This window comes from Marivita sp., from assembly GCF_048006345.1.
Taxonomy (GTDB): domain Bacteria; phylum Pseudomonadota; class Alphaproteobacteria; order Rhodobacterales; family Rhodobacteraceae; genus Marivita.
The window spans coordinates 3,044,668-3,102,338 of record NZ_CP180351.1 but is presented as its reverse complement, the minus strand read 5'-3'; the positions used below and the strand labels follow the sequence as shown (position 1 = coordinate 3,102,338).

Below are 57,671 nucleotides of genomic sequence, written 5' to 3'. Positions count from 1 at the left end.
TGATGGCGATCAATGTCAGTGTCAGAACAAGAAGTGACACAGGCCATGTCATGGCGGCGGCGATAACTTCGGGTGTGACCGTGCTGCCGATCTGCGCGCCGATGACCAGAAAGATGATGTCGCACAGTCGGGGCGGGATCTCGGTACGCACACCCAAGAGAGTCACTGCCGCCACGGCGGTTGCCGGGCCGGTGACGGCAGCTGCCGGAAAGCCGATGAGATGGAACACCGCCGCCCCCGCCGCAGCGATCACAAGTGTCGGCAGGACAGGTGGCAGTCGCAGGTCAGGTGCCGTCATATGTCCATCTGTAGGCTGGTGGGGTTGGTCCCTTGTTGCGACCGCCCTGTTCTGTCTGCTCCCACGCATGGGCGAGGATGCCGACAGAGCGCGATAAGCCGAAAAACCCTCGAGCCAGCGGTGGCGGGCATCCCAGTTCGGCAAAGATCACAGCGGTTGCTCCGTCGATGTTCATCGGCACGGGTTTCCCGCGCTCTGCCGCAAGACGGCTTTCGATGGCGCGCCCGATATTGGCATAGACACCCGAGACCGCTCCGGCTTTCGCGGCCTCGTCGACAAGGCCAAGCAATCGCGGTGCGCGCGGATCGACGGGTTTGTGGAACCTGTGCCCGAAGCCGGGAATGAACCGACCCTTCTTTTCGCGCCAGTTATCAAGGCAGGGCACAAGTTCGTCCAGCCCTGCTGCTTCGATCTCGCGGTAAAGCGTCACGGCTTGCTCTCCCGCGCCGCCATGAACATCGCCCAGCATGTTGAGACCTGTTGCCATCGCCGATTGAAGCCCGATGCCGCAGGTGGAGGCCATCCGCGCGGCTGCTATGGACGGGGCTTGCGGACCGTGATCAACCGCCGAGACCAGAGCCGCTTCGAACAAATCGGCACGGGGGCCGGAAATGGTCTCGCCCACCACCATCAGCCAGATCATCTGTGCAAAGCCTGTGTTTCCGATCAAGTCCTGCACCGGCTGTCCGCGCAGGTGTATGCGGCCGGGTTCCATGTCGATGATCTTGGTCCGCCACCAGTCGGCAACGTCATTGGCTTCGGTCAAATCACGCCCTCCTTGCGCAGCGTCTCAACGGCATCGGTTGAGTATCCAAGGCTTTCCAGAATGGTTGCTGAGTCTTGACCCAACTCGGGGGGCGGCGTCTTGACCGTTGGTCTTTGCCCATTGAATAGCGCGCCAACGGATACGATGTCGACGGGTCGTTCGACACCCGGAACCGTTTCGAATCTTTTAATGAAACTCCGTTCTGACACCTGCGGATGGTTCAGCGCCTCGGGAACGGACATGACTGCCCCTGCCGGAACGCCAATGGCATTCAGCTCTTCGGCCCAATCCCGCGCTTTGCGCGTCGTCAAAACCGTTTCGAGTTCCGCCCTGAGACGCAAACGGTTCGCCTTTCGATCTTCGCGCGTCGCAAAGGTTTTGTTTTGGAGCAGGTCTTCACGACCCAGATGTCGGGCAAGCGCAACCCATTGTTCGTCTTTATTGGCTGCGATGTTGATCAGCCCGTCCGCGCATTGGAACGCGCCGGAGGGGGCGGAGGTGGGGTTTTCATTGCCTTGCGGGCTTGGGGCGACGCCGCCGACGAGGTGGTTGGACACCACCCATCCCATTGTCGCCAAGACGGATTCGAGCATGGAGACATCAATAAACGCGCCCCGATCCTGGGCGTTCAACGCAGCGCAGATGGACATCGCAGCCGTCAAACCGCCAACGGTGTCCGCCAACGGGTAACCGACCCGCAAAGGGGCGCTTTCGGCGTCGCCGGTGATCGACATCACGCCAGACACGCCTTGGATGATCTGGTCATAGGCGGGGCGATCCGCCCATGGGCCGTCTTGGCCAAAGCCGGAAATCGCGCAGTAGATCAGGTTCGGATTGACCGCTTTGAGAATGTCATATCCGAGGCCCAAACGGTCCATTACGCCAGGACGGTAGTTTTCGACCAGCACATCCGCGCCTTGGACGAGTTTCTTCAGGATGTCTTTGCCACGAGGGTCTTTGAGGTTGAGCGTCAGGGAAGATTTCCCGGCGTTCTGCGCCAGAAAACTGATCCCCATGCCTTTGGCCGACAGGTCAGGATCAGCGCCAAGATTGCGGGCCAAATCGCCCTTTCCAACAGCCTCGACCTTGATCACCTCTGCGCCCAGATGAGCAAGTTGGTGGCAGGCGAAAGGGCCTGCCAACACATTCGTCAGATCAAGAACCCGGACCCCGCGAAGGGGTCCGGACATGTCGTCAATCGCCATCTGCCACGCCTTCAGCCCGCTTGCGCGCGCGGTATCCGCGATAGCTTGGCAAAACCACAAGGATCAGCGCGAGCACCAGAAGGCCCAATGTCATCGGGCGTTCGAGGATGAAGTCGAAGCCGCGATAGAGCTGCATGGCTCGGGCAAAGTTGTTTTCCAGCATCGTGCCAAGAATGAACCCGATCAGCAGCGGTGCCAGTGGGTAATCCGCGAACCGCAAGATCGTGGCCACCACGCCAAAGCCGACAAGGATCAGAAGTTCCGTCGAATTGTTCTGACCCAGGTAGCTGCCCATCAGAGTGAAGAACAAGATGAACGGGATCAGGAACGTGCGTGGGATCGTGAGGATCTTGGCGATGTAGGGGATCAAAGGCAGGTTGAGGATCAACAGCACCAGATTGCCCAGATACATCGAGATGATGACCGCCCAGAACACCTCGGGTGTGTCCGTCATCAGGCGCGGACCCGGTGTCACGTTCAGGGCCAACAGCGCGCCCAGCAGGATTGCGGTGGTTCCGGACCCCGGAATGCCCAGCGTCAACAACGGTACAAAAGAGCCCGTGCATGCCGCGTTGTTCGCAGTTTCCGGTGCAGCCAGTCCCTTGATCGAACCTTTGCCGAATTCCTCCTGCTCGGCCCCTTTGGCGATGTTGCGCTCAACCGCATAGCCAAGGAAGGAGGCAATGGTCGCACCAGCCCCGGGCAGGACGCCGATGAAGAAGCCCTGCAAGGATTGACGTCCGATAACAGGCGCGATGCTGCGTGCCTCTTCGCGGGTGATCCGCATATTGGTGATCTTGCCGCTATCGCCGTCAGCCCCGGTTGCTGCGCGGGCCGGGTTCATGACAAGAAACAGCGCCTCGGGCAGGGCGAACATCGCCATGGCCAGCGTGATGAACGAGAAGCCCGATTGCAGGTCCTGCAGTCCAAAGGTGAAACGCGGCATGTTGGACAAAGCGCCCTCGCCAACCGTGCCGAGCATCAGGCCCAGAATGGTCATCATCAGCGCCTTGGCGACTTGTCCGGTTCCGGCAAAGGCTGCAATCGCTGACAGACCGACCACCATCAGGGCGAAGTATTCGGCTGAGTGGAACAGCAGCGCGACGGTGGACAGCGCGGGGGCAAAGATCATCAACAGGATCGCGCCGATCGTTCCGCCTGCAAAGCTTGCAATGGCAGCAATCGTCAGCGCTTTGCCGGCCTGTCCCTTGCGGGCCATCGGGTAGCCGTCAAAGCTGGTGGCGACCGTACCCGCGACCCCCGGCGCATTGAGCAGGATGGACGAGGTCGAGCCACCGAAAATGGCCCCGTAATAGACCCCGGACAACAGGATCAGCGCAGCGGTCGGATCGCCGATGCCGATGGCCACGGGGATCATGATCGCAATGATCGACATTGGCCCAAGGCCGGGCAACATTCCGATCAAGGTGCCGATGACGCAGCCCAAGACAACCATGACCAGGTTGAACGGGCTGATGGCGGCAGACAAACCGATGAGAATTCCTTCAAGCATGTCTTTAGCCCCTTACATGAACATGCCGGGCCAAGGACGCAGGAAAATTCCAAGCACCTCCTGGACCAGATACCAGATCGACCCGGCAGCCACGACAGCCACGGGGATCAGGATATGAAAACGGCGCTCTCCGAGAATGACCGCGCCAAGCACCAGAAAGGCGACCGTCGAGCCATTGAAGCCCAATGGCCGCAGCGTGAGGGCATAGACAACCATCAACACGAGCAGCCCGAGGGCCTGCCCGATATGGTAGTCGCCCAAACGGCTCAGATCGATGGCGCCGTCCTTGGCCGGAGCGCCGTCTACCGGCGGTTTTGATGTGAACAGAACAATAAGCCCGATAACCAATCCCATCACGGTCAGAATTTTCGGGAAAGTTGATGGCCAGACCGGGTTGCGCTGCAGGATTGGCGGCAATTGGTCGTCCATGGTGAAAAAGGCTGCATAGCCGTAGACGCAACACAAGGCGATAAAGGCCAAAGCGATCCAGCGATCGAGCGCCATCTCTCAACCCTCCAAGTTTTTGTGAAATCGAAGAGGCGGATGCCCTGCGCCAGCCATGCCAGCCGCGCATCCGCCAAAAAGAACCGCGGACCTCACCGGCCCGCGACAGGGATCAGAGGAACCCGAGGTCCTTCATCAGATCACCGATCTGCTTTTCCTGGTTTTCCAGGAATGTCTTGAATTCGTCACCCGGACGGAAAATGTTGACCAGACCCATGCGCGCACGGACTTCTTCCCACTCGGGGGTTTCCATCATCGCGGCCAGCATGTCCTGATAGGCGGTCAGCTTGTCTTCGGGAAGACCGGGGGCTGCAAAGAAACCACGCCAGTTGACGAACTGCGCGTCAATCCCCTGTTCGGCAAAGGTCGGGGCGTCCTGGAATGCGGGGACACGCTCGGGGGCTGTCACGCCAAGGATGCGCACTTCGCCCTGTTCGGCGAGAGCAACCGCTTCAGAGAAACCGGTCGAGAGCGCGTCGATTTCGCCCGACAGCAGACCTGCCATGGCTTCGCCGCCGGCGTCATAGCCGATGTAATTGAACGCGGTCGGGTCTTCGCCTGCCGCCTGCATCACGATAGCCGCAACAAGGTGGTCCATGCCGCCCGGAACGGAACCGCCGCCGATGGCGAAGTCCGCTGCGTTTTCGCGGTAAGATGCCAGCGCGTCCTCCATAGAGGTCATCGGGCTGTCATTGGCCACGACCAGTGCCGCGTAGTCACCGACGGTGCCTGCAACCAGTGTCAGGTCGCGGAAGCTTTGCGAGATTTCGCCGGTCAGGGCGCGGATCACGATCGGTGTCGAGTTGACCATGAGCGTGCCGTGGCTGCTGGCCGCGTTCTCGATCAGGTTGCCGATGGCAACACCGCCGCCGCCGCCCGACATGTTTTCGTAAGTTGCCGTTCCAACCAGACCGGAATTCATCAGGGCTTCGCCTGTGCCGCGGGCCGTGCCGTCCCAGCCGCCACCGGCCCCACCCGGAATCAGGAAATGGACCGATTCCATTTTCTGGTGTCCGCCAGCATATGCGATACCCGAAACGGCAACGGTTGCAGTGGCCGCAGCAATAAGCGCACGGCGTGACCACTCAAGAGTGTTCATTGGTTATCCTCCCATTTGACAGGCGGTCCTCTCCCGCCCATGGTCTTACATCACCACAGAAAGCTGACAGAAGCCTGACACGGGGCCACGAGGGAGAGACGGGGTGCGCTATCTTCTGGTCGAGGACAATCACGAACTGGCCGAGGCCGTCGTCAATCGGCTGGCCTTGGATGGGCATGCGGTGGATCACGCAGCAAGCCTCGCCGAGGCAGAGGATTGCCTTGCCGCCGCGCAATATGACCTCATCCTCTTGGATGTGATGCTGCCCGATGGTGATGGCCGCGACTTCCTTGCGCGTAGCCGGGCCCATCTGGAAACGCCGGTCATCGTGCTGACGGCACGGTCACAGGTGTCAGACCGTGTGGGCGCGTTGGATCAGGGGGCGGATGACTACATCACGAAACCCTTCGACTTTTCCGAGCTTGAGGCGCGCTGCCGGGCTGTCCTGCGTCGCCGTGGGGGCGAGGCGCGCAACGAGATCCACTTGGGAGATGCCATCTTTGATCCATTGGCGGGCACGCTGCGCCACGGGGCAGAGTCGATTGACCTGCGCAACAGAGAAATCCGCTTGCTCGAGGTATTCGCACGACACAAGGGGCAGATCTTGTCCAAAAGCCATTTGATGGACCGGCTCTTTTCCTATGACGCCGAAGTGACCGAGAACGCCATCGAAGTCTATGTCGGGCGCCTGCGCCGTCGGATCGACGGGATGGGCGTGCGGATCGAAACCGTGCGCGGCCTTGGCTACCGGATGGAGACCGGCGAGCAGTGACCGGAACAGGGTCGATAGGGCGCAGACTGACGCTGCTTCTGGCCGGTGTTGCCGCGTTGCTGTCGGTCCTTAGCTGGTGGATGGTCACCGGTCTTGCGCGTCAAGCGGCCGAGCGCACGCAGGACAATGTCCTTGCCGCCTCGGTCACCACGATTGCCGAAACCCTCCGCAGCGAACAGGGCGAGGTGCGGCTTGAGTTGCCCTATTCCGCATTCTCAATGCTTGGTGCCATCAGCGAGGATCGGGTCTTCTATCGCGTGGCGACAGGTGACACGGTATTGACAGGGTACGAGGATTTGCCCGTCCCTAGCGAAGTCCTGTCCTCTGGCGGGCGCGTCGTTTTCGATACCGGCGAATACAGCGGCGAAGAGATACGGATGGCGACTGTCTCGCGGTTGGTTTTGGCGGGAACACAGCCTGTCCCTGTCAACGTGACCGTCGCTCAGACCCGTGGCGGAGTTGCGTCGATTTCGGCTGAACTGTCCCAACTGGCCGCCTTCCTTTCGGTTGCGTTCTTTCTTGTGGCCGTCTCCCTGTCGGCTTTTGCCGCGCGCACTTCGCTCAAACCGCTCAACGAAATCGCAGCTGCCGTTTCCCGTCGGGGACCGTCTGACCTGCGTCCTTTGCGCCGCGCCGCCCCGACCGAACTTGCCCCCTTGATGTCATCTCTGAACCGTTTGATGGACCGGCTTGGCCAATCCATCCGAAGCGCAGAAGATTTCATCGCCGAAGCGGCACACCGCATCCGCACGCCGCTGGCGACCGTCCGTGCGCAGGCCGAGATCGCGTTGCGTTCAGCCAAGGACGACGACCAGAAACAACGGCTGCGCCAGATGATCCGCGCGGTGGATGAAAGTTCGCGCTCTGCCGGGCAATTGCTGGATCATGCCACCGTGATTTACAGGTCGGATGATCTTGTCCGGACGCCGGTTCATCTGTCGGACTTGGTGGGTCAGACAGTTGCCGGACTGGAGCCGACGGCCGCCATGAAAGATATCCGACTGCATGTCGATATGATCCCGGCAATGGTCGAGGTCGATCCTGTCCTTATGGAAAACGCCCTGCGCAATGTCCTAGACAACGCGATCAAGTATTCGCCGCCCGATACGGTCGTCACGATCGCCGTTTCAGAACAGGACGGTGAAATTCGTATCGCCGTAAAAGATCAGGGTCCGGGTCTGGGCGACGGCCCTGTCGACACCCTGACCCAACGCTTCCAGCGCGGAAGTAACACGCAAGGCATTGTCGGGTCCGGGCTTGGTCTGACCATCGCCAAAGACGTTCTGGTCGCGCATGGTGGCCGACTTGATCTTGAAACCTTGGAAGGAAACTGGGGAACATGCGCCTCACTTGTCTTGCCCTCCTCCTGAGTTTTGTCGCGACACTCGCGTCCGCGTTGGAGATCGAGGATCACCGCCTGTTCCCCGGAGCCGGAGACCGGATGCTCAAGGTCATATCGACTGCCGATCTTGAAGTGTTCGAGCCCTATCTGCGCACGTTTCAGGCGAGCCAGCCCAGTTTGTCGATCGACTACACCGTCGTGTCTTCGACCGAATTGCACCGGGCGATCCGCGCGGGCGCTGTCTTTGACCTTGCCCTGTCGTCAGCCATGGACCTGCAATTCCAACTTGCGAACGACGGCTTTGCGCAAAGTCACCGGTCGGAAACCACATCTGCCCTTCCCGATTGGGCGCGGTGGCGGGATTTGATCTTCGCCTTCACGGCTGAACCAGCTGTGGTCGTTCTCTCGACCGAACGCTTCCAAGGGCTGGACCTGCCGACAACCCGGCAGGAACTTGTGACCTTGCTGCGCGAATACCCCGAGCGGTTCGATGGCGCGGTCGGCACCTATGATGTGCGCGACAGTGGGCTTGGCTATCTTTTTGCGACGCAGGAGGCCCGGTCCACCGATGCCTATTGGCGCTTGTCCGAGGTAATGGGGCGGCTGAACCCGCAGCTGTATTGCTGTTCCGGCCAGATGATCGACGATGTGGCCGAGGGTCGGCTTGCGCTCGCCTACAATGTGCTTGGGAGCTATGCCGCCGAACGCCTCGCACGGGATTCAGGTGGACAGGTGCAAATTCTTGGGATGCAGGACTTCACCAATGTCATCCTGCGGACCGCGATCATCCCGACCACGGCTCAGGAAACCGCTGGCGCTGGCGCGTTCATCGATATGCTGGCACGTCTGGGGCAGCGCGAAGCGCCCGGTACATGGCCGTTGCCACCGCTGGGGCAAACCGGTGCGGATAATCTGGTGGGGTTCGGGCCGATCCGGCTGGGCCCTGCTTTGATGGTCTATCTCGACCCGCTAAATCGGCGCGCATTTTTGACGGAATGGGAAAACGCTTTGGAACAACGCTAGGGCGCAAATCCACGAAAAACCGATGGCTGGCTGAGGCCTTGATCGACCGCCGCCTTCTCGTCGGGAAACCCGTCTGCGATTAAGAATTCAGCATTCCGGTGTCTCCTTTGGGCGCGAACCCGTAAATATTTGAAAAGTGGCGAAAGCCATGGTTCTTTAACTCATGGCACAAGACGCTTTGAACAAAGAGAAAACTCCCGCGCTGAGCCGTGCGCTTGCCACCAAAGTGACCGAGATCTACCCCGATTTCGACGCCGATATCCTTGCCACCAAGGTGATCGACGCGTTCTGGCCAGACGGGACCCACCGCCGAAAGCGCGGTCGAAAACCCGGTAACGCGCTATGGTCGCAACGGGATGCGCTGCTCATCACCTATGGCAATTCGATGATCGACGGTGTGCACAAACCACTGGACCTGTTGAACGATTTCCTGCGCCGATACCTCAAGGGTGTGGTGGATGGGGTGCACATCCTCCCGTTCTTCCCGTTCACCTCGGACGACGGTTTCGCAGTCACGGATTATATGGCGGTCAATCCCCAACTGGGAGATTGGCCCGACATCAATCGCATCGCCTCTGAATTCAAACTGATGTCCGATCTCGTGCTCAATCACGTGTCGAGCCAAGGCACTTGGTTCAACGCCTACAGGCAGGGGCAGCCGCCCTATGACCGTTTCTTTTTCGAGGCGGACCCGTCAGATGATCTGAGCATGGTTGTGCGGCCCCGGACCACACCGCTCTTGCAGGAGGTCGACACAAAGAACGGTCCGCGCCATGTCTGGTGCACGTTCAGCCACGATCAGATCGACCTTGATTTCCGCAACCCAGAGGTTTTGCTCGAATTCCTTAGGATCATTCGGACCCATATCGACAACGGAGTTCAGATCATCCGCCTCGATGCGGTGGCATTCTTATGGAAAGAGGCGGGGTCGCCGTCGATCCACCTGCCACAGACCCACGCCATCGTGAAGCTGATCCGATTGCTGTGCGACTACGCCATCGAACCGATCGTCCTTTTGACCGAAACCAATGTGCCAAAGGCCGAGAACCTGAGCTATTTCGGCAAACGGGACGAAGCCCATGTCATCTACAACTTCCCGCTGCCACCGCTCATTCTGCATGCGCTGCTGTCAGGAAGCGCCAAGAGCCTCGACAAGTGGCAACGGTCGATGCCGCCCGCCCCGTTGGGATGCGCTTACCTCAATTTCACGGCCAGCCATGACGGTATCGGAATGCGCCCGGCGGAGGGGCTTTTGTCAACCGAGGATCAGGCGGAGATGATCAAGGCGGTCAAGGCTGCCGGCGGGCTGGTGTCGATGCGTGCGTTGCCGGACGGGGGCGAAGCGCCGTACGAGTTGAACACGACCTATTTCGCGGCGTTGGGTCAGACCTTTGACGGCCCGGATGATCACCACATTGAACGGTTTCTGTGTTCGCAGACCATCGTGATGTCGCTGGAAGGGATACCGGCCTTCTATATCCATTCGATGCTGGCCACTCCAAATGACACCGAAGCGGTGGAACGCCGCGGTATGAACCGCGCGATCAATCGGCATCGCTGGGATTACGAGACGCTGCGCACATATTTGGCCGATGAAAGTTCGGTGCATGCGCAGGTGCTGAAGGGATTGAAACGGCGCTTGAAAATACGGCAAAGACAATCCGCGTTTCACCCGAACGCGACGCAGTTCACCGTCAACACCAGTGATCCGCGCGTTTTTGGCATCTGGCGGCAGAGCCTTGACCGGCACCAATCCATTTTTGCGCTGCACAATGTCAGCAAGGACACGGTGACGCTTCCGGTCAGCACGTTGAACATCATCGCAGACGAAGACTGGCGCGATCTTCTGTCAGGCGATGTGATCCCTGATGAGGACATCGTTCTTGCACCCTATCAGTGCCGCTGGATCAGCAACGCGGGTCACTGATAATCCAACACGTCCGCCGCCGCCGCGGCCTGCATGTCGCGCAGAAACTCTGGATCAGCGGCATGCACCCGGTTCCATGTGGCAATGAACGGGGTCTCGTGCGGATTGTCGAGAAAGGTCTGCCCGGCACGCATGATGTTCTCGGCAAACAGTTCGATCGAGGCTTCTTCGGAATGCCGGTCTAAAGACAGACCGTTCATCTGGGCATCGCTATAATACGCATCCAGAAGATCAAGCGCGCTACGGTAGTATGTGGCTTTCAACGTGCGGAACACGTTGGGCGTAAAGATTGTGCCGTCGGCTGCCAGCTTGCGGAAGATCGCCTTGCAGATGTCCGTTGACATGCGGTTCAGGCCGGTCGCCGCGTCTTCAGGGCTCAATGCCTGATGCTTGTGATCATAGGCATCTGCGATCTCGACCTGGCACACCGCCTTGGGTGCCAGATTGCGCCACGCCTCTGACAAGACACCGATCTCAAGCCCCCAATCAGATGGGATGCGCAGATCAGGCAAGATGTTCGTCCGCATCGCGAACTCGCCGGACAGCGGGTAGCGGAAACTGCGCAGGTAATCGAGGTAGTCCCTGTCTCCGACGACGCGCTTTAACGCGATCAGCAGTGGACTGACCAAAAGCCGTGTCACCCGCCCGTTCAGTTTTTCCCCACCGATCCGGGCGTAGTATCCCTTGGCGACCTGGTAGGGGAAGGTCGGGTTGGCGACGGGATAGATCAGTCGGGCCAGCAATTCGTTCGTATAGGTCAGGATATCGCAATCGTGGATTGCCATGACCGCGCTGTCCTGACAGCCGATCAGGTAACCGATGGATGTCCAGACATTCTTGCCTTTGCCTTGCTCTGCGGGCGACAGCCCCATCTGTTCAAGCCGGTTTCCCAGTGCCAGCATGCGAGGGCTGTCGTTCCAGATCACGATGTGGTTCTGGTTCAGCCCTTCGAAGAACCGCTTGGCATGGCGAAACTGCTTTTCGTCCGCGCGGTCTAGACCGATGATTATTCGGTGCAAATAGGTGACCTTCGCCAGTTCCGACAGGATGTTCGGCATCGCATCGGTTTCGAGCTCGGAATAAAGACAGGGTAGAATAAGCGACATCTTCCGCGTCTGCGCGAAGGTCTCCAACTCGTAGGTCATCTCGGCAAGCGACCGGGTGCGCAGGTTGTGCAGGGTCGCGATGTTTCCGTTCTGATGAAAATCAACCATCGGGCGTGTGTCCTTCCACAAGGGGCAGAGTGTCGAGAATAGCATTGACCGAGGCGTTCCAGCCGACCGGCCCCGTGTCGTGCGAGCGCGTGATCCGACCGTCACGTTCGCCCGCCAACTCGTGCAAGGGCGGCTTGTGAGGATTGGCGATGATGACGCCCATATCGGCTTTCTCAAGCATCGCGATGTCGTTCGGGGCGTCGCCGAGCGCGAGAGTTTTCTTCGCGCCCAGTGCGTCGATCACGCTGTCCATCGCGCTCGCTTTTGTTCGTCCGAACGACAGTGTCAGGAAACGTCCGCCGCGCTGGGTTGTGATGCCGTGCTCTTGCAGGTCTGCGTGAAACTGAGCGAGTTCTGCATCATTGCCGGACCAGACTCCAGGTTCTGAATAGTCGCGCGCCTTGGCAAGCTGGGCAGCGTCTTGCGGCAGGCCAGTCAAACGGGCCAATTCCGAAACCGTCATGTCACCAAAGCCCCGGAACTGCGCGCGCAGGTGGGTCGGGATCCGGTCAAGCGTGTCACGCAATGCGCTGTATGCGTCGGCTGGGTCTGTCTCGTGCAGCCCGATCACCCCGGCACCATTCTCGACGATGGCGGGCAAACTAGTCAGGCCCATCTGCTCTTGAATTGGTCGGATCTCGGAGGCTGTTTTGCTGCTCGCAAGAACGACGGGAATACCAAGTGCCCCAAGCCGTTGAAGCGCAGGGCGCGCTGCATCCCACTGGTATGTCTGGTGATCCAAAAGCGTGCCGTCGAGGTCAGAAAAGACAACAAGCTTCAGAAGATTCTTCATGTCTGGAGTGTCCGACGACAGTGCCGCCGGCTCAAGCCCAAAAGAACCACATCCCAGTTGCGCGACAGATCTGCCTCAGGTGGATGGCGCCGTCCGCCGCAGAATGCGGCGGAGTGAAGCCTTTTGACCGAAAATCGAACTTCCGGTTCTAAACAAACCGGTTCACGAGGTTCTCCAGCCGCTCCTGCTTTCCAGAGCGCGGTTCGGGGTTGAGACCAGAACTGCGAACATAGGCTTCAAGATCGTCCAGATCATACTCCCCGGACAGCATCTTTCTGGCCTCGTCGCTGTTCCATCCTGCATACCGCTCGGCGCGCATCGCCTCGAGGGTTCCGTCTTCGAGAATGGCCGCCGCCGCTTTCAATCCGCGCGCGCATGCATCCATGCCGCCCACATGCGCAAGGATCAGATCCTCGGGGTCCAGCGACTGCCGGCGCAGCTTGGCGTCGAAATTCGTTCCGCCGGTGGTAAACCCACCCGCCTTGAGAACCTCGTAATAGGCAAGCGCCATCTCGGGCACGTTGTTGGGGAATTGATCTGTGTCCCAGCCCGACTGGTAATCGTTCCGGTTGATGTCAATCGAACCGAGAATTCCAAGGCTCGCCGCCATGGCCAGTTCATGCTCGAAACTGTGGCCAGCCAAGATGGCATGGCCCTGTTCGATGTTGACCTTGACCTCGTTTTCCAGCCCGAACCGCTTGAGGAAGCCATAGACCGTTGCGACATCGTAGTCATACTGGTGTTTGGCGGGTTCCTGCGGTTTTGGCTCGATCAGGATCGTACCCTCAAAGCCGATCTTGTGCTTGTACTCCACCACCATGGACAGCATGCGTCCGGCCTGTTCGGCCTCGCGGGTCAGATCGGTGTTGAGAAGAGTCTCATAGCCTTCCCGTCCGCCCCAGAGGACATAGTTCGCGCCTCCCAGCTTATGGGTCGCGTCCATGCAGGTCTTGATGGTCGCGCCGGCATAGGCAAACACGTCCGGGTCAGGATTGGTGGCCGCACCTGACATGAAGCGACGGTGCGAAAAGAGGTTTGCAGTGCCCCAGAGAAGCTTGGTTTTCGAGCTTTCCATCTTGGCGGCAAAATAATCGACGATCTCTTCAAGATTGCGTGTCGATGTGGCGAAATCCTCCCCCTCCGGACGGACATCGGCATCGTGAAAGCAAAAGAACGGCGCGCCAAGAATGTCGAACATCTCAAACGCGACATCAGCCTTGAGCCGTGCCAAATCCATCGTCTCGCCGAACCATGGGCGATCAAAGGTCTGTCCGCCAAACGGATCGCCACCTTGCCACGCGAAGCTGTGCCAATAGGCGATGGCAAAGCGAAGATGGTCTTCCATCCGCTTGCCCATGACCATTTCGTCCGGGTTATAATGACGGAACGCAAACTCGTTCGACGTTTCCGGCCCCTCGTAGGTGATTGCCGGAATACCTTTGAAAAAGTCAGTCATGTCAGTCCTTTCACTGCAGCCTGGGTGGCGCAGAAGCGGTGATGTCCGTCATCAAACGCGGCGCGCAAATCGGGGTCAGGGGTGATGCTGCGCGCAATGTCGGGGCGCGTCGCGATTTCGGCGCCGGCACCCGTTGCAGCCATGATCGCAAGCCGGGCGGCCCCGAAGGCCCCGCCAAAGTCGCCAGCGACCGCGATATCAATCGGCGTGTCGAGCGCCGTGGCAATTGCCGAGAGCCAATAGTCGGATTTGCTGCCACCACCGACTGCCAAAAGGCTGGTGATCTCGGTGCCCGTGGCAGCCAGCGCGTCGCGGCAGTCACGAATGGCAAAGGTCACACCTTCCAGGACGGCGCGGGTCGCCGCCGCTGTGTCGGTTGCATGCTCGATCCCGATCAGTGCACCCCGAATTGTAGCGTCGTTGAGTGGCGTCCGCTCTCCACCAAGATAAGGTGCAAAGACCGCCTTGCCGGGCGCCTGCAGCGGGCCAAGCCCCTGCGTCAGGTCAGCCGCGTCCTGTCCGACAAGCTGCGCGAACCAGTTCAGCGCGTCAGTCGCCGAGAGGATCACGCCCATCTGGTGCCATGTGTCCGGCAAAGCATGACAGAAGGTATGAACTGCGGTGCCCGGGTCGGGCTGATAGCCGTCATTTGCGGCGAAGAGCACACCCGACGTGCCGAGCGACACAAAGGCCTGCCCCGCGCGGACCACGCCGACACCGATACCCGAGGCCGCGTTGTCGCCGCCGCCACCAGCGACAACGACATGTGTCCCGAACCCCCAGCGCTGGCCAAGGTCGGCGCGCAGTTGTCCCGAAACCTCGGAGCCTTCGACAAGATGCGGCATGTGCGAAAGCCCAAGCCCTGTCTTTGCCAGAAGATCTTCAGACCATGTGCGGGCGCCGGTATCCAGCCAACTGGTTCCCGCAGCATCCGACATTTCGGCGACGTGTTCGCCTGTCAGCCAAAGGCGCAGGTAATCCTTGGGCAAGAGGACCTTCGCAACCCGGTCGAACACCGCTGGCTCATGGGCGCGGACCCAGGCGAGTTTCGGCGCGGTGAAGCCGGGAAAGACGATATTGCCCGAGATGGCGCGCCAGTCTGGGTCGGCGTCCATCGCCGCAGCTTCGGCATGACTGCGGGTGTCGTTCCAGAGAATGCAGGGCCGCAGCACTTCATCCGAAGCATCAAGCAGGGTTGCGCCATGCATCTGGCCAGACAGGCCGATCGCCTTGACCGCCGACAGGTTGTGGCTGCTGAGCTGATCGAACACGGCTTCTGCGGCCGCAATCCATTCGGCAGGGGCTTGCTCTGACCAACTGTCATGCGGGCGCGACACGTTCAGCCGCGCAGTGGCCTCGGCGAGTATCGTCTGATCTTCATTGATCAGGATCGCTTTCAGACCGGATGTGCCCAGATCTAGACCGATAAACATCACTCTGCCGTCCTTGAATGATCAGGAATGTGAAACTCAGTGGGAGTATCGGCCCCGACATGGGATCAGGGCCAATAGCTCAAGCGGCCAGATGTGCCGGCGTCTTGCCCAGAATGATCATCGCCAGAAGATCGTCTTCACTTGCATCCGCAACCTTTACGGTGCCCACAAGTTCGCCGTTCTTCATGACGCTGGCCCTGTCGCAAAGCCGTTTGACCTGATGCACATCGTGGTCGATCAGGAAGATCCCCAACCCCTGGCGTTTGAGCTCTTGAATGAGTTCGGCCACCATCTGGGTTTCCTGTGGTCCAAGGGCCGCTGTTGGTTCGTCCATGATCAGGATCCGCGCGTTGAAATAGACCGCACGCGCAATCGCCACGGATTGCCGCTGACCACCCGAAAGGGCCGACACAGGTGCTTGGAACTTGCGGAAGTTGGGATTGAGCCGCGCCATGATCTTGCGCGTTTCAGCTTCCATTCTGGCCTGATCGACAAACCCGGCAGCCGTCAACAACTCGCGTCCAAGAAACAGGTTGGACGCGGCATCGAGATTATCTGCCAGCGCAAGCGTCTGGTAGATCGTCTCGATATTGTAGCTGCGGGCATCGCGGGGATTGTTGATCGTGGCTTTCTCTCCGTTGACGTAAATGTCGCCCGAGTCCGCCTGATACGCGCCCGACAGACACTTGATCAGAGTCGATTTCCCTGCACCGTTATGGCCCAAAAGGCCCACAACTTCGCCGGGGTACAGATCGACCGTGACATCGTCTACGGCGTGAATGCCGCCAAACGAGATTGAGATGTTGCGCATCTCGACGAGCGGGGTTCCGGTGTTATCAGTCATGATCTTCGCCCCTTACTTCGATTTACGGCGGTAGAGGATGTCGAGGTAGACGGCCAGAACGAGCACCGACCCGACAACGATCCGCTGCACGGCCGCGTCAAATCCGATCAGCACCATGCCGGTCTGCAGGGATTGCATCACGAGGGCACCGAGGATGGCCCCAAATATCGTGCCCACACCGCCCGACAGGGATGTGCCCCCGATCACCGCAGCAGCGATGACATAAAGCTCGTCCAGTTCGCCCAATGCGTTGGTGGCCGAGTTCAGACGGGCCGACGCGACAACCGCAGACAGACCTGCGAGGAAGCCCATGATCGCGAAGATCTTGACGGTCATCATCTTGGTGTTGATGCCCGCAAGCGCAGCGGCCTCTGGGTTGCCGCCGATGGCATAGACGTAGCGGCCAAACCGCGTCTTGGTCATCAAGAATGTCATGGAGATACCAACGACCAGCAGGATGAGGACCGGAATGGCAAACCCGTGGGAAATGAACAGACCGCCTTCAGGAATGGTGATCGCGTTTTCCTCGGCATAGCGGCGCACAATGCCGCGCGGCCAGGGATAGGCATTGACCAGCAGCACAGCTCCGATGATGGCGGCACATCCCACCACGCCAAGGAACGTGTCTGCCCAGACCGGCCGCAGTTTGAATTCGAACTTGGTGCGCTGCTTGCGCCCGTTGATCACGCCGAAGACCACTGCGGCGCATCCGATCAAACCGATGATCCAACTGCCAGTGGCACCCACGGCCCCGTAAGGCCCGCCGCCGAGCAATGCAAATGTGCTGTCGACCGGAGAGATCGTTTCGCCTCGCGCCACAAGAAATCCAGCGCCACGCCAGACCAGAAGTCCACCCAGCGTCACGATGAAGGCCGGAATGCCACGATACGCGATCAACCACCCATGAAACGCGCCGACTGTCGCGCCAAGGAGCATGCCGCAGGCCGCCGCGATCACCCAGATCAGCGGGTGGCCGAGTCCCAGAAAGGAGGGAAGTATATTGACCTGAATGACGCCCATGATGATGGCGCAAAATCCAAGCAGTGACCCGACAGACAGGTCGATATGGCGCGTCACGATCACCAGAACCATGCCACAGGCCATGATCCCGATCGACGAGGTCTGGACAGAAAGGTTCCAGAGGTTTCGCGGTGTCAGGAAGGCCCCGAAACCATTTACGAGCGCGCCGTAGAGGTGAAAGCCGATCCAGATCAACGCAAGAGCACCGACCATCCCGATCAGGCGCGTGTCGAGTTCGGTCGCGCTCATGAAGCGGCTGATCAGACCTTCAGGCTTTGCGGTCGTTTTTGAGATTTTTGTAGTGTCAGACATTTGTTCGTCCAGCCATGCGGAAGGATGCGAAAACACGGCACGGCCCTGACCAGCACATGCACTGGAACCCGGATCGCGGCGCTATGAAAAAATTGGACAAAAGCCCTTGTCTGCACCTTGGTCAGAACGGTGCAGAAACCGGCGCAGGCAAGGAGGCCTGCGCCGGATCACCTACCGGTTACTGGCAGGCCGCAACAGTCGACATCGCACCTTCGCAAGCCTGCTCTTTCGAGATGTGGCCCGCATCAATGACGAGGTTCAGAGTGTCGGCTGTGATCGGTGTCGGGTCGAGGAAGATTGCGTTCATTTCAACGCCCTTCTCGCCACCGGACCACTTCACGGAGCCTTCGATATCCGCCAGCATCGTACCGCCTGCCAGAGCAACGGCGATATCCGCAGCGGCCTTGCCGAGGTCACGCGAGTTTTTCCAGACCGAAACGGCCTGAGTGCCGCGTGCAACACGGTTCAGAGCGGCAAGGTCGCCGTCCTGTCCGCCGACCGGAACCGTCAGACCCTGAGCAGACAGCGCAGCGATCACGCCACCGGCCATACCGTCGTTCTGCGCCAGAACCGCATCAACCATGTTGTTGTTGGCGGTGAGGATCTGCTCCATGTTCTTCTGAGCGTTTTCGGGCTTCCAGCCATCGGAGAAGGCTTCACCAACGATTTTGATCGAACCATTGGCAACTTCGTCACCGATCACTTCCATCATGCCTTCCAGCAGGAACTGCGCGTTGGGGTCACCCGGGTCGCCTTTGATGATTGCGTAGTTGCCCAATTCCTGAATGCCCTGAACGGTTTCGGCGATGATACGGCCAACACCTTTGTTGTCGAAGGTCAGGTAGAACGCGCGATCGTCTTCGATCAGACGGTCGTAGCCCACAACCGGGATGTCTTCGGCGGCTGCCTGATCGATTGCGGGTGCAATCGCGTCCTTGTCCATCGCGAGGATGATCAGAGCGTCTGCGCCCTGTGCGATCAGCGCTTCGATGTCGGTCAGCTGCTTGGCGGCAGAAGCCTGCGCGTCAGCAGAGATATATGTCGCGCCAGCGGCTTCGAGAGCGGCCTTGATTGCGGCTTCGTCAGTCTTCCAGCGCTCTTCCTGGAAGTTGGACCAGCTCACACCAACGGTGACAGAGTGGCTTCCTGCGAGTGCGGATGTAGAAACAGAGGCAGCCAGAATGGCCGCGAGGGTAAGCGCCTTGCGCATGTGATCTCCTCCCAAATGATCGTGCCCGGAATCGGGCTGTTCGGCTATGACCGTAACACCGCTATCATGACATATTTAATTCAGCTGTCAAAAAATAAACTTGCTGAGTTTGAAGATTTTTTGCCCTGATGGGGTCGATGCTGTGATCTTTTTGCTGGATTGGTGGGTGATTTCGGGTACGTTGACCATGTTAATTTTAGGCTCTGAATGAAATGTCACCGGACACCGGATTCCATGCTCTTGAAGACGGAGAGGCCCAGATTGGCTGCGGCCCCCTGATTCAAAGCTATGAGTCCACGCCGCGAAGCCTGCGGATTCAGGTGTTCGACAGGGTGCGCGCTGCAGGGCTGATTTCTCGTGCGGATCTGGCAAAAGACCTCGGGGTCAGTCCCGCGTCGGTCACATCGGTCGTGAGCGAGTTGATCGAAACCGGCATGGTTCACGAGGTCGCAACTCCCAAGCGCGAAGGCGAAAGCAATCGGGGGCGGCCACCCGTGGCCTTGGGCGTGCGCCCGGAAGCGGGTTATGTGGCCGGTCTGAAGCTGTCCGACCATCGCCACGCCGCCATCATTACGGACTTCGCAGGAAACACGATTGCCGAGGCCGAGATTCGCCACGGCGTCCTGCAGCAGGAAACCGAAATGGTGATCCGGGATGTCGTCCGCCTTCTGGATGATGCGTTGGCACAAGCCGGGCTGACGCAAACGGATCTGTCTGCCATCGGTCTCGGTCTGCCCGGTGTCGTCGACAGCGCGACAGGACAGGTCATGTGGTCCCCACTGATGCGCGAGCAGGGGATTGCCCTTGGTCCCACGCTTGAGGAATTGCTGGGTCGCCCGGTGCGTGTCGACAATGATGCAAACCTTGTGACATTGGCCGAGCTCTGGTTCGGCGCTGGTCGGGCACGGTCTGATTTTGCGGTTGTGACCATCGAACATGGCGTCGGTATGGGCGTGGTCATCAATCACCGACTCTATCGAGGGGCAATGGGGCTTGGTCTTGAGATCGGCCATACCAAGGTGCAGCTGGATGGCGCCTTGTGTCGATGCGGACAACGCGGGTGCCTCGAAGCTTACGTAGCTGACTACGCTCTCGTGCGCGAGGCGACCACCGCGCTCAACTGGGGCAATCGCGGTGTGCAATCGCAGCAAATCCTGCTCGAATCCCTCTATGATCACGCCAAGGCCGGGAACCAGTCTGCCCGCGCCATCTTTAAGCGTGCAGGGCGCTACCTTGCCCTGGGTCTGGCCAATATCGTGAACCTGTTTGACCCGGCGCTGATCCTGCTATCCGGGGAACGGATGCGTTATGACTATCTCTATGCCGAAGAGGTTCTCGCCGCGATGCGTGACATGACATTGGAAACCAATCGCCCAGCGCCCGTGGTCGAAATTCGTGCGTGGGGCGATCAAGTCTGGGCGCGCGGGGCTGCCGCACTTGCGCTTGAGACAGCCACAGAGATTGCACTCCGGCCGGAGGCAGTATGAAACTTGCCCTGTGTCTGATCTGCGCTGGTGCCCCACTGGCGGCCCAGCCTCTGTTCGAGCCGCGGCCCTTGCCGGTGGAACATGTCTACTCAGGCGGCTGGGAACACTTTGTAGGCGGTGGACTTGCGGCGTTCGACTGCAATGGCGACAGCTTCCCGGAACTTCTTGCGGCGGGCGGCGAGGCCCCGATGACGTTGCTCATCAACACGACATCGGCCCCCGGAAATGACATATCGTTCGAAAATGGCACATTCCCCGACATCACCGGCGCAACCGGAGCCTATCCGCTGGATATCGACAGCGACGGTTGGCTTGATCTCTTCATCCTGCGGGTTGGCGAAAACATGGTCCTGCGGGGCGGAGCCGATTGCAGTTTTACGGATGCCTCAAGCGCTTGGGGCATTCCCCGGGACGATCGCTGGTCCACGGCGTTTTCCGCAACATGGGAAGCTGGGCAAAGCCGTCCCACTTTGGCTGTCGGCAATTACGTGGATCGCGCAAACCCGGATGGGCCGTTTCAAGCCTGTGACAGCAATCAGCTGATGCGCCCAACCGCCAAAGGGTATGACAGCACCGATCTCGCTCCGGGTTTTTGTGCATTGTCGATGCTGTTTTCGGATGCGGCGCGCCGCGGGGTCGCCGATCTGCGCGTGTCAAATGACCGACATTACTACGTCCGCGGCGGCTCTGAGCAAATGTGGTTCTTTCCGGACCTCACGTTGCTCGATGCGTCAAAGGGCTGGAACGCGGTGTCGATCTGGGGGATGGGCATCGCCTCAACCGATATCACCGGCGACGGTCTGCCCGAGGTGGTCCTGACCTCGATGGGTGACCAGCTGCTGCAATACGCAGATGCCCCATATGTCTATCGCAACGCGTCCTACAATGTCGGGGCAACCGCACATCGGCCCCATATCGGGGATGACGGACGTCCATCAACGGGGTGGCATGCTGCCTTTGGAGACGCGAACAATGACGGCTTTGAGGACATCTTCATCGCCAAGGGCAATGTGGACCAGATGCCCAGCAATGCCATGCATGACCCAAATTCGCTGTTGATGCAGCAGCCGGACGGAACCTTTGTCGAAGCGTCAGTCGCGGCGGGTGTGGCCAGCGATCTGCGCGGACGCGGTGGGGTTTTCGGGGATCTGAACGGTGACGGTCTGCTTGATCTGGCCGTGGTCAACCGCCGCGCACCGTTTGAGCTCTGGCAGAACGTGACTGCGGGAGCAGGCAACTGGATCACGCTGCAACCTGTGCAACCCGGACCGAACCAGCATGCCGTCGGCGGCTTTGCCGAGATCCGATTGCCGGACGGAACAACCCGGATCAAGGAAATCACGGTTGGTGGCGGGCATGCGGGTGGCAGCGCGCTGCCGGTTCATTTTGGACTTGGCAGCGCCACGTCTGTCGAAACGCGCATGATCTGGCCCGATGGCACCGCGAACGATTGGCAGGTGGGTACCATCAACGCTGCCAATTTGATAAGCCGCGTCAACTGACATCCGCCGCTATCGGTTCCGAAGACGTAGCGTTCTGGTCGCCTAGCGATCTACCGGCAAACCGCTGGGCACGGACTGAGGCACACCCATGCGCCCCTCAAGCGCGACAGGATCGCTGAGGCTTTCCAGAAACGCCATGATCGCGTCGATCTCCTGACTGCTCAACGGCACGCCTTCCCAAGCGACGTCCAGAATGGCTTGCGTGGCCGTGGGATCCTCCACAACCGCCCAATCAGATGCGCCCTGCAGGTCTGGCAGCACCGCCTGTGTCTGGTCGTAGGCCACGCCACGCGGATTGGCATGGGCTTCCACGAACAGGCGCAAGTCCTTGTACGCACCACTGTGGCCGTAAGGTGCGGTGGCGGTGACATTTCGCAGCGACGGTGTGCGGAAGGCAAACCGATCCTCTTCCCGGCCGGTCACCCGCATCCGACCATCATCACGCACGTAACTTTCAAAGCGCGCGGCCTTGCCAGGACCAATCTGTGGAACGCCCATGGCATGAAACTTGTGATCGGTTTGGAACGCGCCGGAATGGCAGCTGGAACAGGCGGCCTTGCCGTAAAAGAGGTCCATGCCCTCGGCGGCTTTGCCGCTCAAGAGTTCCTCTCCGCGCAGATGCGCGTCAAACGGGCTGGTGTCGGACCGCCATTCCTCGGCAATGAAGGCCGCGATAGCGTTCGAGATATCCGTAAAGGCAATCTCGCGACCCGCGGCAATCTCGGGATACACCGTTTCGAACGAGGTGCGATAAGCTTCAACCGCAGAAACACGTTTGGCAATAAGATCCCAAGCCCCGCCCTCGCCGGTGATGCGGCCCAGTCGCACAGCCTTGGACACGTCGTTTTCGCTGTAATGCCCGGCCATTTCATCCGGGCTCAGCACCGGGAACATGGTTTGGGCCGACAGAAGATTGGCAAAACCCTGGGTCATATCCTCGTCCAGAGGCGTCCGTAGACCACCCGGGCGTGTGGGGTCGACCTCAATCCGGCCATCGTGAAACAGGACGGTGAATTCCCGCGCTCCCAGATTGAACAAACCTGTGGCATTGCGCGGAACACGTTGCTCGGGCACGTTGGCCGGGTCGACATGGCGCTCTGGGCCCAGTCCGATGCCGCCTTCACCCAGCGACAGCGATACACCATCCCCGGTGCCAAAGCGCGGATGATGACACGTCGCGCAAGAGATATTCCGGTTGCCCGACAGGATCGGATCGTAAAACAGAAGCTGTCCCAGTTTGGCTTCTGCCGGATCGATGGGCACATAGGTGTCATCCGTCACCGGCGCAGGCAGGTCAGCGCGCGCAACAGGTGCCAGAAGCTGGGTCATGACCGCAAGGACGGATGCCCAAATAATGGTTCCGTTCCGTCTGTTCCGAAAGCCAAACATTCTACACCTTTTGCTTCATGCTGGGCCGAATGCCGTCAGAGATTGATCGCCTTGTCAATTGTGGCGTTGCGGATATCGGGACGGCTGGACGGTTATCGGCTGACGTACGTTCGGCTGGAGTAAGCCGTACTCGGGCGGGCGCGTGAGGATGAACGTTTCACCCTGTTCCTCAAATCTTTTCAAGTCGTGCCGCAAGCGTATCCGCAAGGGCCTCACCAACGAGGCGTGCTGCCCGTGACAATGGGCGGCGCGCATCGACGGCAACGCTGATCGACTGCGGCCGCAAACCTTGATCGGTCAACGGCACGAAGCGAAGGGTGCCCTTTTCCAGCTCGGTCAGAGCATCCAACTGCGACGTGATCGCCAGGTATTTCCCGCCAACGAGGATCTGCTTCATGAACTGAAGCGAATTCGTCACGAGGGCCGGTTCTGCCGGATCGAAAAGCCAACCGAAACGCTTGTCGAGATATTCTCGAACCGGCAGGACACGGCTCTGCGCAGCCAGCGGATGTTTTGCTGCTTCGCTGAGGGTTGTTTTGGAATGGTCCCAAAGCGCATGCCCGCGGCCAACAACGCAGCCGAAGGGCAGGGGCTTGGACCATATGATGTGCCGTGATCGGTCGTCCGGCAGATTGAACACCAATGCAAGGTCAATACTGCCGACTTCGAGTTCGTGAGCCGCGTCCTGTGGCGTCAGGATGTCAACGGCAAAGCGGATTCGCGGATAGCGCTCGGCAAAGGTCGAGACGAGATCGGGCAGGATCGAGTTCACAAGACTGTCCATGGCACCAAGCCGAACCGTCCCGAATTGCTCTCCTCGCATCGTCCGGATCGTCTCTTCAAGACGTTCCTCGTCCGCGCGCCAGCGACGGGCAAGAAGCACGGCTGCCTCTCCCGCTGCAGTTAGCCGCATTCCGCGCGCATGTCGTTCGAAAAGCGGGGTCTGACAAGCGTCTTCCAAGGCGATGATCTGACGGTCAATCGCCGAAGCGGCAATGCCGATTGACCGGGATGCCGCTTGTATCGACCCAAGCCGAGCAACCGTTTCCAGGTAATTCAACGCCCGAGGCAAGACGTGCAAAGCCAATGCATTGCTCCTTCTGTTGCCGTTTTGCGAATGCAGCATGAATGATTTTGAAATTGTTGGCAACGCAAGGCCAGCGTTAGCATTCGATGAACATGGGGGTTCAGATGCAGGGCACCGCGCCGCTTGCCTTCTCGATAGACGCGCTCAACCGAGCGACCGATGGTCAGGCCACGGCCATGATGGACCGGATCGTCGAACGGTCGGCATGGCTCGCCCGTCGCGCAGCCGAGGCGCGTCCCTTCCGGAATGCGGATGAACTTGCCACATGGCTTGATGCCGAAGTCCGCAGCCTCCCGAGGGATGAGGCATTGCAACTGCTTTGCGCCCATCCCGAGCTTTCGCCGCCTGACCCTTCAGCGATGACATTTGCCTCGCAGGATGAACAGGGGCGTCTGGCCCTTTTGGATCTCGACGCTTTGACATCCGCCGAAATGACGGATCTGAACCGGCAGTATTCGCGCCGACACGGGTATCCGTTCATTGTGGCCTTGCACGAACATGACGATCTCAAAAGCGTAATTGCGCAATTCAAACGTCGGATCGCGGCAGACCCCACCGAAGAATTGGCCCGTGCGCTTGGTCAGGTCGTGTCTGTGATGAAGGCCCGTCTGCGCAGGCTGACGGGGGTGGCCCAGCCGTCGCGAGACACGGAGCCAAAGGCCATTGCAAGCGCCAATTCGGATGGAGGGTCGTCATGAAAGACCTTCTTCTTCGTTTGCGCAAAACTGACGATGAAGCGCGGCCTCCGCATGCCTATTTTGGCGCGCTTGGCGGCATCGCCCTCTTGATCCTCGCTCTTGTGTTTATTGTGGGTGGCTATGAGCTTGGCGTGGGCACGCCCCGCCGTCTTGGGACAGGCGCTTTTCCAGTCATCACCGGTTTCATTCTTGCGGTGCTGTCGTTGGTCGTCATTGCTGCCGATTTCAGGGATACGTCCGATGCGGAACGCCCGGACTGGATTTCCTTTGCCGCCATAGGTGCGGCGCTTGCCGTCTTTGCTCTGACAGTTGGTCGGATCGGCCTTGTTCCGGGTGCGTTTCTGACAGTGATCACGGCCAGTGTACCGGACCCGTCGTTGCCCATTCTGGGAAAGATCATTCTGGGGGCAATCGTGTCTCTGGCGTGCTGGGCGCTCTTTATCGGCGTGATAGGCCTGCCCTTCGCCGCATTCGGAGGGCTTTGACGATGGAGATCATCACCGGTTTCGGAAATGGTCTGCTTGTCGCCCTGCAGCCAGCGAACTTGTTTTACTGCTTCGTCGGCGTTTTCCTCGGCACCTTCATCGGCGTACTGCCCGGCATCGGATCCATGGCGGCGATCGCGATGATCCTGCCGCTGACATTCTACCTCGAGCCGACATCGGCGCTGGTGATGATCGCCGGAGTTTATTACGGCGCGGAATACGGCGGATCGATCGCATCGATCCTCATGAACATCCCCGGAACACCCTCCTCGTCGATCACCTGTATCGACGGCTATCCGATGGCGCGTGAAGGCCGTGCGGGGGTCGCGCTCTTTGGCAGCGCCATCGCCTCATTCGGAGGGGGGATGATCGGTATGATCGTCATGGCAGTGCTTGCACCGGGGCTGGCAGATCTGGCGCTCAATTTCGGACCGACAGAGTATTTTGCGGTCATTCTCCTGGGACTGGTCGCCGCCTCTGCCGTCTCGAACGGAAGTCCTGTCAAAGGCATAACGATGGTGGTTGCGGGACTGATGCTGGGCACAGTCGGTGTCGATATCACGACCGGAGCCGAGCGCTTTACCATGGGCATTCCCGAGATGCGCGACGGTGTTCATCTGGTGATTGTCGCAATGGGCCTGTTTGGCGTGGGCGAACTCATCGTGTCGATCCGTGCGAACGCCAGTGGCGCGTTCCAGAACGAGATCGACTACAAGAAATTCTACCCATCGCGGGCCGAATGGAAGGCCATGTTCGGCCCCATCCTGCGCGGTTCTGGTATCGGCAGTTTCTTCGGGGCACTTCCGGGCACGGGCCAAACGGTAGCTTCAGCCGTGGCTTATGCGGTCGAAAAGAAGATTTCACCAAACAAAGAGCGGTTTGGCAAAGGCGCTATCGAAGGTGTCGCCGTACCCGAGGCCGCCAACAACTCGGCCACGCAAACCGCCTTCATTCCGACGCTGACCCTCGGGGTGCCGGGAAGCGCGTCCATGGCGCTCGTGATAGGGGCGCTGATGATGTACGGGATTGTGCCGGGGCCCAGACTGCTTGTTGATCACTCCGACCTTTTCTGGGGACTGGTCGCGAGCTTTCTGATCGGGAACATCCTGCTGCTCATCCTGAACATTCCGCTGATCGGGCTCTGGGTGCGTCTGCTGAAAATCCCCTATCGCTACATGTACCCCACCATCATCGTGCTGATCTGCGTCGGGGTTTATTCGCTCAACAACAACGTCTTCGACGTCTGGCTGACTCTGGTCTTTGGCTGGGCGGGATACCTGATGCGTCTTTTCCGCTTCGAGCCGGCGCCGTTCCTGATCGGCTTCGTTCTTGGCCCGATGATGGAGGAACAGCTGCGCCGGGCCATGCTTCTGTCGCGCGGTGATCCCACGACCTTCCTGACCCGCCCGATCAGCGGAACGCTGATCGCGATCACCGGCCTTCTGCTCGTCTACGCCATCGTTTCGGCGGTCAGACAGCGTCGTCGTGTCCGCAAGGCGGCCGAAGCCCTGTCCGAAACCTGATTACTGCGACCTCTAGAAAAGGATACCTCAGATCATGAAACATATTCTTGCCATCGGCGCTGCCGCCCTTGTTCTGGCCTCGCCCGCAATTGCCGAGCCCGGAAAATGGACCGATGAGCCGGTTCGCATCGTCGTCACCTTCCCGCCGGGTGGAACAAGCGATCTGATTGCGCGTGTTCTCGCCCAATACTTCGAAAGCGAGTACGGACAAAAAGCCGTGGTCGACAATCGACCCGGTGCAGGCGGCACCGTCGCCGCCGACTATGTGGCCGAGCAGGCCCCGGATGGCACCACTCTTATCCTTGGCAACAACGCGCCTTTCACGATTGCGCCAACCCAATTCGACAATCTGCCATACGATCCGATGGGCGATTTCACGCATATTGCCTATCTCGGCGCCTCAACGCCTGCGCTTTTCGTGCAACCCTCCTCGGGGATCACGTCGCTTGACGACTACATCGCCAGAGCAAAGGGCGATGGCATCACATATGGGTCTTCGGGCGTTGGGTCGATCACCCATATCCTTGGCAAAGCCGTCGACATCGAGCTTGGCATCGAGCAGATCCACGTACCTTACCAAGGGAGCGCGCCAGCGATCCAAGACTTCCGCGCCGGTGTTCTGGAAGCTTACTATGACATGGTCGCGCTGAATGGCGACCTGATCACCGAGGGAGAAACACAGCCGATTGCACTTGCCGCGCCTGAGCGGTCCACTGCGTTCCCGGATATTCCGACGTTTCGTGAGCTTGGTCATGATATCGTGATCGAGAACTGGACCGGCCTCTCGGGCCCTGCCGGCATGGACCCCGAGATGGTCAAGACGATCAACGAAACGGTCGCGGCAATCATGCAGCTTGAACCCGTGATCGAGCGTCTGGCGCAATTCGGCGTCGCGCACACGCCAATGTCTTCAGAAGAGTTCACCACTTTTGTAGAAGGCACGATTTCGACGTGGGAGCCGCTTATCAAGGCCGCCAAGGTTAACGGCTGAACCGGATCAGTCTCGGAGCGCTTGCCAGTGCTCCGAGGCTCCGCGAGAAAACCAAATGAAAATTTCGGTCATTTTTGTCGGCGAACTCCACGATAGCGGATTCAACCAACGCGCACTCGAAGGCGTGGAACGCGTTCAGAAGGGCATTGTCGACGCCGATATCACGGTCGTGAGCGGTGTCTCCTACGATCCTGATGCAATGGAAAAAGCCCTTTGGAAAGCCGCCGAACGCTCTGGAGGTGTGATCTTTGTCGGCGGGCAGGGCAATCTTGTGGTGCCCGCTGCAGCCATGGATTTCCCGGACCGCAGTTTTGCCGTCGTGCAAGGTAACGTTTTGGGCGCAAACCTTACGAGCTATGATGTGCTTCAGGAACAATCTGCATTCCTCGCCGGTGTTTTGGCTGCGCGCATGACAAGCACGGGAACAGTCGGGCATCTTTCGGGTCACCGCGTTGCGCCCGGTCTCAAGGGGCGGGCTGCCTTCGCTGCCGGCGTTCGATATGGAGACCAGACGGTGCGCCTCGTTACGGGTTTCTGTGGTACTCAAGACGACAGCGCTGTGACCGAGGCTTGGGCCCGCGCCATCGCGGTCGAAGGGGCGGATATCCTTTTCACGATGCTCAATGCCGCCCGGGACGGTGCGACCCGCGCCTGCCGTGCGACCGGAATGCGCCAGATCGGCAATGCCGTAGACTGGTGCGCGATTGATCCAGGAATTTTTATCGCATCTGCCGTGGCCAGAATCGACCTCGGTGTAGACCGAGCGATTGAAGACATGCGACGTGGCGTGAGGCCCGGCAAGATTCTCGAGCTTGGGTTCCGGGAAAGGGCCGTAAGCCTTTCGATGTCGAAAGACGTACCCGACGCCATCCGGCAAGAGATTGCGGACCTTGTCTCGCAGGTCGAACACGGTCTGATATCCGTTGATACCGTCTTTGACGGACCAGAGTTCGAGGTTGCCGCATGACCGGTGTCACGACGCGCGCTGGCGGAATCTCGATCCATGCCGTCGACGTGGCACACGGCGTCCCTGCAAGCGGGCTCTCGGTCTGTCTCAAACGCCTTGATCCTGATCCATGTCAGGTTGCCTTGGGCGTTTGCGCAGCCAATGGTCACTTCGTCAATCCGGTATCAGAAGGCGAGGGCGTGACCCGAGGGCTTTACGAAGTGACTTTTGGCGTCGCGGCCTACTACCGCGGAAACGGTATCAAACTCCCGGATCCGGCTTTTGTCGAAGAGGCGGTGTTTCGCTTCGGTATTGACAGAGTCACCGAACATTTCCACATCCCGTTCAAGTTCACACCGTGGGGATTTTCACTCTTTCGCGGTGGAGCCTGAAACTGACAAGTCGCTCAGGTTGGATTTCGTCTTGTCGCAACCAACAGACTGCGTACAGAGGATGTCCACCAAGGACGGATTGTGGGCGCTTTTGGTTGAAGACCCGATCCATCTTCGAACACAGGCGTTCGCCTCTGATTTGATCTCCCAAGCCTGCAAGTAGACGCACTCGTATTTCAAGCTCCTTCAGAGCTGTTCAACAAAGATGGTGTCGAGCAAGCGCCCTTTGCCATCCATCGAGATGCTTCAGCCGAAGCGGTGCAGGTGGTCCGACCAGACGAACGACGCGAAATGCGATCCTTGATCCGGATGAACGAACTCTGTCTGACGGAACCTGGCAATTGCCGCGTTCAGCATCCTTGATGCAGACGTCTGGCTTGAGGCCACCTCGATGGATGCTGCGCACTGCACGAACGTCTGTTAGTGAGTATTCTTGAGGTTTTGGGAAATTAGGGGTTCTGTCATTTGGAGCATCATGCGAGCTGTTATTGCGGCCATGTCAAACTGGTCGCCAAAGGTGATCCGGCAATCCAGTGCTACTGCCATTGCACAAGCTGCCGGCGATGGTCCGGGCAACCCGTCACAGCCTGCACTTTATGGCCGGAAGATCGGGTAACGTTTCTCAGCGGACCGGAGACTCTACACCGCTTCTCCAAGGATTGTCATGCGGAAGGCGGGAAATTCAGTTGCCGGATATGCGGCGGGGCCGTGTGTACCTTCATTCCCAAAGGACGCTTCTATGACATTTTCGGAGGTGTGCTTTCAGATTTCAATTTCCAACCAACGATGCATATAAATTACGGCGAGCGTGTTCTTTCGCTGCATGATGACTTGCCCAAATTTCGCGACATGCCAGAAAGGTCCGGTGGAACCGGTGAACTCGTGACCGGCTAATGACAAAGCGACCAAAGCGGCCAATGGCCAAGCTGTTTGGAACCGCAGCAAAGTCCGCTGATCAAACCTTAGTAACGATGGCAACGAGGGTGTGCTGGCGCCCATACCCCTTTCCAACCACCAGCGTTGCGTGAACGATCCCTTCGACTGCGCGGACCGTCCCACCATTGCTCCATATCGAGCGGCTTCACCGCCACCCACCGCGTGCTTGTGGCGCGGGCTGTGGTCGCGGGTTCGGACAGGCCCGTCAGCGGGTCGTGGATTGTGGCAAAATACTCCCGGTTTCGGATCACAATTCGCCAACGCGCATAACATTGTTTCCAAAGTTCAAACTCACGCATGCCACATTCCTGCGCGAGATTTGGGTCGTGACGACTCCTTGAGGTCGTGACGGGTCACTTTGTGTTTGACGTCACCGTCGCTGAAGCGGGGACGAGGTTTTTGTGTAAGGCACTTACGCCGTTGGGCGGGATTGCCAGGGTAAGGGGTTCACAGAGTAGGTTATGGCGACACGTTTCGAAGTCATATCCCTTGGGTTCAGTGGAATCGAGATCGACACCACCGAGTTGGACAATATCTCGAACGCGGCAAACCTGTTGGTCGGCACGAGCTATGGCAGCGCCTCGGCTCCGCTTTTCAACAACATCCAGACGCTGAGCCAAGTCACCCTCGGCACGATCTATGACACAGACAACAACACGGTGAACGACCAGTTCAGTGTCGGCGGCACGGCGTACATCGTCGACGGGGCTGCGATCTATCTTGCCACGGTCACCTATGCTGACGGGACCACCGATCAGGTCCAGGTGACGCTTGTCCAAGCGTCCAGCGGAGATCTTTTCCTCTTTCCACCGGTGTTCGGCGACGAGGATGAGCAGGCGGTGCTTGAAGCTGGCCCGATCCAATCTTTGTCCCTGGACAGCCTTGTGTCCAACGCTGTCGAACCGCAGACGAACCGGATCGACATCGATTTTGACGGCCCGGTGGATGGGACCGGCCTGAGTGACGGGATGACGGTGGGCTATACCGACGGTCAAGGGGACCAGATCGGGGCTGGCGACGACCTGATTTTCGGCAATGGCGGGAACGATACGATCGAAGGCGGCGGCGGCGGCGATATCATCGAAGGCGGCGCTGGCAACGATGTGATTTATGGCGACACAGCCGACGGATCGACCTATGGCACATTGAGCCCGACCAATTCGGACAACCTCGCCGATAGCAGCGAGACCGAAACGTTCAATACCCGCGCGGTCGAGCTTGTGACGCTGGCCAACGGTGATCTGATCATGATCACGTCCGAGCGGACCACCTCGGATTCGGGTATCGCCAGCTACCGGATCGACAATAACCCCGACAGCGCGAGCTATGGTCAAGTCCTTGGCGGGCAGATCGACATTGAGACAGCTGCGGTCAATGGTGTCGGGTACCAAGACATCGAGGATATGGCCGCTGTCACCCTGTCCAACGGGGCGACCTATCTCTATACTGCTGACCCGCAGGGCAATGCCATCGGCATCACTCTGATCAACGCTGACGGCACACTGGCCAATCAGCCGCCGCTCACGGACGGGTCGGGCAACAATTTGTTCGATGATGTGCAGGAGCTGTCGATTGCGACGGTTGGCGACACATATTTCCTGCTGTCGCTCGGCGGTGGCTCGGACGGGGGGATTGACGACGCCCTTATCGTGCACCGCATCAATGCTGACGGGTCGCTGACGCAAACGGATATCGAGGTCGACGGCAGCGGCACGGGCGAGAACTTTCTGAACAATAACAGCCCCACCGAAGCGTCCCTCCTGGAAAGCTTCACCGACAGCAATGGCACCACCTTTGTCATCGCGGGCGGGGCCGATGACGGTATTTCCCTCTGGACGCTCAACAGCGCGGGCCAACTGACCTTTCAGAATGCCCGGGAAGACGATGCCGCGGGTGCGGCCGATACCGATCCGCAGGGCAATGGTCTGGGCCGCGATCTCATCAATCCCGCCACGACCGGGCTGTTCGATGTCGATGCCGGCACCTTTGCCGAAATCGACGGGCGGGTGTACCTGTTCGTGGGCGGCGTCGACGATGACGTGGTCATTTTCCGCGTTGATCCCGACACGACCAACAACGACGGCACCTTCGATCTGACACTTGTCGGGCAGGTCGACAACCTGGTCACCGACATATCAGCGATGACGTTTCTGCCCACGGACAGTGGCGGCAGCCTTGTCGTTGGAGCCGAGACCTCGGGCTTGCGATTTTACGACGTCACCGTGAACCCGGATGGCACGGTCAGCCTGACGCTGAGCGACACGATCAGCGACGGAGCCGGCCCGGAATTCGCGGATTCCGAAGCGATTGATGTCGAGGGTGGCATCCTTGTGTCTGCTGGTGACAACGATGATGGCGTCGGGATCGTCACGACAGGTCTGAACCCAGAGGCGCAGTTCGCGGGTAACGACAGCATCGTTGCTGGTGATGGGGACGACACCGTTGTTGCCGGCGACGGGAATGACACGGTCGATGGCGGAAACCAAAACGACGTGATCTACGGTGGAAGCGGTGCGGATTCCCTGATCGGTGGCGCTGGCAATGACGCCATCTACGGCGACACGACACTTGGGGCGCCGGTCACGGTAAACAACGGCGACTTCGCCACCAACACTTCGGCAGGCTGGACGGTCAGCGGCGGTGGAAGCACTTTCGTCTATTCGCAGGAGATGGCCTTTAACGCCAGCGACAGCGGGTTCGGCGGTGTGGTGCAGCAAACCGTGACAACCCAAGTCGGCCTCGACTACCGGCTTTCGGTATCCGCAAGGGAATTCGGCAGCGGAACGGGGGACCATACGCTTGTCGTTGAAGCGGTCGATGCCAATGGCCAGGTGCTTGGCAGCCAGACCGTGGTCATTGCCAACGGAACTGCCAACCAGGTTGTCACGGTCGATTTCACCGCGACCACGACTGACGTCACGCTGCGGTTCACCAACCCGACATCGACCGGGACAGTCACAACCGATTTGAAGATCGACAACGTGACTGTCACTACACTGCCCACAGAAACGATTGGTGCCAACGACACGATCGAGGGCGGTGATGGCAACGACACGATTTTCGCCGGTGGTGGCAATGACACCATCAATGGCGGCGAGGGTGGCGATACGATCGACGCGGGGGCGGGTGACGACCTCATCATCATCGATGGCAGTCTGGCGCCCATAGGCCAGATCGACGATGTCGATGGCGGGGACGGGGTCGATACGCTGATCCTGGACCCGACCGACAATCGCAACCTGACCGTCAACATGAGCACAGGCCAGGTCTTCGATGGCGTCGGTGGGGCTGAGGTGTTCTCGAATGTCGAGAACATCACCACAGCCGACGGCAACGATACTGTCACCGACGACGCAGGCGACAACCTCATCATCACGAATGGGGGCAACGACGTCCTACAGGCCGGGACCGGCAGCGACACGCTGTTCGGTGGCGATGGCAACGACCTGCTGATCCGGGGCGGCACCGATGCCAACGACGTGTTGAATGTGTTGGACGGCGGCGCGGGCGACGACACGATCTGTCTTCAGGACGGGATCAACGTCAACGACCAGATCGATGGCGGCGACGGGATCGACACTCTGGAAGTACTACCCGGAGACAACCGCAACCTGACCGTCAATATGGATGCCGGAAACGTTGTCGACGGTACAATCGGCACCCAAGAATACGTCAATATCGAGAATATCACGACCGGTGGCGGCAATGATACGATTTATGGCAGCCTTGGAAACAACGTGCTGGATGGCGGCGCCGGTGACGACCTTGTTGTCGGCGGCGGCGGCGCGGATTGGATCATCGGTGGCACAGGCAATGACGTGCTTGTCGGCGGCAATAATGGCAACGCCTTTCCGATCTCCGGAGATCAGACCGCAACCGGCAATGACACGCTGGATGGCGGCGCGGGCAATGACACGCTTTATGGCAACACCGGCAGCGACACGCTTCTGGGTGGGGCCGACAATGATCTCCTCTTGGGCGAATGGGGCACGGACAGACTGGACGGGGGGGCCGGTGCTGACACGCTGAACGGCGGCGCACAGAACGACACCCTGTCGGGTGGTACGGGCAATGACCTTCTGACCGGCGGCGACGGCAACGACCGGTTCCAATATACGGCGGGTGACGGGCTCGACACGATCTCTGACTTCAACGCAGGCACGACCGGCACGCTGAATGACGGGACCTCTGCGAACAACGATTTCATCGACCTGTCGGGGCATTACGACCACCTGTTCGAACTTTGGGCTGACCAACAGGACGACGGCATCCTGAACCAGTCCAACGCGTTCGACACACAGGGCAACGCGGTCGATTATTCTGACAACAGCCAGTTCGACACTGATGGCACTCCGAACAATGAAGGCATCTTCTTTTCGGGTGCGACCGGCGACAATACGTTTTTCAACACCGAGAACACCGGTGTCATCTGTTTCGCTGATGGCACATTGATCGGCACACCGCGCGGGCCTGTTCCGGTTGAAAACCTGTCCGAGGGTGACCTGGTTCGCACGATCGATCACGGTTACCGACCGGTGATCTGGGCCTCGCACACAAAGTTGAGCTGGAGCGCGGCCGAAGATGGGGACAAACCCATCCTGATCAAGGCCAACGCCCTTGGGGCGGGCCTCCCGGTGGCCGATCTCAGGGTCTCGCCGCAGCATCGCATCCTGCTGCCAGACACCGACCGTGATGAGGGCGTGTTCGCCCCTGCCAAGAGCCTTGTCGGATTGCCGGGCATCCGCCAGATGAAGGGCTGCCGCAGCGTGACATACCACCACCTTCTGCTGGACCAGCACGAGGTGATCTTTGCGAATGAATTGCCTTGCGAAAGCTTCTTCCCCGGTCGTATGGCTCTGGACGTCTTGTCGGGGCAAAACCGGAGCAGCATCCTGCGCTGTCTCATGAAACTGTCCCGTCGCAGCAACGCGATGCGCTTCCGCCTGGCCCGGCGGGTTCTCAAATCCAAGGCCGTAAAGAAACGCGTAAAAGAAGGCACAGCCGTCTGGACGCAAGACATGCTGCGCCGTTCCGGATGTCTTGAACCAGCGCTCGACGCGCTTGGATAAAACGTCTTTATGGAGCGGTGCCCTCCTGACGCCCGACCGAAGGCCAAACGCGCGGTGGCTGCACCCCGCGCAAACCGTATTGGTTTCAAGCAGCTGAGCCGTAAGGGTCCCGTAAACTGAGAAGAGACCGTCGGTTTTGGCCGATCCAAACAGATCAAAACTGCACCGAAAGGACTGCGCATTGATCAGTCCGATTAGAGAATCCCCTCCACCAAGCGAGTTGTCGTCCGCCAAGATGTGACCGGCTCTGTCGTAAAGAACGAGATAAAGGTTTGCCAACGAGTTCGCGGTGTATGGACCGATGAGTGGAAGCTAAGCCTCAATTTTCAGGAGATCATCTGGCCTTCAGTCAACTCAGACTTTCATGGCGACAGATGATTGTCCTCTCTCTGGCATTCATCACAGCGCCCCCAGCGGGCCGCCAAAGCCTTCGGGACCAGCAAGGAAATCAAGGAAGCTGCGGGTCTTCGCTGGCAGATAACTGCGGTCGGGGTAAATCGCTGACAGCGCCACCGTAGGCGCGGGAAAGTGCGGAAGAAGCCGCTCCAGTCGTCCTTCAGCCAAGTGGCTGCGACAAACAGGGTGCGGCATGATCGCAATCCCCATCCCTTCCAGCGCGGCCTGGAACAGCAGCGTCTCATTGGCGCTTTGCATGACGGGTGTCATCCGGACCTCCGGCGCGTTGGGGCCCAGCCCCAAACGCACTCGGCGCCCTGTGGTAACCGGACTATAGGCCAGAAATGGTGCGCCGTTCAGGTCAGTGACATCCATCGGGCGGCCGATCTGGTCCAAAAGGGCAGGGGTTGCCACGATGTAAAAGGTCACATCCGCAAGCCGCCGTGCGATAAGCCCTTCATCCAGCGCTGGGCTGACGCGCAGGGCGAGGTCATATCGCTCCTCGACCAGATTGACCGGGCGCCCACTTAGGTCGAGATCCAAAGCCACCTCGGGATAGCGGGCGCGATAGGCGGCCAGCACACGGACAAAGCCCGGTTCGGCCATCCACACGGGCAGGCTGATCTTGAGCGTCCCGCGCGGCTCGATCGTCGATTGCGCCAGCCGGGCGCCCGCCTCGTCCAGCCCTTCCAGCAAGGGGCGCACGGCGGCAAGGTAGATCGCCCCCGCCTCAGTCAGGCTGACGCTGCGGCTGGTGCGGTTCAACAGCCGCGCGCCGACCTCGGCCTCGATGTGTTGAACATGTTTGCTGGTCATCGCGGCCGAAATGTCCATGCGGTCGGCCACAGCGGCGAAGCTTTTCGCCTCGGCCACAGCGGCAAAGACGCGAAGGCTGAGCAGGCTGTCCATGGTTTCCTCCTGGGAAACTAAATAGCGAGATTTGAGAGCATCGCTTTCTCAGAAGGCAATCTAAAGACGATTAGATTTCCATTCAATGCGCAATACCTGCCATTTTCACAAAGATCATCAACTGAGAGGAAAGACAGCCTTCGCCCGCGCTCCAATGATCAGAGGAGGGGGAGCGTGTATTTCTCAGGGCACATCACATGTGGGCAACTGCCCTAGAATCTGAAGGAACACACCATGACCATGACATCGACCGCAATTGCAATTCCCAGCCGCGGCTGGAACATCGCCATCTGGGGAGGGCAGATCGCCCTTGCCGCGCTTTACCTGATGGGAGCGTGGTTCCACTTCCTGCCTGCGGAACAGGCCGCCGCCATGGGCGCTGTTTGGATGACCGAGGTGCCGATCGCGCTGCCACGCTTCATCGGCGTGATGGAAGTGTTGGGCGTGATCGGGCTGATTCTTCCTGCTGCAACCCGCATCATGCCATATCTGACGGTTTGGGCGACCAAAGGACTGCTGGCCATTCAAGCACTGGCCATTCCGTTCCACGCTATCCGGGGGGAGTTCGAGCCGCTCCCTTTCAACATGATCTACGTGGCACTGGCCGTCTTCGTCCTCTGGGGTCGTACCCGCAAGGCACCCATCGCACCCCGCGCCTGATCCCGACCCCAAGGAGGCCGACATGGACACCCCAGCCTTAGCCCTTGCCCGGCAACGTGCAGCCGACAACCTTCCTGAACGGCTTACCTGGGGCCCGCTGACTCTGTCGGTCACCAATCTTGACCGCGCTGAGGCGTTCTGGACCGAAGTCATCGGTTTCGTGCTTCGTCCCGATCTGAGTCCGGGTCTTGCGCTCGGCACTCTCGATCGGACGCTGGTGGTGCTTTCTCCCGGCGCTACCAGCCCGGTCGCGAAGGGACATGCTGGCATGTATCACATGGCCTTTGGAGTACCCTCTCAATCCGAGTTCTCGCGCCGGATCCAGCGCTTCATCGAGCTTGGCGTCCCGTTCTCGCCCGTTGATCATCTGATGTCCAAGGCGCTCTATCTTGACGACCCTGACGGCCACGGCATTGAGATCGCCTATGAAACGCCCAAACGCTTTGGCCGGTTCAGTTTTGACGGCGGCCGCTTCGCCATGTTCGACGCGGCAGGTCGGCCCCACAGCGGGCGCACACGGCTGGACCTGCGGGCGGAACTGGGGCAGGCCGACAGTTCTGATCCGGCGCTGCCGCTGCACCGCTACGCGACGGTTGCGCATCTGCACCTGCATGTGCCTGCGCTTGACCCCTCGCTGGGTTGGTTCGAAGGCTTGGGCTTTGCGCGCAACCTGAACCTGCCTGCCTTCGGTATGGCCGATATGGGTGCGGGCGCACCCTATACCCACCGGTTGGCGATGAACCTCTGCGCTGGGCCAGGCGCGCGTCCTGCGCATGCCAGCTCGGCCCGGCTTCTGTCCTATCGGCTGGATGCAGTTGATGCCGAGATATTTGCCGCAGCAAAGGCACGGCTGAAGGAAATTCCGGGTTCGAACGTTCTGACCGGCACCGATCCCGCAGGGGTCACCCTGACCTTGGCCCTGCGCGCAACCGAACAGCAGAAGGAAGACGCAGCATGACCCTGCAAAGCCCCATCGAGACCACCCCGGCCGCTTCGCTGCTCAAGACCCTGCTTCACCCCTACGGCCTCTGGGCGCTTTTCGCGCTGCCCGACGTGGCGATGACGGTGGCGATCTTCACCTCTGAGACCCCCGCGACGATGATCCACGAGATGGTCCATCCCTCGGGCGAGTTCTCGGCCCGGTTCCTGATCGTCGCAATGATGGCCACACCGCTGGCCATGCTGCTGCGTGGCTGGCGCGGGCCGCAGTGGATGAAGCGGAACCGCCGCTATCTGGGTGTCGCCGCCTTTGGCTATGCGCTTTTGCACACCATCCTTTACCTGATCGCCAAGGCCGCCCTAGACCCGGTGCTGACGGACCTGCCCAAGTTCTACATCTGGACCGGCTGGGTTGCCTTCCTGATCTTCGTGCCGCTCGCCATCACCTCGCATGACTGGTTCGTCCGCAAGATGGGCACCTGGTGGAAATGGCTGCAACGCTGGACCTATGCCGCCGCCGTCCTGACGCTGGCCCACTGGGCCGCGCTGAACGACTGGGGCGGGGTTGCCCCGGCGCTGGTCCACTTTGGCCCCCTGATCGCGCTCGAGGTCTACCGCGTCTGGTACTGGTACCTGCGCCCCCGTCCCATCGCCGCCTGACCCAAGCCCTTTGCCCGGAGACCCCAATATGACCGACACCCCCGCCCTCTACCGCCCCGCCCAGATCTGGCTGCACTGGATCGTTGTGATCGGCGTCATCCTGCAGATCGGCTTCAACGAGGCCATCGTCGCCGTCGTCGATGTGCGCGAGGCTGGTCAGGCTGCTGCCGACGCCGACATGACCTGGGCTTGGTTCCATGTCAGCATCGGTTTTGTGATCCTGCTGGCCGTCATCGCCCGGCTTGTCCTGCGTTTCCGCCATGGTGTGCCCGGCCATACCCCCGGCACCTCTGCCGCTCAGGCACGCGTCGCGACCGTCATGCACAACGCGCTTTATGGCCTGCTGATCGCCATGGTCATCACCGGCGTGCTGACCTGGAACGAGATCGCCGCGCTGGGTGGGGTGCACTTCGCCCTGTCCACCGCGCTGTTCTCCGCGGCGCTGGCCCATGCCGCAGCTGCACTGTTCAATCAGTTCGTCCTCAAGGACGGCACGCTGGCGCGCATGATCCCCGCCTTGCGGAAGTGAGGGTATGATGACCGGCACCGTGTCCCACCCTTGGACAATCGCCCTCTGGGTCGCGCGCGTGCTGGTCACCATCCCTTTCCCGAACGCGGCTTGGCTTGGGGGGAGCTTCAGCACCGTCAAACCGGCCGATCTGGACCTCATCTTGCCTGATTTAGTCTACGTGACGGACTGCAAGGCTATGTAACCTTGGCCAAGGTTACATACGCGTCTGGTCGATTTGTCTTGGTTGGATTACCCGTGTTTCTGTCGGCATCCCACACAGGAAAGCTATGCAACTGCTTTTTCACCACGTTGCCTTGATTGTTCAAGACTACGAAACCTCGAAAACGTTCTACTGCGAAGTTCTGGGCCTGAAAATCTTGGCCGAGAATTATCGGGAGGAGCGCGCGTCCTGGAAGCTTGATCTTGCGCTTGCCGATGGTGGCCTGCTCGAGTTGTTCAGCTTCCCTAATGCGCCCTCCCGCCCAAGCCGCCCGGAAGCATGTGGTTTGCGGCATCTGGCGTTTCGTGTCGAAGATATTGACGCTGCGATTCTGCACTTGGAAGCCAAAGGGGTTGAGGTTGAGCCAGTTCGAATCGACCCCTACACGCAGGCTCGATACACATTCTTTCAAGATCCAGATGGCCTGCCTCTTGAACTCTACGAAGTCTCTAACGCTCTGAAGTAGAGGCAATTTTTCCGCAAATATTTTCACTTGTTAAAATTGGAACGTTCCAATATCAATAATTGGAACGTTCCAATTTCGATGTTTGTGGAATGCGCGGAGGAAAGAATGACCAAAGTCGTACCGGTTTCAGATGCTGTCGCACAGATTGCCGATGGAGCCGTTGTGACTGTGTCATCCTCTTCCGCGTTGGGTTGTCCGGACGCGGTTTTGGCTGCGATCAGTGCCCGGTTTGAGGCGACGGGTCATCCACAGAATATCACCTCGCTTCATCCGATCGGGGCTGGCGACGTTTATGGCGTTAAAGGCATAGACCATATCGCCAAAGACGGATTGCTGTCGCGCGTTCTCGCAGGATCTTACCCGTCTGGTCCTTCGAGCGCAGAAATGCCTCAGATCTGGCGAATGATCGTTGAAGACAGAGTTGCGGCATACAACGTGCCGTCGGGGATTATGTTTGACATGCACCGCGAGGCTGCCGCCAAGCGCCCCGGAGTCCTGACCGAGGTCGGGCTGGACACCTTTGTGGATCCCAATCGCCAGGGTTGCGCAATGAACGAGCGGGCCGCAGCCGCCCCGATCGTGGAGCGTGCCGAATTCGGCGGGAAGACATGGCTGTATTTTCCAAACATATCGCCGGATGTTGCGATTATTCGCGCGACGACGGCCGATGAACGCGGGAACCTGACCTACGAGCACGAGGGCGCCTACCTGGGTGGGCTCGAGCAAGCGATAGCCGTACGCAACAATGGCGGTCTGGTGATCGCACAGGTCAAGCGGGTGACTGCGAACGGCTCCTTGCGTCCGCATGATGTTCGGGTGCCGGGCCATCTGGTTGATTACGTCGTCATTGATCCTGATCAGAAGCAGACGACAGAAACACTTTATAACCCTGCGATTTCGGGTGAAATCATGCGTCCATGGAGCAGCTTTTCCGTCCCGGAACATGGGATTGAAAAGGTGATCGCCCGTCGTGCCGCGATGGAGTTGAAACGCGGGATGACTGCCAATCTGGGCTTTGGCATCAGTGCGATGGTCCCGCGTGTGTTGCTGGAAGAAGGCTATCCGGACGCCGTCACCTGGGCGATCGAGCAAGGTGCCGTGGGAGGCATGCCACTGACCGGCTTCGCCTTTGGCTGTGCCTCAAACGCGGATGCTTTTGTCCCGTCGCCACAGCAATTCATCTATTTCCAGGGGGCCGGCTTTGACATGTCCTTCTTGTCGTTCCTCGAAGTAGATGTGGAAGGCAACGTCAATGTCTCGAAACTTGGTAAGAAGCCCTATCTCACCGCTGGCTGCGGTGGCTTTGTGGACATCACTGCCAAGGCAAGGAACATCGTCTTTTCCGGCTGGTTCGAGGCCGGAGCCAAGATTGCTCTGACCGAAGATGGCATCAAAATAAAAGCCCCGGGCAAGTTCACCAAAATGGTCGACGAGGTCGAGCATGTAACCTTCTCGGGGCGGCGCGCGCGAGAGCAGGGCCAGAACGTCATCTATGTAACCGAGCGCTGCGTGATCGCGCTGCAGGGCAACGGCCTCGTCGCTACGGAGATTATGCCCGGTATCGACCCGCAGGCGCACATTGTCGGCCCATCCCAAGGCCGGGTACAAGTTGCCGAGAACGCAAAGATCATGCCGAAAGCGCTGCTGGCTGATGCACCAATGGGGCTGGTGCTGTGAGCGCGATCAATCTCTCAAATGATGGTGCCATCGCGGTACTGACGGTCTCGAACGAGGCAAAGTTGAACGCCTTGACCACCGCAATGCTCGACGCCCTTGACGGGCATCTGGGCCGGATCGATCATAGCACCGACACGGTGGCGGTCATTGTGATCGGTGTAGGTGACACGGCGTTTTGCTGTGGTGCCGATATTTCCGAATGGGGCGCGCTTTCTCCGGCGGAATTCGCCCGCATCTGGGTGCGTGATGGACATCGGATCTTTGATCGATTGGCCCGGCTGTCGAAACCCACGATTTGCGCCTTGAACGGCCATGCCTTTGGCGGCGGGCTGGAACTGGCGGCGGCCTGCGATATTCGGGTCATGACTCCTCGTGCGACGTTGGCCTTGCCGGAAGCGAAGGTCGGGATTGTGCCTGGTTGGTCCGGCACACAGCGGTTGATGCGTTTGCTGCCTGAACCTGTTGGTAAAGAGATGGCGCTGTTTGGCCGTCGCATTTCGGCAGAGCGTGCCTTGGGCGTTGGTTTCATCGCCGAGGTGGCAGAGGACGTGTTGGGCGCGGCCAAGCATATTGCTGCTGACCTTGTGGGTGTATCCCCCCGCGCGACAGAAATCGCAAAAGCGATGATTCACGGCGCCGTCGGTGAAGACCGAGGTGCTGCGATTGAGGCTTTGGGGTCGGCGGCCGCTGGGGCAAGTGCGGACCGCGACGAGGGCGTTGATGCATTCCTGAATAAACGCTCACCCCGATTCACAGGGCAATAAGAGATGAAAGACCTGACAATCAATCCGGCAATCGCTTTTGACCTGCCTCCGGCCTTTGCCGGTCGGCATCTGATTGACGGTAATTGGGTCGAAGGAACCGAAACCTTCGACCGTGTGTCGCCGTCACACGATGTTCTGGTCAGCCGCAATGCCTTGGGTGGTGAGGCCGAGACCGAGGCTGCAATTGAGACCGCGCGCCGCGCCTTCGACACTGGGGTCTGGAGCCGGATTTCCGCCAAGGAACGCGCGGCGGTACTGCTCAAGGTCGCCGATTTGATTGAGGCAAATGTCGATCGTATCGCGGTGCAAGAGACCCTGGAAAGCGGCAAGCCGATCACTCAGGCTCGGGGCGAGGTAGGCGGTGCTGCAGACCTTTGGCGATATGCTGCTTCGCTTGCGCGTACGTCTCACGGCGACAGCCACAACACGCTGGGCGAGGATGTGCTGGGCGTCGTGGTGAAAGACCCGATCGGGGTTGTCGCGATCATCACGCCCTGGAATTTCCCGTTTTGGATACTCAGCCAGAAACTGCCGTTTGCCCTTGCCGCCGGCTGCACAGTCGTCGTCAAACCGTCAGAGATGACGCCGTCATCGACGGTGATGATGGGTGAGTTGCTGATCGAGGCAGGCCTGCCAGCGGGCGTGTGCAACATCGTGCTTGGGTACGGGCAACCTGTCGGCAGCCTGATGTCGACCCACAAAGACGTGGACATGGTGACGTTTACTGGATCGACCGCTGTGGGCAAGCTGATCACGCAGGCCTCTTCCAGAACTTTGAAGAAAGTTGCGTTGGAACTTGGCGGCAAGAATCCGCAGGTGATCATGCCAGATGCGGATCTGGAAAATGCCGCAGATGCGGTGACATTCGGCATCTATTTCAACGTTGGGCAGTGCTGCAATTCGTCCAGCCGGATCATCGTGCATGAAGACATTGCCGAGGCATTCGTGGCTCGTGTGGTCGCGTTGTCGCGTAAGGTCAAATTTGGCGATCCGCTGGATGACAGAACACAAGTGGGCGCGATCGTGACGGCAGAGCACAATGCCAAGATCGATGCCTATGTGCAGCACGCCATTAAGGCCGGTGCCAAAGTTGAACTTGGCGGAGGGCCACTGTCTATCGACGGGTTAGGTTCGCAGTTCTATCAGCCAACGGTGGTCACGAACGTGACCCCTGACATGGCAATCGCACGTGAAGAAGTGTTTGGCCCGGTTCTGACCGTTTTGACCTTCAAGACATTGGATGAGGCCATCGCACTCAGCAATGACAGCGATTACGGCCTGTCCGCAGGGATCTGGAGCAATGACATCCATACCTGCCTTGAATTCTCGCGCCGCGCCCGGGCGGGCACTGTTTGGACGAACACCTGGATGGACGGCTTCCCAGAGCTTGCTTTTGGCGGGGTCAAGCAATCCGGGCAGGGCCGCGAGATCGGCAAGTACGGATATGACGAGTTTCTTGAGGTGAAATCACTGGTGATGCGCGTCGGGCGTGAAAGCCGGGCACCTTGGGTGGAGACGGGCGCGTAAGGCATGCGCTTGAACGCAACGCGATATGGGAGGAAACCACATGCGTTTATTGTTGAAAACCACAGCGATTGCTTTGGCACTGACAGCCGCTGCCGGTTCGGTCAAAGCTGCCGGGCACGGTGGTGTAGAGGTGCTGCACTGGTGGACATCTGGTGGTGAAGCCGCCGCACTGAACGTGCTGAAGGACGATCTCGAAGGTCAGGGTATTGGCTGGACCGATATGCCGGTTGCAGGTGGCGGCGGTGAGCAGGCGATGACTGTTCTGCGTGCCCGCGTTACCGCAGGAAACGCCCCCACGGCCGTGCAGGGACTTGGCTTTGACATTATTGATTGGGCCAAACAGGGCGCTTTGGCAAACCTGAACGACGTTGCTGCAGCAGAAGGCTGGGACGCGGTTGTCCCGGCTGCACTGCAGCATTTCGCCAAAGTTGACGGGGTTTGGGTGTCTGCACCCGTGAACGTCCATTCCACCAACTGGGTCTGGGCCAACAAGTCTGTGCTGGATGCCAATGGTATCTCCGTACCAGAGACTTGGGAAGACTTTGCGGCAGCGATGGAAACTTTGGCAGCAGCCGGTGTGACCCCAATCGCCCATGGTGGTCAGGCGTGGCAGGAAGCCACCGTGTTTGACGCGGTCGCGATGTCAACGTTGGGCCCAGACGGCTACAAAGCGGCCTTTATCGATTTGGACCCAGAGGCTCTTGGTTCCGACGCGATGAAGGAGGCCTTTGATCGGATGGCCGTCATTCGTGCCAATGTCGACGAGAACTTCTCGGGTCGCGACTGGAACCTGGCAACAGCCATGGTCATCAACGGCGAAGCAGGTTTCCAGATGATGGGCGACTGGGCCAAGGGCGAATTCCTGAACGCTGGCCAAGTGCCGGGGGAGGATTTTCTGTGCTTCCGGTTCCCGGGCACACAAAGCCAGGTCACCTTCAATGCCGACCAGTTCATGATGTTTGACCAGGGTGGTTCGGTGTCGACCGAGCAGGCGGCCCTTGCCTCTGCGATCTTGTCGCCATCCTTCCAGTCCGCGTTCAATGTGGTCAAAGGTTCGGTGCCAGCCCGCACAGACGTGTCCGACGCTGACTTTGACGCGTGCGGAAAGCAGGGCATTGCTGACCTGGCCGCCGCAGCATCCAGTGGCAATTTGTTTGGTTCCATGGCCCACGGTCACGCCAACGAGGCCGCCGTCAAGAACGCGATGTATGACGTGATCACCGCTCACTTCAATGGTGAGTTCGACAGTGAAACCGCCGTCGAAGAGTTGGTCACGGCCGTTGAAATCGCCCAGTAAATTCTGGGCGACCTCCCAGTGGCAGGGCGGTGTCAAGACCGCCCTGCCACACCGACAATATACACTGAACTCAGCCTGGAGGGGCGCGTAATGGCACATTTTGCCGACGCGGATTTCAAGACGCGGCTACAATCCTGGTTGCCAAAACTGGTGCTCTCACCATCGCTGGCCATGGTGCTGGTCTTCGTCTACGGCTTTATCATCTTTTCGGTGTATTTGTCGTTTACAGACAGCCGCTTGTTGCCATCTTACGGCTGGGTCGGCTGGGAGAATTATTCCAAGCTCTGGCGGCTGAGCCATTGGGAAATCTCGCTCACGAACATGGGCATCTTTGCCGCGCTTTACATCACGATCTGCACCCTTCTAGGGCTGAGCCTCGCTATATTTCTGGACCAGAAGGTGCGCGCAGAGGGCGTGATCCGGACGATCTATCTCTATCCCATGGCGTTATCGTTCATTGTGACCGGAACCGCTTGGAAGTGGTTTCTGGACCCCGGTATCGGCCTCGAAAATGTTCTTCAGACCTGGGGCTGGACAACGTTCGAGTTCGACTGGATCAAGAACCGAGACTATGCCATCTACACGGTTGTCTTGGCCGCAGTCTGGCAGACCAGCGGGTTCGTCATGGCGATGTTTCTGGCTGGGCTTCGCGGGATCGACAACGAGATCCTGAAGGCGGCCCAGATGGATGGTGCCTCGAACTGGAACCTATATCGTCGGATCATCATCCCACAGCTGCGCCCTGCGTTCCTGTCGGCTTTCGTGATCCTCAGCCATCTTGCCATCAAGACGTTCGATTTGGTCATTGCGCTGACGGGCGGTGGGCCCGGTCGCGCGACCGAACTGCCAGCAACGTTCATGTATTCCTATACGTTCAGCCGCAATCAGATGGGGATCGGTGCGGCCTCCGCCACGATCATGCTGATGACCATTGCCGCAATTATGATCCCTTACCTCTATGCCGAACTGAAGGAGAAGAAGTGATGGCCGTCGCTTCGCAGGACACCGCCATTCGCACCGGTCGCGTGACTCGGACGCTGATCTACCTTGTCTTATTGCTGTTTGCCCTGTTCTATATGTTGCCGCTTTACGTGATGGTGGTGAACTCAGTGAAGCCGTTGGCTGAAATCACCGGCGGTGGCATGATGAACCTGCCGCAGGCCTTCACGCTGGAGCCTTGGGCCAAGGCATGGTCCTCGGCACAGATCGGTGTCGATCCAACTGGACTGTCGCCTTACTTCTGGAACTCCATCAAAATGGTTGTTCCTGCCGTCGCCATCTCGACCGTTTTGGGCGCGCTGAACGGTTATGTACTGACGAAATGGCGGTTTCGGGGAGACACGATCCTGTTTGGGCTAATGCTCTTCGCCTGCTTTATCCCATTCCAGATCGTACTGATCCCAATGGCGCGAATGTTGGGCCTAATGGGTCTCGCGGGTACGACCTGGGGGCTGGTGCTGGTGCATGTGGTCTATGGGATCGGGTTCACGACGCTTTACTTCCGCAACTATTACGCCGTCTTTCCGACCGAGCTTGTAAGGGCCGCTCAGATCGATGGGGCTGGGTTTTTCCAGATTTTCTGGCGCATCCTTTTACCGTCGTCTGGACCAATTGCTGTGGTGTCGATCATTTGGCAGTTCACCAACATCTGGAATGACTTCCTGTTCGGGGCCTCTTTTGCCGGGGCAGACAGCCAGCCGATGACAGTGGCTTTGAACAACCTTGTTCAATCCTCCACCGGGGTGAAGGAATACAACGTTCACTTTGCAGGCGCGATCCTCGCCGCTCTGCCAACTCTTCTCGTTTACATCGTCGCAGGCCGCTATTTCGTGCGCGGTCTGATGGCCGGGTCAGTCAAAGGATAATTTACTTGTTGGCCGGGAAGCGGCGGCAACCGCTCCCGGCCGTGTTGAGATCAACAACCATCGGTTTCGTGAGCCGATCCCAACATGAGAGGAAAATCACAAATGAAGACAATTGCCAACATGGCCGCTCTCGCGCTTTGTTTTTCGTCGGCACAAGCCGTCGCGGAAAACAGCGTTGAGGTCATGCACTTCTGGACTTCGGGCGGCGAAGCGGCCGCTCTGGGCGTGATCCGGGACAAGGTCGTGGAATATGGTGTTGCTTGGGAAGATGCCCCTGTCGCCGGGGGCGGAGGCGATCAAGCCAAAACAGCCCTTCAGGCGCGTATCGCAGCCGGTGATCCGCCTGCAGCGATGCTGATGCTGGGCCAGAACATTATTGATTGGGCCAATGAAGGGCTTCTTGGCGATGTTAACAACGTGGCTGAGGCTGAAGGTTGGGATGACGTGCTTCCGCAGGCCGTGAAAGACTTTAACAAGATCAACGGAAAATATGTCGCCGCTCCGACAAATGTCCACCGGACTGATATGATCTGGGCGTCCAAAGCCGCATTCGACAGGATTGGTGCTGAATACCCAACGACATGGGACGAATTCAACGCACTTGCGCCGCGCTTTGTGGAAGCGGGCATCATTCCAATCGCGCATGGCGGGCAGGCTTGGCAAGAAGCCTACATGTTTGAAGCCCTGGTTTTGGGTGTCGGCGGCGCTGACTTCTATCGCACGGCATTGGTCGATCTCAGCTTGGATGCGCTCAGGTCTGAAACGATGCAATCCGTATTCACACAGATGGCTGAAATTCGCGGCATGGTCGATGAAGACTTCTCTGGCCGCGACTGGAACCTTGCCACTGCCATGGTCATCAATGGCGAAGCCGCGATGCAAATCATGGGAGATTGGGCCAAAGGCGAATTCACCAATGCAGGCAAGGTCCCGGGCGAGGATTTCGCTTGTATCCCGGTTCCGAAAACTGGCGATGGCGGGTTTGTCTATCTGGTAAACTCTCTGAGCTTCTTTGCACAACCTGATGAGGAAGGCTCGGAGGCGCAGGCGACTTTGGCGAGCGCGATCATGGACCCAGATGTTCAGGTCGCCTTCAACAAGGCAAAAGGCGCGATCCCCGCACGTGTTGATGCGGACATGTCCGCGCTCGACGCCTGCGCTCAAGCCACGGCTGCGGACTTCTCGGCGTCGGACACGGCAGGCACAGCTGTCCCGACATTTGCCGGGACACATGCTGCGCAGGCGAGTGTTGTTGGTGCCGCAACGGATGTAATCACCGAATTCTTCAACACTGACATGACACCAGAGGAAGCTGCGGATCAGCTCGCTGACGCGGTCGAACTGGCACTTTAGCACTCAAAGGGCGCGCCACGTGTGGCGCGCCCCATCAAAGATACGGAGCGATGGACATGGGATTCCTAGATATCGACAACACCACCAAATCCTATGGGGCGGTGGAAGTTCTGCATAAGGTCGACATCTCGGTCGAAGAAGGCGAATTCCTTGTCCTCGTCGGTCCATCGGGGTGTGGCAAGTCTACTTTGCTGAACATGATCGCAGGTCTGGAAGACATCTCAAGCGGAGAGATCCGCATCAGGGATAAAGTGATGAACGGGGTGCACCCGTCAAAGCGCAATATCGCGATGGTGTTCCAGAGCTATGCACTTTATCCGAACATGACGGTTGGCCAGAACATCACTTTTGGTCTTGAAATGCACGGCGTTCCAAAACCCGAGCGGGACAAGGCAATGAAGGAAGTGGCCGAGCTGTTGCAGATCGAGCAGCTTCTTGATCGCAAGCCCGGGGCTTTGTCTGGCGGGCAGCGCCAGCGAGTGGCAATGGGCCGTGCCTTGGTTCGCAACCCCGATGTGTTTCTGTTCGATGAACCCCTATCGAACTTGGATGCCAAGTTGCGTGTCGACATGCGCACCGAGATCAAGAAGCTGCACCAGAAGCTGGGTACGACGATCGTCTATGTGACCCATGACCAGATCGAAGCCATGACGCTTTCGACCCGTATTGCGGTCATGTATGGCGGCTACGTCCAGCAGTTGGGCACGCCGCAAGAAATCTACGACAGCCCAGCCAATATTTTTGTAGCCACCTTTATGGGTTCGCCCGCGATGAACGTCGTGCCCGCGAAGGTTGCCATTGAAGGGGGGAAGCCTGTCGCGCGCGTTGTTTTGCATGACGGATCAACGGTGTCTTTGCCCTTCAGTCAGGACAACCTGGCGGCCTGGGATGGTCGTGACATCATGCTGGGAATCCGGCCCGAGACGATCACGGATGAGGATGCGGCTGATCGTAAGTCAACGAACATCGCCCAGATGACAAACCGGATTGTGGTGACTGAACCTGCGGGCTCCGATACGTTCGTCACGATGACGCTGGGCGGCAAAGATGTGATTGCCCGGATGCGCTCGGATGCTGATGTACGTCCCGGAGCGGACTTCCCGTTCGCTGTGAACATGGAAAAAGCTGTCGCCTTTGACCCAGAAACAGAAATGCGGATTGTCCCCTGATGGATGCAGATATCGTCATCATCGGGTCTGGCATGGGTGGGGCGACGTTGGCGGCGGCGCTGGCGCCGACTGGCCGTCGGATCGTGATCCTGGAGAGGGGGTTGCATTTGCGCGCTTCGCGTCTGGATCGCGATGCTGCTGCGATATTTGGTGAAGGGGTCTTTCGCCCGGATGAGGCTTGGCTGGACGGACGGGATCAGCCATTCAGCCCGGGAAATTACTACAATGTAGGCGGCAATTCCAAGTTTTACGGCGCGGCCCTGATCCGCTATCGCTCCTCAGATTTCGGCGCGGTCAAGCATCCCGGTGGCAGCACGCCGGGATGGCCGATCTCTTACGGGGATCTTGAGGCAGATTATCAGGCCGCCGAAGAGATGTACCATGTACGAGGGTGTGCCACGGAGGACCCGACCGAACCGGATCATTCCGGCGCATACCCTTATCCTCCGGTGCCCGATGAGCCAGATATGGCTGCGCTGAGAGAGCGCTTGAAACGTGCGGGCCTTAATCCCTCACATATCCCACTCGGTGTCGATCTGACCAAATGGCTCGCGGCGGGGCAGACCACCTGGGATGCCTATCCCAACACCTGTGGCGCAAAGATGGACGCAGAGACATGTGGATTGGCCACGGCGCTGACGCATGAAAACGTAACCCTGCGCACCGGCTGCACTGTCACGCGTCTGGACAGTGATCCGATCGGTCGCGTGACTGCGGCTGTGCTGGACAGCGGTGAAACGCTGACCGCGCCATTTTTCGCGGTCGCCGCAGGGGCGGTGCAGACCGCCGCTCTGCTTTTGCGGTCCGCCAACAACAACTGCCCGACAGGACTGGCGAACAGGTCGGATCAGGTTGGCCGGAACTTCATGAACCACAACTGTTCAGCCGTTCTGGCCTTGCATCCCTTGGGCAGGAACCGAAGCGTTTATCAGAAGACCCTGATGCTCAACGATTTTTATCATGGCTCAAATAACCGGCCCGCGCTTGGTAACATCCAGATGCTGGGCAAGATCACCGGGCCCATTCTGGCGGCGACAACGCCGATGCCGGGTTGGCTTGCCCAATTTGTTGCCGGCCGCAGTTTCGATTTCTATGCCATGTCCGAAGACCTTCCAAACCCGGATAGCCGGGTCACCTTGAAGAATGGGCGGATCAAGCTTGATTGGCAGCGCTCGAATTGGGAGGCCCACGTTCAGTTGGTGAAGGAACTCAAAGCCGTGTTGCGGCGCATTGGGTTTCCGATTGTTCTGTCGAAGGCTTTTGACCGGCGCACGCCGTCGCATCAATGCGGCACGGCCCGGATGGGAAATGATCCGGCGGCGAGTGTTGTTGACAGCTACTGCCGGAGCCACGACCACTCCAACCTTTTCATTGTCGATGCGTCGGTGTTGCCGACCTCTGCCGCCGTTAACCCGGCACTGACCATCGCCGCCTTGGCCCTGCGGGCCGGGCGCCACATCGTCGAGACGGAGTTTGCCGCATGACCGTCCGTGGATATGATTTCATCGTTATTGGCGGTGGTTCTGCCGGGTCAGTCATTGCTGCCCGCCTGTCGGAAGATCCCAATGCCCGCGTCCTGCTATTGGAAGCAGGTGGTAGTGATCGCCATCCGTTTTTCCACCTGCCAGCAGGCTTTGCCAAGATGACCAAGGGTATAGCGTCCTGGGGCTGGTCGACGACACCGCAGAAGGCGATGCAGGACAAGGTGTTCACCTATACGCAGGCCAAGGTCATTGGCGGCGGATCCGCGATCAACGCGCAGATTTATACACGCGGAGCCGCACAGGATTATGATGGGTGGCGGCAGATGGGCTGTGAAGGCTGGAGCTACGAGGATGTGCTGCCGTACTTCAAGAAGTCCGAGGATAACGACACCTACAACGGTCGTTATCACGGCAGGGGCGGACCGCTTAGTGTCTCGATGCCCGCTGCGCCTTTGCCGATCTGCGATGCTTTCATCGAAGCTGCCGGGCAGGTGGGTATACCCAAAACGGTCGACGTGAATGGGGAAAAGCAGGACGGTGCCGGCTATTACCAGCTGACCCAGAAGAACGCGCGCCGGTCGTCTGCCGCGATGGCCTTTCTTGGGCAGGCGCGGGGTCGGCAGAATTTGACGATCCGAATGCGGGCGCAGGTGAAGCGAATTACGGTCGAGCGCCGCCGCGCGACTGGGGTCGAGCTGGCCGACGGGAGCGTCATCACTGCCGACCGTGAGGTGATCCTGTCCTCGGGCGCAATCGGGTCGCCGCGGTTGCTGCAGCTCTCCGGAATTGGACCTGCAGATCATTTGGCCAGCCTCGGGATCAAGGTCGTTTATGACCAGCCGAATGTCGGCGCGAACCTGCAAGACCACCTTGACCTGTACGCGATTTGTGAGGTGACAGGACCGCACACCTATGATCGCTTCGCCAAGCTGCACCTCAGTGCGCTTGCCGGGCTGCAATACATCTTCACCCGAAAGGGGCCTGTGGCCTCGAGCCTCTTTGAAACAGGGGGATTTTGGTATGCGGATGAAAACGCGGAAACACCGGACATCCAGATGCATTTGGGGTTGGGAACCGGTATCGAAGCCGGGGTTGTGGCGATGCCCAATGGCGGCGTGACCTTGAACGCCTGCCACCTGCGTCCACGGTCGCGAGGGACCGTCCGTCTGCAGTCAAACGACCCCAGAGACATGCCGCTGATCGACCCCAACTATCTGGCAGACCCCTATGACCGCGAAATGTCGATCCGTGGGCTAAAGCTGGTGCAGGAGATCCTGTCTCAGTCTGCGCTGAGCAAGTACATCCTGGCCGAGCGCCTGCCGGGGCCGGATGTTAAGACCGATCAGGATTACTTCAATTTTATCTGCGTTCATTCGAAAACGTCGCATCACTGCGCAGGCACGTGCCGCATGGGTTCCGACGATGCCGCGGTGCTGAACACTCGTCTTCAATTCAATGGAATTGAGGCTCTGCGCGTCGCCGACGCCTCTGTGATGCCGACCGTCAATTCATCCAATACCAACGCACCCTCCATCATGATCGGCGAGAAAGCCGCCGATATGATCCGCCAAGACCAGGGAATGATGCCATGATCCGCCACATCGTATTGACCAAGTTCAAACCCGAGGTGTCCGAAGCGACCATCAAAGGCATCTACGATGGTTTGGCGGCTGTGACCGACAAACTGCCTGGTGCCGCAAACTTCACCGGTGGGCGATCCGAAAGTCCCGAACAGATCGAACGTGGGTACATGCACGGCTTTGTCATCGACTTCGACAGTTGGGAAGCGCTGCAAACTTATTCTGACGATGAAGACCATAAGGCCCTTGGAGGCCAGCTTGTGGCGAACGCCATGGGCGGGATCGACGGTATTCTGGTTCTCGACCTTGACGTATAGGAAAGGGTCAAAGGAGACCTGCACATGAAAAGCCGTCCCACCATCCTCGACGTTGCCAAACAAGCTGGTGTTTCGAAATCCACCGTCAGCCTTGTCTTGCAAGGTGCCACTTCGGTCAAGGACGAGACGCGAAAGTCCGTTCGGCGCGCGATGGCAGAAATCGGGTATGTCTATAACCGCTCCGCCGCAACCTTGCGATCGTCATCATCTGGATTGGTCGGGTTGGTCATCAACGATCTCCGAAACCCGTTCTTTACCGAATTTGCTGCGCTGTTTCAGATGGAACTGGCACAGGCCGGTTTTGCGACAGTTCTTGCCAATTCAGATGAGGATCCAAAACTGCAACGCCAGATGATTTCGTCATTGGTGGAACATGGCGTTTCAGGCTTTATCATCTCGCCAGCCTACGGCGACGAAGCCTCGACGCTGGCCGTTCTGGACGCTGCCAACACGCCGACCCTGCAAGTATTCCGTACGCTTGAACGGGAAGGGGGCACCTTTCCGCTCCTCGCGCCCGACTACCTGACCGGTGGACGCTTGGCGGCAGAACATCTGCTTGCGCAGGGCTGCAAGAAGATTGCATTTCTCGGCGGTCTTGAGGGGCGTCCCGTGACCCGCGAACGCATGGCAGGGTATCTGTCCGTCTTGAAAGAGAACGGGCAAGGCCCCCTGATCCTGACCGGGCAATCGACCCGCGCCTTTGGCAAGACCATGGCCGCACAGCTGCGCAAGGATCATCCGACGGTCGACGGTGTCATCTGCTTTAATGATCTCGTCGCACTTGGTGTCCTTGCCGCCTGCCCCGATCTTGGGATCAAGGCTGGACGCGACCTTCGGGTCGTCGGCTTTGACGACATCGAAGACGGGCAGCACAGCTACCCACCGCTGACGACCGTAAGTTGTAACATTCCTGATTTCGCCGCATCGACCGCACGACAGATCGTTGCATGGATCAATGAAGGCGTGGCGCCACCGCCGGAATCTCGCAGTCCCGTGCGACTGGTTGTGCGCGCATCGAGCCGCGATCAAACAAGAGGACACTGACATGAATGAGGTAAAGGTTGCCGTTCTTGGCGCGTCTGGTTGGATGGGCAAAACCCACACGATGGCCTATCAGTGCTTTCCTCACTTTTTTGGAACGGACGGTGGCACAGCCCGCGTCATTGCACTTGTCGAGGCGAACCCGACAGCAGCAAAAGATCTGGCGTTTCGTGCGCCGGGCGCGAAAATTCTTGGCGATTGGCAGGATGCTGTGAATGACCCCGATGTTGACCTGATCGATATCTGTTTGCCCGACAACCTGCACTATGATGTTGCCAAGGCGGCACTCCTCGCGGGCAAGCATGTCTATTGCGAGAAGCCGCTGGCGGATACAGCCGCTCAGGCCCGCGAACTGGCCGATATCGCACAGGAAAAGGGACTAATCACCCGTGTCGGTCATTCGTTCCCCCGCAACCCGATCCACGACCGCGCGAAAGAGATCATAGAAGCGGGCGAGATCGGCGAGATCAAACTGTTCAAGGCTTGCCAGCATATCGACATCTATGGTGATCCGCTGGCCCCTTACATGTGGCGTGCCGATGGCAGCCTCGCACCGACGGGAATTATCGGTGACACCGGAAGCCACGTTTTCAGTTTCATGGAGTTTCTGGTCGGCAAGTTATCTTCCCTGATCGCAGACAGTTACATCACCGCACCGAAGCGTCCCAAGATCGACGGCCTTGGGTACGGCGATGCAGCCCCCGAGATCACCGATGACACCGAGTGGGGAGAGGTCACGAACCCGGACGGCACCAACATTCTGTGTACGTTTGAAAACGGGGCCAAGGGGTTGATCGATTTCAGCCGCGTCGCCACTGGCCGCAAGTTCATGCAGACCTACGAGATCTACGGCACCAAAGGCAGCTTGGTCTATACCTTTGATGAGGTGAACCGCCTTCGGTTTTACTCCAACGATGATGCTTTGGGACGCCGCGGTTTTCGCGCGATCGACGTCGGCCCCGAGCATCCGACCTATGCCGCTTTCCTGCCGCTGCCCAACTTCGCGCTGGGCTACAATGAAGGCAAGATCATCGAGATTACCGAGGTGATCAAATCAATCACCACGCAGACCCCCATGTGGCCGACCTTCGAGAACGGTCACCACATTTGTCAGATCGTGGATGCCTGTTTGACCTCCGCTGACAAACGCGTCTGGGTCGATATTGCCTGAACCTGAGGAACAATCATGTCCCTGTCCGTCCCGCAAAACATTTTGGATGCGCTGACCGATGTGGTCATGCCACGCTTGAAGCCCGAACCACAGGTTATAGAGACGACACGGGTCGGTGACTTCGATCTGCCTGTCTATCGGACCGGCGCGTTGGTGATTGGCAGCGGCGCGGCGGGCCTTCGTGCCGCCGTTGAGATGAAACGGCGCGGCATCGATGTGACCATCATCAGCCAAAGCGCCTGGGGCGGGACGTCTGCCTGTTCCGGCTCGGACAAGCAGACCCTGCACACCGCCAATACCAAGGATCAGGGCGACAACTTTCAGGCGATGGCCGAAGCGATCCGCGCAGGTGGCGCGATGGATGAAGACACCGCCTATATAGAGGCTGTGGGCTCGGTCCGCGCGATGTCGTCTTTGCAGTACCTGGGCCTGCCTTTGCCGCAGGACCATCTTGGCGGCACGTTGCGCTACCAGACAGACCACGATGAGGTGGGCCGCGCCACGTCTTGCGGCCCTCGTACGTCGCGCTTGATGGTCAAGGTTTTGGCCGAAGAGGCAATCCGCCTTGATATCCCGTTTTTCAACCAAACAACGGCGATCAAGCTGTTAAAGGACGGGCAGGGCGTCAATGGCCTGTTGGCGATCCGCCCAAAGGAAGGGACCGACGCCAATCCATACGGATTGGCCCTTTATCCCTGTTCCGCGCTGGTTATAGCAGCCGGTGGTCCGGGCGAGATGTATCGTGACAGCGTGTTCCCCAATGGATGTTTTGGCACCTTGGGCATGGCGCTCGAGGCCGGGTTGGAATTGACCAATATCACCGAAAGCCAGTTTGGCATCAGCACCCGGCGAGAGGGGTTCCCTTGGAACCTCTCAGGCACCTACGTGCAGGTGATTCCGCATATCTATTCTGTTGATGGCGACGGCACGGAACATCATTTCCTTGCCGACTACTACCGCACCACGCAGGAAATGGCCTCGAATATCTTCCGCAAGGGGTATCAATGGCCGTTCCACGCAAGCCGTATGCTGGATTTCCAGTCGAGCCTCGTTGACCTTGCGATCTTCCGCGAAAGCCAAAAGGGCAGGCGGGTCTACATGGACTTTAACCGCAATCCGGAGGCGATTGATGCGCCCTTTAGTCTGGAGCGGCTGGATCCTGACGTCAGCATCTATCTGCGGAATGCTGGCGCGGATCAGACGCTCCCCATCGACAGATTGCGCCATATGAACCCGCTCGCGATCGAACTCTACAAGCGTTACAAAGTTGATATTTCTGCAGATCCGTTGGAATTCGCTGTCAATAACCAGCACATGAACGGTGGGATTGCGGTGGATATATGGGGCCGGACGAATGTGCCCGGCGTCTATGCTGTCGGCGAGGCTTCCGGCACACACGGTGCAACCCGACCGGGGGGATCTGCACTGAACGCAGGTCAGGTCTTTGGCACGCGGGTGGCCGAACATATAGGTGCAACAGGTAATGCGGCCTCGCCCTCGCAATCCGATATTGCCAATGCTGCAGCTCCCGCCGTGTCCGAAGTGACGCGACATCTGGACAGCGACAGCACGTTAACATGGAAGGCCATCAGGACTGACGTGCAGGCCCGCATGAGCGACCACGCCGGTATTCTGTGCACGGCCTCCGATGTCTCAAAAGCACTGGCCGATGCCCGCACCTTGAACGCTCGGATCCGCGATCACGGTATTGCTGTGCCGCGCAAGACCGAGATAGCCCGCGTGGTGCAATGGCAGCAAATGGCACTCGCATCAGAGGCCGTGCTGACTGCCCTCGATCACTACATCGCGAATGGCGGTGGCAGTCGGGGCGCCCGTGCGATTTGCGACCCACGGGGTAAATCCTTGCCGAAGTCGGTGCATGGCCCACTGCCGGAGGTACGTTTTCGTGCCGAACGCGACGCTGACAAGAACAGCCAGTTGAAACTCCGCCGTAAAGGTGCGGATTTCGTCATCACGGAAATCCCCAACCGGAGCTACGACGGCGACAAATCCTTCTTCGAGCGCGATTGGCCGGCATGGTTGACCGGGGATATCTACAGACGTGCGGCCGAAACATCATGCTAGGTTTTCCGCCAAAAGGTCAGCCGAAAAATGACACGGCCTAGTCGAACTAGCCTAAACAGTTTTTTCCAGAAGTTCTGAATGGTTCGACTTGAACCGCGCAGCGTTGCCTGGGCGGTCGGTACGTCAGCACAATCATACGCAGTCAATCGCCGCATGGATCGGGCCGACAAGCCGCGATACCGTATTCACGATCATAGCTGTCGCCGACGTGACCAACGCAAGGTTCGATACCCGCCTCTGTTTGATCCCGGCTTTCCGTCAAATCTCGTGCAAGGGTGTGCATCGCTCGCCCGGTAAGGATGAAGGCCCTGTGAGCAACCGAGAACTTAGAGGCTTTCAGTCGA

General features: G+C 59.2%; 49 protein-coding genes (1 of these 49 running past the window's edge). 33 read left to right on the top strand and 16 right to left on the bottom strand.

The window, feature by feature from the left end:
- The 6 genes from ACMVPR_RS15220 to ACMVPR_RS15195 all read right to left on the bottom strand — a co-directional run.
- Positions 1-298 carry the beginning of an AbrB family transcriptional regulator gene (locus ACMVPR_RS15220; RefSeq protein ID WP_416883560.1) on the bottom strand. 737 nt of this gene lie to the left of the window's left edge, so the window shows 298 of its 1,035 coding nt (coding positions 1-298); it begins with the start codon at positions 296-298; the stop codon falls past the left edge of the window.
- Positions 285-1,013: a citryl-CoA lyase gene (locus tag ACMVPR_RS15215; RefSeq protein WP_416884667.1), complete on the bottom strand. Its 729-nt coding sequence runs from the start codon at positions 1,011-1,013 to the stop codon at positions 285-287. Before ACMVPR_RS15215 ends, ACMVPR_RS15220 begins: the two co-directional genes overlap by 14 nt.
- A gap of 47 nt (positions 1,014-1,060) precedes the next feature.
- Positions 1,061-2,269 (bottom strand): CaiB/BaiF CoA transferase family protein, encoded by a 1,209-nt coding sequence (locus tag ACMVPR_RS15210; RefSeq protein ID WP_416883559.1) that lies wholly within the window; start codon positions 2,267-2,269, stop codon positions 1,061-1,063.
- The gene (locus tag ACMVPR_RS15205) at positions 2,259-3,782 is read right to left on the bottom strand and encodes a tripartite tricarboxylate transporter permease (protein ID WP_292269476.1); all 1,524 of its coding nucleotides are present in this window, start codon (positions 3,780-3,782) and stop codon (positions 2,259-2,261) included. The genes ACMVPR_RS15210 and ACMVPR_RS15205 overlap by 11 nt, the downstream gene beginning before the upstream one ends.
- A gap of 12 nt (positions 3,783-3,794) precedes the next feature.
- Positions 3,795-4,286, bottom strand: coding sequence for a tripartite tricarboxylate transporter TctB family protein (locus tag ACMVPR_RS15200; protein ID WP_416883558.1), 492 nt, complete (start codon positions 4,284-4,286; stop codon positions 3,795-3,797).
- A 112-nt stretch (positions 4,287-4,398) separates the two neighbouring features.
- Complete coding sequence (locus tag ACMVPR_RS15195) at positions 4,399-5,385, bottom strand: tripartite tricarboxylate transporter substrate binding protein (protein WP_416883557.1); 987 nt, start codon at positions 5,383-5,385, stop codon at positions 4,399-4,401.
- 103 nt (positions 5,386-5,488) lie between these two features.
- On the opposite strand from ACMVPR_RS15195, the gene ACMVPR_RS15190 reads away from it, so the two are divergent.
- The 4 genes from ACMVPR_RS15190 to ACMVPR_RS15175 all read left to right on the top strand — a co-directional run bounded on the left by ACMVPR_RS15190 (position 5,489) and on the right by ACMVPR_RS15175 (position 10,449).
- Positions 5,489-6,157, top strand: a complete 669-nt coding sequence (locus tag ACMVPR_RS15190; RefSeq protein ID WP_300586727.1) for a response regulator transcription factor — start codon at positions 5,489-5,491, stop codon at positions 6,155-6,157.
- Positions 6,154-7,527, top strand: a complete 1,374-nt coding sequence (locus ACMVPR_RS15185) for a sensor histidine kinase N-terminal domain-containing protein (RefSeq protein ID WP_416883556.1) — start codon at positions 6,154-6,156, stop codon at positions 7,525-7,527. The genes ACMVPR_RS15190 and ACMVPR_RS15185 overlap by 4 nt, the downstream gene beginning before the upstream one ends.
- A complete protein-coding gene (locus ACMVPR_RS15180) occupies positions 7,497-8,522 on the top strand; it encodes an ABC transporter substrate-binding protein (protein ID WP_416883555.1) in 1,026 nt (341 codons plus the stop codon). Before ACMVPR_RS15185 ends, ACMVPR_RS15180 begins: the two co-directional genes overlap by 31 nt.
- Positions 8,523-8,685: 163 nt before the next feature.
- Complete coding sequence (locus tag ACMVPR_RS15175; protein WP_416883554.1) at positions 8,686-10,449, top strand: sugar phosphorylase; 1,764 nt, start codon at positions 8,686-8,688, stop codon at positions 10,447-10,449.
- Here the strand turns inward: ACMVPR_RS15175 and ACMVPR_RS15170 are convergent.
- From ACMVPR_RS15170 to ACMVPR_RS15140, 7 genes are all read right to left on the bottom strand, one after another.
- Positions 10,443-11,663, bottom strand: coding sequence for a glycosyl transferase (locus ACMVPR_RS15170; RefSeq protein ID WP_416883553.1), 1,221 nt, complete (start codon positions 11,661-11,663; stop codon positions 10,443-10,445). The genes ACMVPR_RS15175 and ACMVPR_RS15170 overlap by 7 nt on opposite strands.
- Positions 11,656-12,456, bottom strand: coding sequence for an HAD-IIB family hydrolase (locus ACMVPR_RS15165; RefSeq protein ID WP_416883552.1), 801 nt, complete (start codon positions 12,454-12,456; stop codon positions 11,656-11,658). Before ACMVPR_RS15165 ends, ACMVPR_RS15170 begins: the two co-directional genes overlap by 8 nt.
- A gap of 148 nt (positions 12,457-12,604) precedes the next feature.
- The gene (gene xylA / locus ACMVPR_RS15160) at positions 12,605-13,912 is read right to left on the bottom strand and encodes a xylose isomerase (protein WP_416883551.1); all 1,308 of its coding nucleotides are present in this window, start codon (positions 13,910-13,912) and stop codon (positions 12,605-12,607) included.
- A complete protein-coding gene (xylB, locus tag ACMVPR_RS15155) occupies positions 13,909-15,345 on the bottom strand; it encodes a xylulokinase (RefSeq protein ID WP_416883550.1) in 1,437 nt (478 codons plus the stop codon). Before xylB ends, xylA begins: the two co-directional genes overlap by 4 nt.
- Positions 15,346-15,424: 79 nt before the next feature.
- A complete protein-coding gene (locus ACMVPR_RS15150; RefSeq protein WP_300586708.1) occupies positions 15,425-16,189 on the bottom strand; it encodes an ATP-binding cassette domain-containing protein in 765 nt (254 codons plus the stop codon).
- 12 nt (positions 16,190-16,201) lie between these two features.
- Entirely contained in the window at positions 16,202-17,521 is a 1,320-nt protein-coding gene (locus tag ACMVPR_RS15145; RefSeq protein ID WP_416883549.1) for a sugar ABC transporter permease, read from the bottom strand.
- 178 nt (positions 17,522-17,699) lie between these two features.
- Entirely contained in the window at positions 17,700-18,731 is a 1,032-nt protein-coding gene (locus ACMVPR_RS15140; protein ID WP_416883548.1) for a substrate-binding domain-containing protein, read from the bottom strand.
- Between the two features lie 212 nt (positions 18,732-18,943).
- On the opposite strand from ACMVPR_RS15140, the gene ACMVPR_RS15135 reads away from it, so the two are divergent.
- Positions 18,944-20,218, top strand: a complete 1,275-nt coding sequence (locus ACMVPR_RS15135; RefSeq protein WP_416883547.1) for an ROK family transcriptional regulator — start codon at positions 18,944-18,946, stop codon at positions 20,216-20,218.
- Positions 20,215-21,720 (top strand): CRTAC1 family protein, encoded by a 1,506-nt coding sequence (locus ACMVPR_RS15130; protein WP_416883546.1) that lies wholly within the window; start codon positions 20,215-20,217, stop codon positions 21,718-21,720. Before ACMVPR_RS15135 ends, ACMVPR_RS15130 begins: the two co-directional genes overlap by 4 nt.
- Positions 21,721-21,762: 42 nt before the next feature.
- On the opposite strand, the gene ACMVPR_RS15125 is transcribed toward ACMVPR_RS15130, so the two are convergent.
- Positions 21,763-23,049, bottom strand: a complete 1,287-nt coding sequence (locus ACMVPR_RS15125; RefSeq protein ID WP_416883545.1) for a cytochrome-c peroxidase — start codon at positions 23,047-23,049, stop codon at positions 21,763-21,765.
- 229 nt (positions 23,050-23,278) lie between these two features.
- On the bottom strand, positions 23,279-24,196 hold the full coding sequence (locus ACMVPR_RS15120) for a LysR family transcriptional regulator (RefSeq protein ID WP_416883544.1): 918 nt from the start codon (positions 24,194-24,196) through the stop codon (positions 23,279-23,281).
- A 104-nt stretch (positions 24,197-24,300) separates the two neighbouring features.
- Here ACMVPR_RS15120 and uraD point away from each other — a divergent pair, with 104 nt between their 5' ends.
- The 8 genes from uraD (at position 24,301) to ACMVPR_RS15080 (ending at position 35,236) form a co-directional block, all read left to right on the top strand.
- Positions 24,301-24,894, top strand: a complete 594-nt coding sequence (gene uraD / locus ACMVPR_RS15115) for a 2-oxo-4-hydroxy-4-carboxy-5-ureidoimidazoline decarboxylase (RefSeq protein WP_416883543.1) — start codon at positions 24,301-24,303, stop codon at positions 24,892-24,894.
- Entirely contained in the window at positions 24,891-25,379 is a 489-nt protein-coding gene (locus tag ACMVPR_RS15110; protein ID WP_300586691.1) for a tripartite tricarboxylate transporter TctB family protein, read from the top strand. The genes uraD and ACMVPR_RS15110 overlap by 4 nt, the downstream gene beginning before the upstream one ends.
- Before the next feature lie 2 nt (positions 25,380-25,381).
- Complete coding sequence (locus ACMVPR_RS15105; protein WP_416883542.1) at positions 25,382-26,902, top strand: tripartite tricarboxylate transporter permease; 1,521 nt, start codon at positions 25,382-25,384, stop codon at positions 26,900-26,902.
- Between the two features lie 34 nt (positions 26,903-26,936).
- Positions 26,937-27,893, top strand: a complete 957-nt coding sequence (locus tag ACMVPR_RS15100; protein WP_300586687.1) for a Bug family tripartite tricarboxylate transporter substrate binding protein — start codon at positions 26,937-26,939, stop codon at positions 27,891-27,893.
- Positions 27,894-27,948: 55 nt separating this feature from the next.
- A complete protein-coding gene (locus ACMVPR_RS15095) occupies positions 27,949-28,860 on the top strand; it encodes a BMP family protein (protein WP_416883541.1) in 912 nt (303 codons plus the stop codon).
- A complete protein-coding gene (locus ACMVPR_RS15090; protein ID WP_300586682.1) occupies positions 28,857-29,231 on the top strand; it encodes a hydroxyisourate hydrolase in 375 nt (124 codons plus the stop codon). The genes ACMVPR_RS15095 and ACMVPR_RS15090 overlap by 4 nt, the downstream gene beginning before the upstream one ends.
- A gap of 465 nt (positions 29,232-29,696) precedes the next feature.
- Entirely contained in the window at positions 29,697-30,125 is a 429-nt protein-coding gene (locus ACMVPR_RS15085) for a GFA family protein (protein WP_416883540.1), read from the top strand.
- A gap of 503 nt (positions 30,126-30,628) precedes the next feature.
- Positions 30,629-35,236, top strand: coding sequence for a Hint domain-containing protein (locus tag ACMVPR_RS15080; RefSeq protein ID WP_416883539.1), 4,608 nt, complete (start codon positions 30,629-30,631; stop codon positions 35,234-35,236).
- A gap of 399 nt (positions 35,237-35,635) precedes the next feature.
- Here ACMVPR_RS15080 and ACMVPR_RS15075 read toward each other — a convergent pair whose 3' ends face one another.
- Positions 35,636-36,541: a LysR family transcriptional regulator gene (locus tag ACMVPR_RS15075; protein WP_416883538.1), complete on the bottom strand. Its 906-nt coding sequence runs from the start codon at positions 36,539-36,541 to the stop codon at positions 35,636-35,638.
- Positions 36,542-36,775: 234 nt separating this feature from the next.
- Between ACMVPR_RS15075 and ACMVPR_RS15070 the strand changes: the two genes are divergently transcribed.
- From ACMVPR_RS15070 to ACMVPR_RS14980, 19 genes are all read left to right on the top strand, one after another.
- The gene (locus ACMVPR_RS15070) at positions 36,776-37,201 is read left to right on the top strand and encodes a DoxX family protein (protein WP_416883537.1); all 426 of its coding nucleotides are present in this window, start codon (positions 36,776-36,778) and stop codon (positions 37,199-37,201) included.
- A 22-nt stretch (positions 37,202-37,223) separates the two neighbouring features.
- The gene (locus ACMVPR_RS15065) at positions 37,224-38,159 is read left to right on the top strand and encodes a VOC family protein (protein ID WP_416883536.1); all 936 of its coding nucleotides are present in this window, start codon (positions 37,224-37,226) and stop codon (positions 38,157-38,159) included.
- On the top strand, positions 38,156-38,800 hold the full coding sequence (locus tag ACMVPR_RS15060) for a sulfite oxidase heme-binding subunit YedZ (protein ID WP_416883535.1): 645 nt from the start codon (positions 38,156-38,158) through the stop codon (positions 38,798-38,800). The genes ACMVPR_RS15065 and ACMVPR_RS15060 overlap by 4 nt, the downstream gene beginning before the upstream one ends.
- A 28-nt stretch (positions 38,801-38,828) precedes the next feature.
- Positions 38,829-39,329, top strand: a complete 501-nt coding sequence (locus ACMVPR_RS15055; RefSeq protein WP_416883534.1) for a cytochrome b — start codon at positions 38,829-38,831, stop codon at positions 39,327-39,329.
- 269 nt (positions 39,330-39,598) lie between these two features.
- Positions 39,599-39,997, top strand: a complete 399-nt coding sequence (locus ACMVPR_RS15050; protein WP_416883533.1) for a VOC family protein — start codon at positions 39,599-39,601, stop codon at positions 39,995-39,997.
- Positions 39,998-40,024: 27 nt separating this feature from the next.
- Positions 40,025-41,674, top strand: a complete 1,650-nt coding sequence (locus tag ACMVPR_RS15045; RefSeq protein ID WP_416883532.1) for an acyl CoA:acetate/3-ketoacid CoA transferase — start codon at positions 40,025-40,027, stop codon at positions 41,672-41,674.
- On the top strand, positions 41,671-42,438 hold the full coding sequence (locus ACMVPR_RS15040) for an enoyl-CoA hydratase/isomerase family protein (RefSeq protein ID WP_416883531.1): 768 nt from the start codon (positions 41,671-41,673) through the stop codon (positions 42,436-42,438). The genes ACMVPR_RS15045 and ACMVPR_RS15040 overlap by 4 nt, the downstream gene beginning before the upstream one ends.
- 3 nt (positions 42,439-42,441) lie before the next feature.
- A complete protein-coding gene (locus ACMVPR_RS15035; protein ID WP_416883530.1) occupies positions 42,442-43,965 on the top strand; it encodes an aldehyde dehydrogenase family protein in 1,524 nt (507 codons plus the stop codon).
- Positions 43,966-44,005: 40 nt separating this feature from the next.
- The gene (locus ACMVPR_RS15030; RefSeq protein WP_416883529.1) at positions 44,006-45,262 is read left to right on the top strand and encodes an ABC transporter substrate-binding protein; all 1,257 of its coding nucleotides are present in this window, start codon (positions 44,006-44,008) and stop codon (positions 45,260-45,262) included.
- 90 nt (positions 45,263-45,352) lie between these two features.
- On the top strand, positions 45,353-46,246 hold the full coding sequence (locus ACMVPR_RS15025) for a carbohydrate ABC transporter permease (protein ID WP_416883528.1): 894 nt from the start codon (positions 45,353-45,355) through the stop codon (positions 46,244-46,246).
- Complete coding sequence (locus tag ACMVPR_RS15020; protein ID WP_416883527.1) at positions 46,246-47,127, top strand: carbohydrate ABC transporter permease; 882 nt, start codon at positions 46,246-46,248, stop codon at positions 47,125-47,127. Before ACMVPR_RS15025 ends, ACMVPR_RS15020 begins: the two co-directional genes overlap by 1 nt.
- Positions 47,128-47,229: 102 nt before the next feature.
- A complete protein-coding gene (locus ACMVPR_RS15015; protein WP_416883526.1) occupies positions 47,230-48,480 on the top strand; it encodes an ABC transporter substrate-binding protein in 1,251 nt (416 codons plus the stop codon).
- A gap of 56 nt (positions 48,481-48,536) precedes the next feature.
- The gene (locus ACMVPR_RS15010) at positions 48,537-49,649 is read left to right on the top strand and encodes an ABC transporter ATP-binding protein (protein WP_416883525.1); all 1,113 of its coding nucleotides are present in this window, start codon (positions 48,537-48,539) and stop codon (positions 49,647-49,649) included.
- Complete coding sequence (locus ACMVPR_RS15005; RefSeq protein ID WP_416883524.1) at positions 49,649-51,133, top strand: FAD-dependent oxidoreductase; 1,485 nt, start codon at positions 49,649-49,651, stop codon at positions 51,131-51,133. The genes ACMVPR_RS15010 and ACMVPR_RS15005 overlap by 1 nt, the downstream gene beginning before the upstream one ends.
- Positions 51,130-52,725, top strand: a complete 1,596-nt coding sequence (locus ACMVPR_RS15000) for a GMC family oxidoreductase (protein WP_416883523.1) — start codon at positions 51,130-51,132, stop codon at positions 52,723-52,725. Before ACMVPR_RS15005 ends, ACMVPR_RS15000 begins: the two co-directional genes overlap by 4 nt.
- Entirely contained in the window at positions 52,722-53,030 is a 309-nt protein-coding gene (locus tag ACMVPR_RS14995) for a Dabb family protein (RefSeq protein WP_300586011.1), read from the top strand. The genes ACMVPR_RS15000 and ACMVPR_RS14995 overlap by 4 nt, the downstream gene beginning before the upstream one ends.
- Before the next feature lie 24 nt (positions 53,031-53,054).
- Entirely contained in the window at positions 53,055-54,074 is a 1,020-nt protein-coding gene (locus ACMVPR_RS14990; protein WP_416883522.1) for a LacI family DNA-binding transcriptional regulator, read from the top strand.
- A 1-nt stretch (position 54,075) separates the two neighbouring features.
- The gene (locus tag ACMVPR_RS14985) at positions 54,076-55,242 is read left to right on the top strand and encodes a Gfo/Idh/MocA family protein (RefSeq protein WP_416883521.1); all 1,167 of its coding nucleotides are present in this window, start codon (positions 54,076-54,078) and stop codon (positions 55,240-55,242) included.
- 15 nt (positions 55,243-55,257) lie between these two features.
- Positions 55,258-57,327 (top strand): FAD-binding protein, encoded by a 2,070-nt coding sequence (locus ACMVPR_RS14980; protein WP_416883520.1) that lies wholly within the window; start codon positions 55,258-55,260, stop codon positions 57,325-57,327.
- The last annotated feature ends 344 nt before the right edge of the window (positions 57,328-57,671 follow it).

Bases quoted from the DNA above. Each gene is read 5' to 3' on its own strand.
- ACMVPR_RS15215 (WP_416884667.1), bottom strand. From the start codon at position 1,013: ATGGAACCCGGCCGCATACACCTGCGCGGACAGCCGGTGCAGGACTTG.
- ACMVPR_RS15210 (WP_416883559.1), bottom strand. From the start codon at position 2,269: ATGGCGATTGACGACATGTCCGGACCCCTTCGCGGGGTCCGGGTTCTT.
- ACMVPR_RS15205 (WP_292269476.1), bottom strand. From the start codon at position 3,782: ATGCTTGAAGGAATTCTCATCGGTTTGTCTGCCGCCATCAGCCCGTTC.
- ACMVPR_RS15200 (WP_416883558.1), bottom strand. From the start codon at position 4,286: ATGGCGCTCGATCGCTGGATCGCTTTGGCCTTTATCGCCTTGTGTTGC.
- ACMVPR_RS15195 (WP_416883557.1), bottom strand. From the start codon at position 5,385: ATGAACACTCTTGAGTGGTCACGCCGTGCGCTTATTGCTGCGGCCACT.
- ACMVPR_RS15180 (WP_416883555.1), top strand. From the start codon at position 7,497: ATGCGCCTCACTTGTCTTGCCCTCCTCCTGAGTTTTGTCGCGACACTC.
- ACMVPR_RS15175 (WP_416883554.1), top strand. From the start codon at position 8,686: ATGGCACAAGACGCTTTGAACAAAGAGAAAACTCCCGCGCTGAGCCGT.
- ACMVPR_RS15170 (WP_416883553.1), bottom strand. From the start codon at position 11,663: ATGGTTGATTTTCATCAGAACGGAAACATCGCGACCCTGCACAACCTG.
- ACMVPR_RS15165 (WP_416883552.1), bottom strand. From the start codon at position 12,456: ATGAAGAATCTTCTGAAGCTTGTTGTCTTTTCTGACCTCGACGGCACG.
- xylA (WP_416883551.1), bottom strand. From the start codon at position 13,912: ATGACTGACTTTTTCAAAGGTATTCCGGCAATCACCTACGAGGGGCCG.
- xylB (WP_416883550.1), bottom strand. From the start codon at position 15,345: ATGTTTATCGGTCTAGATCTGGGCACATCCGGTCTGAAAGCGATCCTG.
- ACMVPR_RS15150 (WP_300586708.1), bottom strand. From the start codon at position 16,189: ATGACTGATAACACCGGAACCCCGCTCGTCGAGATGCGCAACATCTCA.
- ACMVPR_RS15145 (WP_416883549.1), bottom strand. From the start codon at position 17,521: ATGTCTGACACTACAAAAATCTCAAAAACGACCGCAAAGCCTGAAGGT.
- ACMVPR_RS15140 (WP_416883548.1), bottom strand. From the start codon at position 18,731: ATGCGCAAGGCGCTTACCCTCGCGGCCATTCTGGCTGCCTCTGTTTCT.
- ACMVPR_RS15135 (WP_416883547.1), top strand. From the start codon at position 18,944: ATGTCACCGGACACCGGATTCCATGCTCTTGAAGACGGAGAGGCCCAG.
- ACMVPR_RS15130 (WP_416883546.1), top strand. From the start codon at position 20,215: ATGAAACTTGCCCTGTGTCTGATCTGCGCTGGTGCCCCACTGGCGGCC.
- ACMVPR_RS15125 (WP_416883545.1), bottom strand. From the start codon at position 23,049: ATGACCCAGCTTCTGGCACCTGTTGCGCGCGCTGACCTGCCTGCGCCG.
- uraD (WP_416883543.1), top strand. From the start codon at position 24,301: ATGCAGGGCACCGCGCCGCTTGCCTTCTCGATAGACGCGCTCAACCGA.
- ACMVPR_RS15110 (WP_300586691.1), top strand. From the start codon at position 24,891: ATGAAAGACCTTCTTCTTCGTTTGCGCAAAACTGACGATGAAGCGCGG.
- ACMVPR_RS15105 (WP_416883542.1), top strand. From the start codon at position 25,382: ATGGAGATCATCACCGGTTTCGGAAATGGTCTGCTTGTCGCCCTGCAG.
- ACMVPR_RS15100 (WP_300586687.1), top strand. From the start codon at position 26,937: ATGAAACATATTCTTGCCATCGGCGCTGCCGCCCTTGTTCTGGCCTCG.
- ACMVPR_RS15095 (WP_416883541.1), top strand. From the start codon at position 27,949: ATGAAAATTTCGGTCATTTTTGTCGGCGAACTCCACGATAGCGGATTC.
- ACMVPR_RS15090 (WP_300586682.1), top strand. From the start codon at position 28,857: ATGACCGGTGTCACGACGCGCGCTGGCGGAATCTCGATCCATGCCGTC.
- ACMVPR_RS15080 (WP_416883539.1), top strand. From the start codon at position 30,629: ATGGCGACACGTTTCGAAGTCATATCCCTTGGGTTCAGTGGAATCGAG.
- ACMVPR_RS15075 (WP_416883538.1), bottom strand. From the start codon at position 36,541: ATGGACAGCCTGCTCAGCCTTCGCGTCTTTGCCGCTGTGGCCGAGGCG.
- ACMVPR_RS15070 (WP_416883537.1), top strand. From the start codon at position 36,776: ATGACCATGACATCGACCGCAATTGCAATTCCCAGCCGCGGCTGGAAC.
- ACMVPR_RS15065 (WP_416883536.1), top strand. From the start codon at position 37,224: ATGGACACCCCAGCCTTAGCCCTTGCCCGGCAACGTGCAGCCGACAAC.
- ACMVPR_RS15060 (WP_416883535.1), top strand. From the start codon at position 38,156: ATGACCCTGCAAAGCCCCATCGAGACCACCCCGGCCGCTTCGCTGCTC.
- ACMVPR_RS15055 (WP_416883534.1), top strand. From the start codon at position 38,829: ATGACCGACACCCCCGCCCTCTACCGCCCCGCCCAGATCTGGCTGCAC.
- ACMVPR_RS15050 (WP_416883533.1), top strand. From the start codon at position 39,599: ATGCAACTGCTTTTTCACCACGTTGCCTTGATTGTTCAAGACTACGAA.
- ACMVPR_RS15035 (WP_416883530.1), top strand. From the start codon at position 42,442: ATGAAAGACCTGACAATCAATCCGGCAATCGCTTTTGACCTGCCTCCG.
- ACMVPR_RS15030 (WP_416883529.1), top strand. From the start codon at position 44,006: ATGCGTTTATTGTTGAAAACCACAGCGATTGCTTTGGCACTGACAGCC.
- ACMVPR_RS15025 (WP_416883528.1), top strand. From the start codon at position 45,353: ATGGCACATTTTGCCGACGCGGATTTCAAGACGCGGCTACAATCCTGG.
- ACMVPR_RS15020 (WP_416883527.1), top strand. From the start codon at position 46,246: ATGGCCGTCGCTTCGCAGGACACCGCCATTCGCACCGGTCGCGTGACT.
- ACMVPR_RS15015 (WP_416883526.1), top strand. From the start codon at position 47,230: ATGAAGACAATTGCCAACATGGCCGCTCTCGCGCTTTGTTTTTCGTCG.
- ACMVPR_RS15010 (WP_416883525.1), top strand. From the start codon at position 48,537: ATGGGATTCCTAGATATCGACAACACCACCAAATCCTATGGGGCGGTG.
- ACMVPR_RS15005 (WP_416883524.1), top strand. From the start codon at position 49,649: ATGGATGCAGATATCGTCATCATCGGGTCTGGCATGGGTGGGGCGACG.
- ACMVPR_RS15000 (WP_416883523.1), top strand. From the start codon at position 51,130: ATGACCGTCCGTGGATATGATTTCATCGTTATTGGCGGTGGTTCTGCC.
- ACMVPR_RS14995 (WP_300586011.1), top strand. From the start codon at position 52,722: ATGATCCGCCACATCGTATTGACCAAGTTCAAACCCGAGGTGTCCGAA.
- ACMVPR_RS14990 (WP_416883522.1), top strand. From the start codon at position 53,055: ATGAAAAGCCGTCCCACCATCCTCGACGTTGCCAAACAAGCTGGTGTT.
- ACMVPR_RS14985 (WP_416883521.1), top strand. From the start codon at position 54,076: ATGAATGAGGTAAAGGTTGCCGTTCTTGGCGCGTCTGGTTGGATGGGC.
- ACMVPR_RS14980 (WP_416883520.1), top strand. From the start codon at position 55,258: ATGTCCCTGTCCGTCCCGCAAAACATTTTGGATGCGCTGACCGATGTG.